Source organism: Nonomuraea angiospora, assembly GCF_014873145.1.
GTDB classification, from domain to species: Bacteria; Actinomycetota; Actinomycetes; order Streptosporangiales; family Streptosporangiaceae; genus Nonomuraea; species Nonomuraea angiospora.
Map to the genome: position 1 here is coordinate 4,552,170 of NZ_JADBEK010000001.1, position 57,236 is coordinate 4,609,405.

A 57,236-nucleotide genomic window follows, 5' to 3' on the forward strand; every position below is an offset into this window, starting at 1 on the left:
GTCGTAGCCGTGACCCAGTGACCGGTACCGGTCGAGCCCGAGCGGGATCCCGGCCCCGGCCAGCAGCAGCGCGAGCACCAGCAGGATCCACCAGAGGATCATCCCCGTCGCCCAGACCCCCGCGGCGCCCGCCATCGCCAGCGCGGCCCAGGGGAAGACGGCGCGGAACAGGCGGCGGTTGCGCGCCACGGGCGGGTGGCGGCGCAGCTCGGCCTGGGAGGGGCCGATGGCCTCCGCGGTCACCTGGTACGCCACGGCCCGGGGCACGTCGGGCAGGAGCTGCCCGCGCGTCTCGGAGTCGCCCAGCCCCGTGACGATGGCCCAGGCCCGTACGACCCCGGCCCAGCGTTCGGCGAGCCCGTCCACGATCTCGTAGCCGCGCACCCGGGCGGACTCCAGCGACACGCTGCGCCGGTTGATCAGCCCTCGTTCGGCGACCAGGTAGCCGTCGCGGTGCTTGAGCTTGAAGTCCCAGTTGAAGACCGCGTACATGAGCCCGCCCACGAACGGCATCGCCAGCACGAGCAGGACCGCCACGGCCACCAGCAGGTAGGGATGGTCCCAGACCCATTCCCCGGCGCTCCAGGCGGTGTCCTGGTCGAGGCCCAGGTCGTCGCCCCACTGGAACACCAGGCCCACGGCGCCGCCCGCGAGGGCGAAGGGGGTGAGCAGGTACGCGCCCGACAGCGGGCCGTACAGCAGCCACCTCCGCGGCACCCCGATGATCACCCGCTCGTGCGGGGCCGCCGCCTCGGACACCTGCGCCTCGGGCCGGGGCGCGCGCCGCAGCAGCACCGACTTGAGGCGGTCGGCCTCCTCCGGCGTGATCCCGTCGAGTTCGGCCTCCTCGTCGCCGCCGCTGGCCCCGGTGTCGATCTTGAGCACGGTCAGGCCGAGCAGGCGGTGCAGGGGCGGGGTGGACACGTCGACGCCGCGGATCCGCTCAAGCGGGATGGTACGGACGGAACGGCTGATCAGCGACCGCTTGGTCTCCAGCCGGTCGCCGACGATCTCGTAGCTGAAGGTGGCCCACCTGATGATCGCGAACACCACGGTCCCCCCCACGCCCATGGCCGCCCAGCCGTACGAGTGGGCCGAGAACCCGCCCACGAACAGCACGCCGACGAGGGGCAGGAGGAGGGAGGGCAGCATGCGTACGGGGTCGATGAGCAGCACCTTGGGGCTCAACCGCAGCGGCACCCGCACCGGAGGACCCGGCGGACCGCTCCACGGCCCGGGCGCCTGCCCGCTCCCGCCCCCATCGCCGCCGGCCGGGGGCGGTCCCCCCTGCGCGGCCCAGGACGGAGCGCCGTCGTGGGGATACGGCTCGTTTTGAAGCGGAGGGGGCGGCTCGCCTTGCGGGTGGCGGGGGTCGGTCATGTCGCGTCGTCCCTGAGCGCCTCGGCGCGGTGCGCGAGCTGCTCGGCGAGCCCGGCCGCCACCGCGTAGTCAAGACCCTTGATCGTCGAGGACCCGGCGTGGGACGCGGTACGGATCTCGAGCGTGGCCAGCCCGAGCAGCCGCTCCATCCACCCTTGCCCCTTGTCGACCGTCTGGATGCGGCTCACGGGCACGAACACCCACTCCCTGGTCAAGAACCCCGACCTGGCGTAGACGACGTCCCCTGAGAGCTCCCAGCGGTGCACGGCATACCGTACGAACGGCTCGGCCACCAGGAACGGCGCCGTCAGCAGCACGACCGCGGCCGGCAGCAGCCAGGAGTGGTCGGCGAACCAGCCGGGCACCCACGACCAGCCGCTCCCGCCGACCCACCGCGCCACCAGAAGCGAGCCGCCGAGGAAGAACACGAACCCGACCAGCGACTCGAGCAGCCACAGGCGGACGGCTTTCGGCGAGACGCGGTTCGCCGGATCGCGCAGCGGGCCAGTTGACGTCACAAGGCCAGCTTAGGGCGCGCTGAGGCAAGGCGATCAGCCCGCGAGCCGGTAAAGATCGACCGAGATCGTCGGCGTGTCGGCCGACACGCCCCTCCGCCCCGGTGCCATGCTCGGTGGCGGCCGGCCGCAGGCTGTCGAGCTTGGCCACGTCGGCGGCGCCACGTACGTGCCAACCAGGCTCGGCCAGCGCATGACCGCACCACCGCGCGAGCGCCTCACGCAACGTGGCAGCCGCCGTCCCCCGCGCCAACCACCATCGCCCAAATCGCCACGAGCTCCTACATCCATGGACCGATCCGGCGCATCTGGTTTTCCGGGCATCGCCGCGACCGAAAACCGTGTCCGTTCCGCCGGATCCGGGCGCACGGTCCCTCCCCCGTCCCACCGCGTCGAACCAGCAGGCCAGGCCGGGTCCCGTGGCGTGAGCCGATTCCGGTCTCCCAACAGACCCGCGAGCCACTCCTGTGGCCAACGTCACTCCACGGATGCCGCGATTCTGACCCGTTTCGGATCCTTTACCGAGCACCGACCATCGAGAAACGGTCTGCGCACCGCCGAGAGCCGCGTAGCATCGTCCGGCATGGGGCTGTGTACCGCGGCAACACGTATGCGGCGCATCGCCGTCACTGTGACGGCGGTGACTGCGGCGTTCGCGTTGGCCGGTTGCGGCAGCTTCATCGGCAGATCTCAGGCCAAGGACATCGCGGAGATCAACGTCTCGAGCCCGGAGTTGCGCGAGGGAAAGCCACTCCCCGCCGAATACTCCTGCCGGGGTGGCGAGGGCAGTCCTCCGCTGCGCTGGTCGAGCCAACCGCTGTCCGAGGCGAAGTCGATCGCGATCGTGGTCGACTCCCACACACCGTCCGACTCGGCCGTCAACTGGGTGCTCTACAACATCCCGGCGACCACGACCGAGCTCGGGCCCAACGCCGCGGCGGACCCTCCTGAGGGGTCCGGCCAGGCGAAGGTCACCGGGGGCAAGGAGGGCTACGAGCCGCCTTGCACGAGCCCGGGCAACTATCGCTTCACCGTCTACACGCTGAACGGCCGGGTCGACGTTCCGAAGGATGCCGGGCTCCCCGACATCCTGAAAGAGATCGCGGACAAGACGATCGCCCGGGGTCGGCTCACAGCGGTCGACATCCAGTGAGAGAGCGAACACAGCAGGTAGTTCGGTGTACCAATTCTTCACGTAGGGTGTGACAACGCTCATAGTGGTCCGACACAATCAGATCCAATCGTTAGGCACTGGTGATCAAAGGGGGCAGGTCGCGTCGATGGCCGCGCGATCTCACCGGCGCCGATGGGAGGCCATGGCTTTGAGGGTGGTGCAATGATCGCGGTCGTAGTGAGCTTGGTCGCCGTCGTGCTCCTCGTGCTCGTCGTCGTGGCACTGGGCATGCGTTCGATGAGCCGCCGGGAGAGCTCTCTCCCTCCGGAACGCCTGAAGGAGATGGCCGAGAAGGAGGAGAGGACCCAGACGCGGTCCACTGACGAGTTCGCCTCGCACGAGCCTCGCATGGCCAACTTCAGCCCTGACTTCAGCCCCATCGGCGAGCGCGAGCCCAAACCGGTGCGCACCGGTCAGCGTGGCAGGCGCGGCGTCGACGAGTGGGGCAACCCGTCCACCGATGACGACGACGAGGAGTTCTGGGCCAACATCCGCAGCGACGCGGAAGAGGGCGGCTTCGGCGCCGGTGGCACCGTGGCGGCCAGGAAGGCCTCCTCCCGTCCGGTCGAGCGTGAGAAGCCCGCCGAGCGCCCCGCGGCCCCCAAGCGCCAGGAGCGCACCGCGAAGCCGCGGCCCGCCTCCGCCTCCGCCGCCGTCGACCCCGACGCGACCACCGTCCAGGCCCCCCTGCCGCAGCGCCAGCCGGCCCCCGCCGCGGCCAACCTCGCCGACCTCGTGGAGCCCGCCAAGCGCCCGGCTCCGTCCCAGCCGGAGCTGGCCGACCAGCGTACGGTGACGTTCGCGGCACCCACGGCCGACGTGATGAGCATCCTGGGCGCGGGCGCCCAGCCGGTCCCCTCCCCCCGCCCCGACTCCCTGTCGTCCAACAGCTCGCCGAGGACCGGCACCGGCTCCTTCCCGGCGACCCCCGCCGCCGGCGGCACCTTCCCGGCCGGCCCCGTGAGCCAGCCCGGCGGGAGCGGCGCCTACCCCGTCTCCCCCGCCTCGAGCGGCTCCTTCCCCGCCCAGCCCGCCCCCATCCACGGCGCGCCCACGAGCGACCCGTTCCCCGCCTACAACAACGCGGCCGAGACCACCTGGACCAACCCGCCCGCGACGCCTTCCTCGTCCGGCTCCTGGCCGGCGCAGCCCGACATCCTCGACGACCCCGTCCCCGCCGCCGGATACGGCTCGGGCACCTCCTGGCCGGCGTTCGAGCAGCCCGCCGCGCGTTCCTCCTACCCCGCCTCGTACGAGGTGCGTGCCGGTTGGGCCGTGGCCGACGACACCGACCCGCTCACCGGCCCCTCCCCCGCCACCGGCACGCCCACCGTGCCCGGCAGGGCGGTCTCGGCCTACGACGACGTGCTGTCGTCGACTCCGGTGCCCCCGACGCCGCAGGGCGCGCCGTTCGCGTACGAGACGGGCGACATCACCACCGCCCCGGCCGCCGCCTGGCCGGAGCCGCCGTCCAGCGCGACCGCGTGGCCGACGTACGGCTCCCAGAACGGCAACGGCAACGACGGCGGCAACCACCGTCGCGGGGCCGACCAGGAACACCCGCACGACTACTACCGGTGAACGCACGCGCCCATTAATGGGTAAAACCAGCGTGACACACCCTTAAAGCAGGGTCGACGGAGCAATAGGGTTTGCTCCATGATCCCCGACACGAAGAGTAGCTGGCTGAGCACCCTCCGGCATGACGTGCCAGCCTCGCTCGTGGTTTTCCTCGTCGCGGTGCCCCTGTCCCTGGGCATCGCGATGGCCTCCGGCGCGCCGCTGGCCGCCGGTCTGATCGCCGCCGTGGTCGGCGGGATCGTGGCGGGCGCCCTTGGCGGGTCCGCCGTACAGGTCAGCGGACCCGCCGCCGGGTTGTCGCTGGTGGTCGTGGATCTCGTGCAGACGTACGGATGGCGCGCCACCTGCATGATCACCCTGCTGGCGGGCGCCGTACAGCTCCTGCTGGGCGTCTTCAAAGCGGCCAGGGCGGCACTCGCGGTGTCGCCGGCGGTCATCCACGGCATGCTGGCCGCCGTAGGCGTGATCATCGCGCTCGCCCAGCTCCACGTGGTGCTGGGCGGCAGCTCGCAGCGTTCGGCCGTGGCCAACCTGATCGAGCTGCCCGGCCAGATCGCGAACCTGCACGGGCACAAGGTCGCCGTCGGGCTGCTCACGATCACGGTGCTGGCGCTGTGGACGCGGCTGCCCAAGCGGGTCAAGGTCGTGCCCGCGCCGCTGGTGGCGCTGCTCGTGGCGGCGCTGACGGCCTGGGTGTTCGAGTGGGACGTCACGCGCGTGGACCTGTCCCACAGCGTCACCGAGTGGGCCTTCCCGGTCCTGCCGCACGGCGACTGGCACCTGATCGTGGGGGCGGTGCTGCTGGTGGCGCTGCTGGCCGGGTGCGAGTCGCTGCTGTGCTGCGTGGCGGTGGACGGGATGCACCCCGGCCGCCGCGCCGACCTCGACCAGGAGCTGACCGGCCAGGGCGTCGCGAACATGGTCACCGGCGCCCTCGGCGGCCTGCCGGTGGCGGGAGTGATCGTGCGCAGCACCGCGAACGTGCAGGCCGGCGCGCACACGCGCTGGTCGGCGATCCTGCACGGGGTGTGGGTGCTGGTGTTCGCGATCGGGTTCGGCTGGACGATCAAGCTGATCCCGCTGGAGGCGCTGGCGGCGTTGCTGGTGTTCATCGGCGTGCAGATGGTGAACCTGGGTCACATCAGGAAGGTGCACGGCCACGGCGAGGTGCCCGTCTACGTCGTGACGATGGTCACCGTGATCATCCTCGGGCTCGCCGAGGGCGTCGTGGTGGGGCTGATCCTGGCCGCGCTGCTCGCGCTGCGCCGCCTGACCTGGGTCACGGTCCTGAAGCGCGAGGACGGCGACGGGCGGCTGCACGTGACGGTCTCCGGTTCGCTGACGTTCCTGGGGGTGCCCAGGCTCACGCACGAGCTGCGGACGATCGCCCCGGCCACCGCCGTGGACCTCGACCTGAACATCGACTTCATGGACAACGCCGCCTTCGAGGCCCTGCACTCCTGGCGGCTGGACCACGAGCGCATGGGCGGCACGGTCGACATCGACGAGCTGCACGACGAGTGGTACACGCTGGCGGCCAGCGGCGCGCGCATGTTCCCCGTGAAGTCGCCGCCCAAGGTGCCGGATCGCTGGTGGCTGCCGTGGTCGCACCGCCGTCGTCCCGTCCGTCCCTCGGCGCCCGACTCCACCGAGGCGGAGTGCCTGCTGACGGCGGGGGCGCGCGAGTTCCATCGGCGTACGGCGCCGCTGGTGCGGCCCATCTTCACCGAGCTGGCCCGCAAGCAGCAGCCGTCGCACCTGTTCATCACGTGCGCCGACTCCCGCATCGTGCCCAGCCTCATCACGGCGAGCGGCCCCGGGGACCTGTTCACGGTGCGCAACATCGGCAACCTGGTGCCGCGCCGGGGCTCCGAACCGCACGACGACTCGGTGGTGGCGGCGATCGAGTACGCCACCCAGGTCCTCGGCGTACACACGATCACGGTGTGCGGGCACTCCGGCTGCGGCGCCATGGCCGGGGTGCTGAGCGGCGGGGTGCAGGCGGGCAGCCTGCCGGGGCTGAGAAGGTGGCTGCGGCACGGGAACCACAGCCTGGCCACGTTCATCGAGACCGAGGGCGACCGGCTGCACAGCGGCGCTCTGGACGTGCTGTGCCGGGTCAACGTGCAGCAGCAGCTGGAGAACCTGCGCACCTACCGCAAGGTCGACGAGCAGGTGCGCGCCGGGAAGCTGGAGCTGGTGGGGCTGTTCTTCGACATCGGCTCGGCCAGGGTCCACATGGTGCCGCCGCTGCGGGCCACCGCCGAGCGCACGATGAGCGTCTGAGTAATCCTGCGCAGACGCGGCGCCGGCCTGCGGATTAGTGTCGCGGGGCCGGCGAGGTTCTCCACCTGCCCATGGCGCTCCTCGCGGCGCCGGTCCTGACTCCCAGGGGCCGGAGGGGCGGAGGTGTCGATGCCTCCGCCCCTCGCCTTGCGTAACGCCATCACTCAATGGGTACATACGCCCACGTAGAGTAATTAATCGCCCGAAACAGGGGGAATGGGCGGTGACGGCACTTCGGAGAGCAGCGGTGGCCGCGACGACGGGAATGCTCGCGGTCGCGTGCGCCGGTGCGCAGAGCGTGACGATCACGGGGTCGCCGGCCGGCCTTGAGCCGTTCTATCAGCAGAAATTGTCATGGTCGGGCTGCGGAGCGGGCTTCCAGTGCGCCACGTTGAAGGTGCCACGGGACTACGCCCATCCCGAGGGTCACCAGCTGAGGATCGCCGTCATCCGGCTGCCCGCGAACGACGGCTCCCGGCGCATCGGCTCACTGGTGACCAACCCGGGAGGGCCCGGCGCGTCCGGTGTCTCCTTCCTCCGTACCTCCAGCCAGGCGTTCGGCGAGGCGCTGCGAGATCGCTTCGACCTCGTCGGGTTCGACCCCCGCGGCGTGGGCCGGAGCGATCCGGTGCGCTGCCTCGACTTCCGGCAGGCCCAGCAGCGTCTCCTCACCGACCCGCCCACCACGCGCGGCCAGATCAACGCCGAGGTCAGGTTCTGGCGGGCGTTCACGGCGGCCTGCGAGGCCAGGTCCGGCGCCGTCCTGCCGTACGTCGGAACGGTCGACGCCGCCCGCGACATGGACGTGCTGCGGGCGGCGCTCGGCGACAGGCGACTGACCTACATCGGATTCTCGTACGGCACGTACCTGGGCGCCTTCTACGCCGACCAGTTCCCCCGGAACGTGCGGGCCCTGGTCCTGGACGGCGCGTCCGACCCGAAACTGACGGGCGAGGAGTTCCTGCTCGGTCACGCCGAGGGCTTCGAGACGGCGCTGCGCGCCTTCGCCGCCTACTGCGTCAGGACCGCCGGCTGCCCTCTGGGGAGGGGGAGCGTGGACCGGGCCGTCGGCAAGGTCTCCGGCCTGCAGGAACGGGCCGCCCGCGAACCCCTGAGGAACCGGGCGGACAACCGCGTCCCGGTGGACGACGACGGAGTGACGCAGGGCGTCTACACGGCCCTCTACAACCGGAGCAACTGGCCAACGCTACGGCAGGCCCTGGCCCAGGCGATCGAGGACGGCGACGGCACCGGCCTCTACAGGCTCGGTTATGAGCAGGAGATCGTCGCCCCGTTCGGGGCGCTGCAGGCGGTCAACTGCGTCGACAAGCCGTTTCCCGCCGATCTCGCGGCCGTTCGGAACCTGGCCGGCCGGGCCGAGAGGGTCGCGCCGCACTTCGGTGCGTTCGTCGTGTGGCCGTGGCTGGCGTGCGCGTACTGGCCAGTCAAGCCCGCCCGGCAGCCCCGGGCCGTGACCGCGACCGGTGCCCCGCCGATCCTCGTGGTCGGCACCACCCGGGACCCCGCGACCCCGTACAGGTGGGCTCAGAGCCTGGCGAACCAGCTCACGTCCGGCGTCCTGCTCACCTACGACGGCGACGGGCACACCGCCTATCTGTCCAACACGGAGACGTGCATCCGCGGACCGGTCGAGCAGTACCTGATCAGCGCCCAGCCCCCGAAGCGCGGCATGACCTGCGAGCAGACGCCGCTGGACCCGGCGAGCAAGGGCTCACCAAGCTGACCACCCCCAGGGCTAACACCGGAGAAACAGCCACGCCGCAATGCTGCCTGCCATGGCTTCGCGCGCTTTGTCGCTTTTCTCCCCCATGTAGGCCGCCGTGCCGTCCCAGCCCGGGACGCGACCGCTCCGGCGAACCCTGGCGGCGTCCGTCCTCTCGTCATCCCTGCTCACCTCCTGCAGCCCCGCCCCCGCACCCGCCCCGCTCATCCCCCGCCCGCTCGCCGCGACCACACCGTCAGCGCCTGCTCCGCGCAGTTCGCCGTACAGGAAGGCGCTGACCCGCTCCCTGCACCGCTACCTGGACGACCTCCCGGGTCAGCTCTCGGTGTCGGTACGCGAGCTCTCCACCGGCCTGTCCTACACCTACAACCACCGCCTCAGAACGGCCACCGCCAGCATCGTCAAGGTCGACCTCGTGGTCGCGCTGCTGCTCAGGGCCCAGCGCCGGCACCGTGGTCTCACCGGCTGGGAGCGGCGGTCGGCGGCGCGCGCCATCAAGGTCAGCGACAACGCCGCCGCGTCCGCACTGTGGTCCGCGATCGGCGGCGCGTCCGGCCTGGCCGCCGCCCACAGGGAGCTCGGCCTGCGCGACACGACCCCCGGCCCTGGAGGAGCGTGGGGAGCGACCACGACCAGCGCCGCCGACCAGGTCCGCCTCCTGACCGCGCTCACCTCCCCCAAGAGCCCGCTTTCCGCCAGGAACCGCCGGTACGTGCTCGGCTTGATGAGCGACGTGACGTCGACGCAGTCGTGGGGCGTCAGCGCGGCCGGGCGCGAGGACGTGGCCCTCAAGAACGGCTGGCTGCCACGGCCGCGCGACGGGGGCCGGTGGACGGTCAACAGCATCGGCCGGGTACGCGACCGCCACGGGCACACGTACCTGATCGCCGTCCTCTCCCACCGGCACCGCACGATGGGGGCCGGGGTGAAAGCGGTCGAGCACGTCGCCGAACTCGTCACCAAGGCCCTCACGAAAGCTGCGAGCCGCAGGTGAGCCCAAGCGGACCCAGCTCGGCCCGGCCCCTGCCCCGAACGGGTCCAGCTCGGCCCTGCCCTTGCCCTGAACGGGTCCAGCTCGGCCCCGCCCCTGCCCCGAAAGGGTCGGGCTGGGCCCGATCCCCGCCCCTCCCCTGAAGCGGGAGACTGTCGTCCGTCGCCCTTCGAAAGGGCGCCGCGGCGCGGGACAGGCGGGGGCGCGTTCCCTCGTGGCGGTCAGACGTCCCAGGTGACCGGGAGGCTCTTGACCCCGTAGATGTCCGCGGTCTCCGGGCGCAGACTGACCTCTTCAGCCGGTACGGCCAGGCGCAGCGTGGGGAAGCGATTGAGCAGCGCGGGAAGCGCGACGCGCAGCTCGACGCGGGCGAGCTGCTGGCCCAGGCACTGGTGGATGCCGTGGCTGAAGGCCAGGTGCCCGCCGTCCTGCCGGCGCAGGTCGAGGGTGTGGGGGTCGGTGAAACGTTCGGGGTCGCGGTTGGCGGTGGCGAGCGACAGGATGAGCGTCGAGCCGGCCTTGATGGTCTGGCCGCCCAGCTCTACGTCCTCCAGCGCGACCCGGGCGAACTGCTTGGCGACGCTCAGGTACCGCAGCAGCTCCTCCACGGCCGGTTCGGTGAGCGTGGGGTCGGCGCGCAGCGCCGCCAGCTGCTCCGGGTTCTGCAGCAGCGCGAAGGTGCCCAGGGCCAGCATGTTCGCGGTGGTGTCGAACCCGGCCGACAGCAGGATCAGGGCCATGCCCTTCAGCTCCTCGTCGGTCAGGTCGCTGTCGGTGAGGTCGCTGAGCATGTCGTCGGTGGGGTTGGCGCGCTTGGCGACCACCAGTTCGGCGAGGTACTGCTGGACCGCGGTGTAGGCCGCGATCAGCTCCTCGTCGCTGACCTCGCCGCCGAGGAACTTGTCGATGTTGTCCTGGAAGGAGCCCCGGTCCTCGTACGGCACGCCCAGCAGCTCACAGATGATGACGGCGGGGATGGGCTTGGCGAACGCGGTCACCAGATCCGCCGACGGCCCGGCCTTCTCCATCGCGTCCAGGTGCTCGGCGGTGACCTGCTCGACGCGCTCGGTCAGCAGCCGCATCCGCCGCACGGTGAACTTGCCCACCAGCGGCTTGCGATAGCGGGAGTGCTGCGGCTCGTCCATAAGCAGAAACTCGCCGGGCGGCGCCGGAGGGAGCTCGATGTCACCGTATTCGCTGTAGTCGATCAGCGGATGGTGGCGCATGAGCTCCTTGCGCGAGCTGAACCGAGGGTCGGCCAGGACCGACCGGACCAGGTCGAAACCGGTGACCAGCCAGCCCTGATGTCCGTCGGGGAAGGGGTAGGGCGTGATGGGGCTGTGCTCGCGGGTCTGGATCAGCTCCTTGGGCGGGTCGAAGGGGCAGCCGGGCTGACGCGCGGTCGGCATCTTGGTGAGGGGGATTTCCATGGTCATTCCTCTCATCGGCCTAGGTTCAGGTCGAGACATCGTGATCAGGGGCTGAATGGAAGCGATGACGCTGGTCAGCCATCAGCAGCGGGTTTCTCTCACCGGTGAGCAGGTCGTCCGGGGGGCCGGCAGCGTGGCCAACACGTTCGCTGCCGGGGTCTTCCCCAGCGCCGCCGGGCTCGGGCAGGGCGAAGATCGTGCCGCTCTGGACATCCGGGTCGATGCCGTCGAGCACGGGGCCGTGATGGCTGAGCCGTTCATGGGATCCACCATCGCCGACCGCGCTGACATCAGACCGTTGCCGGGCTGACACGGCCGCTGACACGGCACCGCATCAGACCTGATCGCCGCCGGGGCCCTCCTCTGGCCTGGCAGGCTGCCCGACGCCTACATCAAGGATCTCTGGCGCCCGAGATTTCCGACACCTCACCCGGATGCGGCTCCCACGGCGACCCCGGGGAACAACGGCGCAGGCATCCAGATCCGGCTCGGCGACGTCACGCCATCAACCTGCGCGATGTCCGGGCCGGCATGAAGCCCGAACGGCGGCACATGCGCGCACAATACAGCAGAGCCACCGTCACCTCGGCGGCATCCCCGGCCTCAACGGCATCCCAGCCTGGGCAGCCTCCCGACCTGGGCAGCCTCCCGACCTGGGCAGCTTCCCGACCTGGGCAGCCTCCCGACCTGGGCAGCCTCCCGACCTGGGCAGCCTCCTAGCCGCGGCGGCATCCCCGGCCACAACGGCACCCCAGCCTGGACAGCCTCCCGACCTGGGCAGCCTCCCAGCTGCGGCGGCATGCTCGGCCGTGCCTCCTACCGCGCCGACGCCGAAGGCAACCAGCCCATCAACCGGCTCAGCACCGCCGACGAGATCGCCCCAACCGTCCTACGTCCACCCGGGACGGCCACCTCCAGTCAGGCGGCGAGGGACCCCCTCACGCTCCACGACGGACGGCTTCGATCAGGGCGCGGAGGAGGGCGGTGCGCCGGGGCATCTCGGCGACGATGACGTGCTCGTCGTCCGCGTGCGCCCCGCCGCCCACCGCGCCCAGCCCGTCGAGGGTCGGGCAGCCGACTCCCGCAGTGAAGTTGCCGTCCGAGGCGCCGCCCACCGAGGCCGAGGTCAGCGGGCCCACTCCGAGGTCCGACGCCAGCTCCTGCGCCAACGCGTACAGCGAGGCCGACATCGCGCTCTCGAGCGGCGGCCGGTTGGCGCCGCCGAGGATCTCCAGGCGGGTGCCGGGCAGGACAGGCCGGAGCGCGTGGAAGGCCGCGTCGACCCGATCCTGCTCCGACATCTCAGCCACGCGCACGTCCACCGAGACCGAGGCCGCGGCGGGGACGGTGTTGCGTGCCGTGCCGCCCGACAAGACCGTCGGCGTGACAGTGGTGGCCCCGGCGCCCATGGCGGCGATGGCCAGGATCTGGTGAGCCAGCTCGATCGCGGCGTTCAGCCCCTTCTCGGGCTCTAGCCCGGCGTGCGCGGCCCGGCCCCGGACGTTGACGGTGTAGAGGGCGGTGCCCTTGCGGGTCGTCTTCAGCGCGCCGCCGTCGGCGCTCGCCTCCATGACGAACGCGGCGGCCAGCCCGCGGGCAGTCTCCTTGATCAGCTCAGCCGAGGTACGCGAGCCGCACTCCTCGTCACCGTTGACCAGCAGGGTGACGCCGTCGAGCGAGCTGAGCCCGGCCAGCGCGTGGAACGTCTGCACCAGCCCCGCCTTCATGTCGAACACCCCGGGCCCGCGTGCCACGCCGTCCACCACGGACCAAGGGTGGGTGGCGAGGGTGCCGATCGGCCAGACGGTGTCGTGGTGACACAGCAGGAACACCTTGGGGGTGCCGAACGTCCAGCGCAGGTGCGTGACGCCGTCGATCACGAGGAACTCGGGCTGTGTGCCCAGGTAGCGGGCGCCCATCGCCGCCACGATCTTCGCGCTGCGGGCAACGGCTTCCAGGTCGTGGGTGAAGGACTCGCACAACACCAGCTCTTCGAGATCCTCGATCATGCCATCCCTCCGTAGAGCTCGCGCTTCATACCGTTTCCTCTCCGCAGCCGTCCCCTCGCACCGGCCCGATCGCCATCCGAGAAGGGGATGAAGGGGGTGATGCACAGGCCGGCGACCCACCACCCGCTCACTCAGATCCGCAGAAAGCGGTGCATGCTCCCGCCGACCGAACCGGCTCCGCCCAGGAACCGGCGCACGCTGCCGCCAATGCCATCAATCGCTCACCCAGGAGATCGCGAACTCCGCCGCCCACTCCACCGACCACTCGCCCAAGCAGCACACCCGCCGCCACCGACCGAACCAGCCCCCACCCAGGAACCAGCCCACCTGTCCGCCAACGCCATCAATCGCTCACCCAGGAGACGGCACACACCGTCACCCGCTCCACCGACCACTCGCCAAGCAGCACGCCCGCTGCCAGGGATCCCCACCAGCTCCCACTCGGGGAGCAGCACGCCTTGCCGCCAACACCATCAGTCGCTCGCCCAGGAGACGGCACCGGCCGCCATCCACTCCACCTGCTACTTACCCGGAAAGCGGTGCCCGCTGCCGCCAACCGGCCCTGCTATTTCCCGGAGGCGACGCACGCCGCCGATCACGCCAGTTGCTCGTCCAGGAACCGGTGCACGTTGCCGCCGATGATCTTCGTGACGTCCTTCTCCGGGAGGCCGCGGGCGAGCAGGCCCTCGGTGACCATGGGCAGGCCCGAGGGACCCGCCAACCCCGGGATCGCCGACTTCGGGTTGACGCCCCTCGCGTTGAGGCCCTCGCAGCACGGCGGTGTCAGGTCGTCCATGACCTCTCGGATGAAGTCGGGGCCGAGCCCGACGTGGTCGATCCCGGCGACGGACACGATGTGCTCGATGTGGTCGAGCAGGCGGTCGAGGGTCATGTCCTCCTCGCGCTCGGCGAGGAAGGGGGCGAAGAAGTTGACGCAGATCACGCCACCCGTGGCGGCCACCGCGCGAAGCTGGTCGTCGGTGAGGTTGCGGTGGTGGTCGCGCAGCGCCCTGGCGGCGGAGTGGGTGGCCATGACTGGTCTGGTGGCCAGCTCCAGGACGTGCGCCACGCCGGAGGCGCCCAGGTGGGAGACGTCGAAGACGATGCCGAGCCGCTCCATCTCCTCCAGCGCCGCGATGCCGTGGGAGGTCAGGCCGCTGCCCGTGGCGTCCTCACCGCTGCCGTCGGCCAGCGGCGTGCGCCCGAAGTGGGCGATGGACGCCACTCGTACGCCGAGGCGGTGAACGGTCGAGATCAGCTCGACGTCGGCGTCGATGCCCGGCATGCTCTCCAGCGCGATCACCAGCGCGATCTTGCCCTCGTCGAGCGTGCGGTCGATGTCGGCCGCGTTGAGGCAGATCCGGACGTGCTCGGCATTTCCCTCGGCCAGCACGTGCGCACACTCGATCATGCGCAGCGTCTGCCTCAGCGCGCCCTCCGGCCGATATTGGTCGTCGATGAAGACCGGCAGGATCTGCAGATCGACCCCGCCCTCGACGAGCTGGGGCAGCCATCTCTCCCGGAAGAACGAGGCCCACTGCTGAGGCGGCCGCGCGGAGACGGCCATGAGCAGGTCGTTGTGGGTATCGGCCACGACTGCGCGCCGGTGGAGGGAAAGCTTCATGCGATGGACGTTATCGCGAGGGCTGGACCTGCTCCAATGCACCCTGAGTCCGATTTTTTGGATCACTTGTACGACTGTGGGTTGAGTTTCAAGTGTGCCCGGTGGGGAACGGTGGGCGCCCGGTCAGGCACCCACCGTGCGCGGCGATGGGTAATGGGCGAGCAGGTGCATGAGGTGCTGGTCGAATGCACGCGGCCAGGCTGGGCGATGATGACGACCTGGGCCGAGCGGACTTGGCCGGGCCGAACCCCCTGGGCATCTCCTGGGCCGCGATAGGGCAGGTGCGCCGCGCTGCAGCCACGCCGCCGAAGGTGTCGTCGCCGCAGCAGTGGCGTCGCCGTTGGCCGTGGCCCGTGGCGCCGCCGCCAGGAGTGGCGTCGCGGTTGCGAGTGGCGTTACGGGAAGCGTGCCGTTGCCAGTGGCATCGGCGGTTGCCAGAGGCGCAGCCGTTGCCCGTGGAGTCCCGTTGGGAGTGGCGTCGCCGCCGGAGTTCGTTCAGGGTCGGGTGAGCCCGGTCAGGTGTCCTCGTGCGACTCCGGCCAGCCGGATTCGAGCAGGTCGAAGATGGCGTTCATCGCCGCCAGGGGGTCGGGCTCCACGCCCGCTAGCTCCGGAATCTCCAGGACATAGCGGGCGAGCGCGCGGACGGTCATGTCGGAGGGGTCGCGGCCGCTCTCGGCGGCGATCGCCTCGGCCAGGGGGCCCTCGCCGGCTATCCAGAGCCTGCGTGAGTACTCCCGCAGGGCGGGCGTGCTGACGATCAGGTCGCGCTTGGCCCGCAGGTCGGGCGGCAGATCGGCGGTGAAGGGCCCGCGGCCCGCCAGGCAGCGGCGCAGGGCTTCCAGTACGGACTGACCTGCGGGCCGGTCGCGGACCGCGGCGGCCAGCCAGACGTGTCGTTCCGCCCCGTCGTCGAAGATCAGCGCTTCCTTGCCGTCCGGCACGTGCGCGAACAACGTGGCGATGGAGACGTCCGCCTCGTCGGCGATCTGGGCGACGGTGACGCCGTCGTACCCGTGCTCGGAGAACAGCCGCAACGCGGCGGCCGACAACGCCCGGCGGGTCTGCACCTTCTTGCGCTCCCGGCGCCCCATCTCCATGGCCCCATCGTAGCGAAACCTGGATCGCCTATGAATTCAGAATGACTATAGTTTCAGAGTCAGTTCAGGTTTCAATAGAGACAAGGAGCCCGCCATGTCCCCCTGGGATGTACGACGCCTGCCGCCCGCCGACGGCAAGCACTTCCTCGTCACCGGCGGCAACGCCGGCATCGGGTACTTCGTCGCCGAACAACTCGCCGGCACCGGCGCCACCGTCATCCTCGGCAGCCGTGACACCGCCAAGGCCGAAGCCGCGAGGGCCTCGATCCGCGCCCGCGTCCCCGGCGCGCACGTACGGCACATCCGCCTGGACCTCGCCGATCTCTCCTCGCTCAAAGCCTCGGCGGACGCCCTGCGGCTGGAGAGGCTGGACGCGGTGGTCTGCAACGCCGGACTGCTGCTCGACCAGCCGCAGCGGCAGGTCACCGGAGACGGCAACGAGTTGATGTTCGCCACCAACCATCTGGGGCACTTCGCGCTGATCCACTGGCTCATGCCCCTGCTCATGGCCACGCCCGCGAGCCGCGTCGTCACCACCGGCAGCTTCACCGCCAAGTCCGAGAGCCTGGACCTCGACGATCTCCAGAGCACGCGCGACTACCGGCCCAAACGCACCTACGCGCGGTCCAAGCTCGCGCAGATGCTCTTCGGCTTCGAGCTCGACCGCCGCCTGCGTGCCGCCGGCAGCACGACGCTGAGCGTGGTCACCCATCCCGGCGGCGCGCTCGACTCCCTCACACCGGCCCGCCCGCCGCTCCACCTGCCCACCACCGGCGAACGGCTGCGCGGCCTGCCCGCCGGCCTCCTTCTCCAGGGCAAGGAGGCCGCCGCCTGGCCCGCCGTCCGGGCCGTCCTCGACCCGTCCGTACGCGGCGGCCAGCTATGGGGACCCCGGGTCTTCGGGATCCGCGGCCTGCCCGCCCTCGAACCCGTACGCGGCCACCTGGCCGACGCCGAACTCGCGGCCCGCGTGTGGACCGCCGGCTCCGCCCTGACCGGCCTCGACCCGAGCCCTCCAGCGGCATGGCAATAGCGGACCTCACCCGGCGAGGGCCGCGGCCCGACCCCGGCCGGCATGGCACCGCGGAACGCCGAAAGCACGACGAGGACGGCGCCCGCACCCGGAGAGCTCATGGCCTGGCCCGGCCCTCGACCAGGGCGGCGAAGCCGTCGAGATGGCGCGCGAGGCTGTACTCGAACAATCCGTCCAGGTCCGACACCGTCTCCTCCGCAATCGTGGCCAACAGCGGAAATCGTCCGCTGTTGAGGAGTTCGTCGGCGCGGTTGCGTTGCGCGAGCCACCACCGGTCGAGGGGCACACCGGTCTCCTGCTCCGCCTCGACCTCGTCCGCCATCGACAGGGCGACGGTGATGACCAGTCCGTGCAGCGCGAGCGCCTCCCGGATGGACGTCTCCATGGGCAGGCCGAGCCCGTCGAGCGCACGCAGGGTCCATTCGGTGTGGGCCATCATGTTGGGCACGAGCAGCGGGCGCGTGAACGAGACGGCCCTGGGCAGCCAGAGGTGTCGCCGTACGAGCTGCCATTGCCGGCGGGAGATCAGCTCGAGTTTGGCCCGCCAGCCGTCCGGCCCGGGCACGGGGAGCTCCGGTTCGCCGAAGACTTCGTCGACCATGTGCGTCACCAGCTCGTCCTTGTTCTCCACGTGCCGGTACAGCGACATCGGACCCGCGCCGAGCTCGGCCGCGAGCCGCCGCATGGACACGGCGTCGAGCCCCTCGACGTCGGCGATCTTGATGGCGGTGCGGAGCAGGTGCTCGCGGTTGAGCGCCTGCTTGGGGACGCCTGCCTGCCGCGGCCTCGGCGGCACGGCCGGCTGATCGCGGGTCGTGCCCGAGCTGACCACCGCGCCGGAGCCGACCTTGGTCTCGACCAGCCCTTCGTCGCGCAGCGCCGCCATCACCTTGGTCGCGGTGGCGAGCGCGACGCCCCATCGCTGGGCGATCTGCCGGATGGACGGCATGCGATCGCCGGGCCGCAGGGCGCCGCTCAGGATCCGGGCGCGGATCTCCGCGACGATCCGCTGATAGGGCGGAGCCGTTCGCTCCATGGGGCCTCCGATCCATCGGCAACTGTACTAGTTCACTCCATACAGTACTAGTTCACTTATTTGCCGCAAAAGCGCCATAAAGACGGCCATCTCAATACTCTGTACGCATGACAGTTGATACGCCGTACGCATCCGTGCGGCAGGCGGACGGAGCGGACGAGCAGGCGGTGTTGGACGTCCTCACCGAGGCGTTCATGAACGATCCGCTCGCCTGCTGGCTCTTCCCCGAGGCGAGCGAACGCGGCCGGCTCCAGTCGCACTTCTACCGCCACCTGCTCGCCCATCCCACCGCCGAGGCGTACCTGATCGGCGGGCGCGCAGGCGCCTCGCTGTGGCTGGCGCCGGCCGCGGACCGGACGCCGACGGACGACGCGCCCGAAGCGGACCAGGAAGCGGTCTTCGGCGAGAACGGAGCACGGCTGCGGGCCGTGGGCGAGGCGCTGGCCCGACGGCACCCCGACCACGAACCGCACCTCTACCTCGCGTGCATGGGGGTGGCCGGCGGGCGGCAGGGCGCCGGACTCGGTACGGCGATGCTGCGGCACCGGCTGGAACGGGCGGACGCCGACGGGCTCGCCGCGTACCTGGAGGCGAGTTCGCCCCGCAGCCGCGACCTCTACCTGCGGCACGGGTTCGAGGATCTCGGCGAACCGGTACGCGTGGCGGACAGCCCGCTCCTGTGGCCGATGTGGCGCCGGCCGCGCCCCTGACCCCCGCACAAACCCGACGACCGCGCCCCTGACCGCCCGCACAAACCCGACGACAACGAACAAGAAAGAGAACGACCATGACCAACCATGAAGCAGACCGGGCGCCGACCCTGGTGTTCGTCCACGGGACCAACTCCTCCTCGGCCCTGGGCACGGGGCTGATCCGCGAGCTCACCCTGCGCGGGCACCGCGCCCTGATGGTCGACCTCCCGGGACACGGCGACGAGGCGTTCTACCCCCGCGCGTACCAGGCCCCGCAGGACCTCCAGGCGCTGGCCACCGAGCCGTCACCGCTCGCCAAGATCACCGTCGACGACTACGTCGAACGCGTCGTGGACGTGGTCCGCCGCGCCCGCCGCCTCGGGCCCGTGATCCTGGCCGGCGCCAGCCAGGGCGGCGTCACGGTGAGCAGGGTCGGCAACGCCATCCCCGAGCTGCTCGACCGGGTCGTCTACGTCGCCGCGTACTGCTGCGTGGACCTGCCGAACCTGACCGCCTACCTCTCCACGCCCGAGAACAGCGAGAGCCTGCTCTCCGAAGTGACCCAGGCGCTGGTCGCCGACCCCGCGGTCCTCGGGGTGACCCGGCTCAACTGGCGCTCGGCCGACCCGGCGGTGTTCCGCGGCGTCAAGGAGGCCCTTGCCGGCGACTTCACCGACGAGGGGGTGAGCCGGCTGCTCAACCTGCTCGAACCCGACGAGACCGCCGGCATCCCCATGGCCGACGCCCGGGGCGAGGCGCACACGTGGGGCCGCATTCCCCGCACCTACGTACGTTTCACCCAGGACCGGCTGATCCCCCCGGCGCTGCAGGACCGGTTCATCCAGGAGGCCGACCGCCTCACGCCGGACAACCCGACCGACGTGCGAAGCGTCGCGGCACCCCACGTCGGCCCCTTCGACCGGCCCGAGCTGGTGGAGATCTTCAGCGAGCTCCTCAGCCGTTAGTCCCGCGCGCGCGAGGTCTCAGGGGGTACGGACGTCGCGCGTGGTGCCGTCCGCGATGGCCTGGAGTTTGTCCGGGTTGGCGATGTTGTGGATGGTGGTGATGCGCCCCTCGGCGTCGAAATCGAACGTGACGGTGGCGATCACCCGGTCCGGGCCGCTGAACACCAAGCCCGGGCCGCCGTTGATCTCGACCAGCGCGGCGTTCATGTCGGCGGGCTCGACACCCTGGTAGGTGACCTCGCCGACGGCGGCGAACCAGGCGGCCACCGTCTGCGCGCCCACCACCGGCCGCAGCGCCTGCCGGACCTTGCCGCCGCCGTCGGTCCACAGGGTGACGTCCGGGGACAGCAGCTCCATGAGGGTGTTGAGGTCGCCGCCGGTCGCGGCGGCGAGGAAGCGCTCGGTGACGACGCGCTGCCGCGACGGGTCCGCGGTGAACCGGGGCCGCCGGGCCCGTACGTGCTCGCGAGCGCGATGCGCGGCCTGGCGCACCGCGGTCTCGGAGCGCTCCACCGCCTCCGCGATCTCGGCGTGGCTGAAGCCGAAGACCTCCTTCAGCACGAAGACCGCGCGCTCGAGCGGGCTCAGGGTCTCCAGGACCACCAGCATCGCCGTCGACACGGACTCGGCGTTCGTGACGTCGTCGGCGGTGTCGCCGCTGGTCAGGATGGGCTCAGGAAGCCACGGCCCGACATAGGTCTCGCGCTGGTGCTGCGTGGAGCGCAGCCGCTGCAGCGCCAGATTCGACGCGATCCGCGCCAGATAGGCCTTGGGGTCGGCCACCTGCGAACGGTCGGCGGCCGACCATTTGATCCAGGCCTCCTGGACCGCGTCCTCGGCGTCCGCCACGGTGCCGAGGATGCGGTAGGCCACGGAGAACAGCAGGTTGCGATGCTGGTTGAAGACCTGCTGGTCGCGATCGGAGTACGGCTGCGTCACCGCGCACCCCGGATCCGCGTGAAGCGGCCGCCGCGGGGCCAGAACGCGCCCGAGGCCGGCAGCTTCTTCATCCGGCCATAGGTCGGCCAAGGGGAGGCGGTCACCGTCTCCTTATACCGTGCCGCCATCCGGCCGGTGAGATAGACCCGTCGGGGGCTGTCGTCGGGGTGGGTGAACTGGACGACCGCGTCGTGCCGCCCCAGGCTCACCGGCGTGTGGTAGTAGCCGAACCGGAACGCCTTGGGCCGCCTGCCGTCCAGCGTGCGGACGATCGACACCGCGGCGTGCACGCCGGTCGGCATGCCGCCCTGGCAGGTGCCGTGCATGACGCCGTAGCCCTGCCGGATCGCGGCCGCGTCGCCGACGGCGTACACGTCCGGGTGCGACACCGACCGCAGCGTGGCATCGGTGACGACCCGGCCGCGCTCGTCGACGGTCAGACCGGCCGCGGCCGCCAGCGGCGACACCCGCGTACCGCTCGTCCACAGCACGGCGTCGGCGGCGACGAGCTCGCCGCCCGCCAGCTCCACCGCGTCCGGCAGCACCTTCACCACCTCGACCCCGCTGAGCACCCGGACGCCCAGGCGCGCGAGCGCGGCCCGCAGGTACGCCCTCGGCCTCGGGCTCATGGCCGCGCCGGGCTCCTGCCGGCCCACCAGCACGACGTCCAGCTCCGGGTACCGCTCGGCGATCTCCGCGGCCGACTCGACGCCGGTCAGCCCGCTGCCGCCGACCACGACCGTGCCGCGGCCCAGCCGGGCCAGCCGATCGGCCAGCAGCTCGGCGTCCTGCACGCTGTTCAGCGTGTACGCGTGATCCTCCACGCCCGGCACCGCCGCCGTGTCCGCCACGCTGCCCAGCCCGTACACCAGCGTGTCGTAGTGCAGCACCCGGTCGTCGTCGATCCGTACGAGCTTCGCGTCCGCGTCCACCGCCGTCACCCAGCCCCGCACGAACCGCGCGCCCGTGCCCTCCAGCAGCTCCGGGATGCTCAGCTCGGCGACCGGCTGCCCGGTCGCCGACATGTGCAGCCGCAGCCGCTCGGTGAACCGCTCCTGCGCGTTCACCAGGGTCACCCGCACGTCCTCGCGCCGCTTGCCCCGAGCCGCGAGCTGGATCGCCGCGGCCATGCCCGCGTACCCCGCCCCCAGAATCAGAACCCGATGCGTGCCTGTTTCACGGCTATTGGTCATCTTTGCGCCTTTCTCCTCGCACTGACGACCACGTGATGCAAGCTGCTCGCCGATACGTGACATGCGCCGGGTGTGACGTGCGCCACACCCGGCGTCACGGACAAGCGGCCGTGAGGAGGCGCGAACGGCGCCGTTATCGCGGGGTCAGAACACAGAACTCATGGCCGTCGGGATCGGCCATGACCACCCAGTCGACCTCGCCCTGACCGATGTCGACGCGCGTCGCCCCGAGGGCGATGAGACGCTCGACCTCCGCCTGCTGATCGCCGTCGGCGGGTGGAGCGAGGTCGAAATGCAGCCGGTATTTGCCGGTCTTCGGCTCCAGCGGCGGGCCGCCCCAGGTGATCTTGGGGCCGCCGTGCGGCGAGCGGATCGCGGTCTCCTGGTCCTGATCCCAGACCAGCGGCCAGCCCAGCGCCGCGCTCCAGAAGTAGCCGACCTCCTGCGAGCCGTCGGACGCGAGCGCCCCGACGAATCCGCATTCGGCCAGGAAGTTGTTGCCCGGCTCGATCACGCAGAACTCGTTGCCTTCGGGGTCGGCGAGCACGACATGCTCATCCTCCGGACCTTGACCGACGTCGATGTGCCGACCGCCGAGCTTGAGCGCCCTCGCCACCGTCTCCTGCTGGTCCTCGAGGGACGTGCTCGTCAGGTCGAAGTGCATCTGGTTCTGGCCGATCTTCTGCGCCTGGGACGGCAGGAATCGAATCCGGAACCCGGTGTCATCGCTCGGCAGGAGCGCGACGCCGTCGCGGGGGTCTTCGACCAGCTCCCAGTCCAGGACGCCTGCCCAGAAGCGCGCGAGACGGAGCGGGTCGTGTGCGTCGAAGCAGAGCGCGTGGAGGCCACAAGCCATTCCGCTCCGCACCTCCGATCTGCTGATTCAAAGCCGCAGAAAGGGCACGCCCACCGCGCCCACGGAGAAAATAACGTCGGACACGCGGGCTCCGCCACGCATTTTTCGCCCGCACCCATGCGTGCCGTGCCCGGCGATGGAGGTGACGAGTCGGCCTGTAGGCCGGGTTCTGTCCTTCGTGAGAAGGGGCGACCATCCATCTAGGGCCGCCGTTGCCGGCGGCCTCGAGCGGTCTACCCGCGCGGCTCGGGCGGGCAGCCCTCGAACGTCGCGCGCGGGACGCTCCGGAGAGCGTCCCTTCTTGACCTTGCTCCGGGTGGGGTTTACCTAGCCGCCCACGTCACCGTGGGCGCTGGTGGTCTCTTACACCACCCTTTCACCCTTACCTCCCGTCAACCGGGAGGCGGTCTGCTTTCTGTGGCACTGTCCCGCGGGTCACCCCGGGTCGGTGTTACCGACCACCCTGCCCTGTGGAGCCCGGACCTTCCTCGGCGGGCCTGATGGCCCGACGCGGTCGCCCGGCCGACTCGTCTGCAGCACTTTACCAAGCTCCGCGGCGTTCCCGGTCATCGGCGCAGGTGTGAGGTGTCGTTGAACGACTTCACCACGGCGGGGCCGTCCGCGTAGTACTCGATCAGCGACAGGCAGGCCACGTCGAGGTGCATGCGGTAGAGGGACTCCAGAGGGGCCGTCAGAGCCAGCCGCAGCAGCATCTTGATGGGTGTCACGTGGGAGACCGCGAGGACGGTCTTACCCTCGTAGCGCTCCACCAGCCGCTCCCCCGCCGCCTGGACGCGGCGGGCGACTGTGGCGAAGCTCTCGCCGCCCGGCGGCGCGGTCTCCGGGTCGGCGAACCAGGCGGAGAGCTCGGCGGGCCAGCGGCGCTGGACCTCCGTGAACGTGTGCCCCTCCCAGTCGCCGAAGTCGAGCTCCCTGAGGTCCTCCTCCACCTCGACGTCGAGCCCGGTCCGCCGGGCGACCGCCTCCGCGGTCTGCCTGGCGCGCTTGAGCGGCGAGCTGACGATCACATCCAGCCGGTACGGCTCCCGCGACAGCCGTTCGGCGGCCGCCGCGGCCTGGGCCAGGCCGTTGGGCGTGAGCTCGGCGTCGCCCCTGCCCGAGAACCTGCGCTCCACGGACAGCGCGGTCTCGCCGTGCCTGAGCAGGAGCAGGGACGTGGCCACGCGGGTGGGCGGGGCCCAGCCGGTGCCCTTGGCGGGCGCCTTGGCCGCGCGTTGCTGGGCCGCGGCGGTGGAGGCGGTCGGGGCGGATATTTCGGAGATGGCGCCTATGTCGAGGAGGTCGGTCTGGTGGGCGACGGAAGGCGGCGCGGAGGGTGAGGGCGCGGTGGGTGAGGACGCGGTGGGTGAGGACGCGGAGGGTGAGGACGCGGAGGGTGACGGCGCGGTGGGTGCCTTGGTGCGGGCCGAGGGGGGCTGTCCCCCCGCGGCCGGCGGCTGCCCGGCCACGACCGGCGGCTGTCCCCCTGCTGCCGGCGGCTCTTCCTGCAGCTCCGGCTGGGTGGTGCCGCCGGCCTTCCAGGTCAGGCCCTGGGCGGCCGCGTCCATGGCCTCGTTGGCCAGGCGGTCGGCGTGCTTGTTGCGCTCGCGGGGGATCCAGGTCCACTCCGTCACCCGCAGCCGCCTGACCAGGGCCCCGGCCTCCAGCGCGAGCGGCCGCAGCCCCTCGTTCTTGATCTTCCAGCGGCCCGCCATCTGCTCGATGACGAGCTTCGAGTCCATCCGGACGGCCACCGGCGCGCCCTCGCCGCCCAGCCGCAGCACGGCCTGCAGGCCGGCGATCAGGCCGCGGTATTCGGCGACGTTGTTGGTCGTGACGCCGATGGCCTCGGCCGCCTCCGCCAGCACCTGGCCGTCGGAGGCGTCCATGACCACCGCGCCGTAGCCGGCGGGCCCCGGGTTGCCGCGGGAGCCGCCGTCCGCCTCGATGACGTAGGAGGTCACAGGCCTGACTCTGCCGTACGTACGAGGATGCGCCGGCACTCCTCACAACGGAGGACCTCGTCGTGGGGGGCGGCCTTGATGCGGTTCATCTCGGCGATGGACAGGGCCACCTTGCACCCCTGGCACCGGCCGCCGCGCAGCATCGCGGCGCCCACGCCGTACTGGCCCTTGAGCTTCTCGTAGAGCGCGAGCAGGTCGGCGGGGATCTCGCCGGCGACGCCGCCCCGGCGGCCCTGGACCTCCGAGGCCTCCTTGTCGATCTCCTGGAGCCCCTCGTCGCGGCGGGCCTCGGCGGTGGACAGGGCGGCGGCGAGCTCGTCGCGCTGCGTGATCAGGTCGGTGACCTTGGTGTCGGCGGCCTCCCTGCGCTCCATGATCTCCAGCACGACCTCCTCCAGGTCGCCCTGGCGCTTGTGCAGCGAGGCGATCTCGGACTGCAGGCTGGACAGGTCGCGCGGCGAGGTCACGGCACCGGAGTCGAGGCGCTTCTGGTCACGGTCGGCACGCGTGCGCACGGCGTCGACGTCACTCTCCGCCTTGGCCTGCTCGCGGGCCAGGTCGCCGGCCTCGGTCTCGGCCTCGATCACCTGCGTGGCGACCTTGGCGAACAACTTCGACCGCTCGTCGATCTCGGCCAGCTCGGGAAGGGTGCGGCGGCGGTGGGCCAGCCGATCAATCACGGAGTCGAGCTCTGCCAGGTCGAGCAGTCTCTTCTGGGCCTCAGGGGCTGCTTTCATGATCAATATCCTTTTGTCCAAGCATCGGTGACCGTGGCGGAGACGCGCGTTTCAACGGTAACGCCACTCGAGTGCAGGATGGACGCCGCGCTGTCCAGCCAGGGCCACTCGGTCGCCCAGTGCGCGGCGTCGATGAGCGCGGGCCCGCCCGACTCCACGAACTCGCTCGCCGGGTGATGCCGCAGATCCGCCGTCAGGAACACCTCGACCCCGGCCGCCTTGGCCGTGTCGAGCAGGGAGTCCCCGGCGCCGCCGCTGACCGCGACGCGGGTGACGGGCCGGGTGAGGTCGCCCGCCACGCGGATGCCGCCGGACGTACGGGGCAGCCCCTTGGCGGCCTGCGCCGCGAACTCGCCCAGCGTCATCTCCGAGGCCAGTTCGCCGATGCGGCCCAGACCCCGCCACGGGTCGTCCGGGAACGGCTGGAGCGGCACCAGGTCGCCGACCAGGCCCACGGCCCTGGCCAGGGCGTCGGACACGCCGGGGTTGGCCACGTCGGCGTTCGTGTGGGCGGTGTAAAGGGATATGTCGTTCTTTATCAGGGTGTGGATCAGGCGGCCCTTCGGCGTGGTCGCGGCCACGCTGGTGGTGCCGCGCAAGTAGAGGGGGTGGTGGGTGACGATCAGGTCGGCCCCCCACTCCAGGGCCTCCTCGGCCACGGCCGCCACCGGGTCGACCGCGAACAGCACCCGGCGCACCTCCTGGGCCGGATCCCCGCAGACCAGCCCCACGGCGTCCCACGACTCGGCCCGGGCGGGCGGGTAGGCCGCCTCGAGCACCTCGATCACGTTCGTCAACGACACAGCAGCCACCTGCGCAGACTATCGGCACGGGAGAGGGTGTCGGTGGAACGGCGTTCGGCGTAATGTAAGTGAATCCTGACCTGCGGAGGGCGACATGTCACCAAGCGTCGCGATCGTCGGAGCGGGGTTCGGCGGACTGTGCATGGCGATCCGGCTCGAACGAGCCGGGATCCGCTCGTACACGGTCTTCGAGAGGGCGGACGACCTCGGGGGCACCTGGCGCGACAACAGCTACCCCGGGGCGGGGTGCGACATCCCCTCGCATCTTTACTCGTACTCATTCGAGAGGTACGCGAGCTGGACCCGCCGTTACCCAGAACAGCCCGAAATTCTTGCATATCTTGAACATTGCGCCGATAAATACGACGTCAGGCGAAAAATCCGGTTCGGTGCGGAAGTTCAGCGCGCCGAATTCGACGGCGCCAGGTGGCAGGTGACGAGCGGCGACCGCACCGAGCCGTTCGACGTGGTCGTCACCGGCACGGGCCAGCTCAACCGCCCACACCTACCCGAGATTCCCGGAATGCCAGACTTCGAGGGCGTCTCCTTCCACTCCGCCCGCTGGGACCACGCCCACGACCTCACCGGCCGCCGCGTCGCGGTGATCGGGAACGGGTCGTCGGCGGCCCAGTTCATCCCCCGCATCGCGGAGCGGGTCGAGCGCCTGTACGTCTTCCAGCGCACCCCCAACTGGGTCATCCCCAAGCCGGACGCCGCCTTCGGACCGCTGGCCAGGCTCGGGTTCCGGGTCGTCCCCGGCCTCCAGCGCGCCTACCGCGAGTGGATCTACCGCTACGCCGAGGCCGCCCTCTATCCCGCGCTCGCCCAGGGCTGGAGCGCGGACCTGCTCAGGAGACGCGCCCTGCGGCACCTGCACGACCAGGTGCCCGACCCGGCCCTGCGGGCCAAGCTCACGCCCGACTACCCGCCGGGCTGCAAGCGGGTCGTCATCGACAGCGCCTTCTATCCCGCGCTGACCAGGCCCAACGTCGACGTGGTGACGGACGGGATCGTACGGGTCACGCCCACGGGCGTCGAGACCACCGAGGGCCCGCACGAGGTGGACACGATCGTCTACGCCACCGGCTTCCGGAGCACCGAGTTCCTGGCCCCCATGGAGATCACCGGGTCCGACGGCCGCACGCTGGAGGAGCAGTGGAAGGGCGGCCCCGAGGCGTACCTGGGCATCTCCGTGCCGAACTTCCCCAACCTCTTTCTCCTGTACGGGCCCAACACCAACCTGGGCCACAACTCGATCGTCTTCATGATCGAGTGCCAGGTGGAGCACATCATGTCCTGCCTGCCGTACCTGTCCGCCAACGGGCCGATCGAGGTGCGGCCCGAGGTGATGGCGGCCTGGCGCGGCCAGCTCGACGCGGCGATGGCGCGGATGGTGTGGGGCGGGGGGTGCCGGAGCTGGTACAAGACGGCCGAGGGCCGCGTGACGAACAACTGGCCGGGCCCCACCACCCTCTACCGCCGGCTCACCGCCAGACCCCCGGCCCCCGCCTACCGCCCCATCGCCCTGCGGACGCCGTAGGCGCGACGGCGGCCCGGCACGCGGGCGCAAGGAGGCCTCCGGTGGCGCTGATGAGCGCGCCGGGCCGCGGGTGGACGACCTGTGGGCGCACGCCGGCGTCCGCGCGACGGAGCCGCGCGCGGGCGTGCGTAAATGGAAGGATGAACGGTGGTGTGAAGATCAGGGAGTTGCGGGAGATCGGCGAGTTCGAGGCGGTCTGCCGGCTCTTCGACGACATCTGGCACCCGGCGCCGCACAACCCGCCCGTGACGATGGAGCTGATGATCGGGTTCGCGCACACGGGCAACTACGTGGCGGGCGCCTACGACGAGGGCGGCACGCTCGTGGGCGCCTCGGTCGGCTTCAGGGCGGCGGATCGGACGCTGCACTCGCACGTGACCGGCGCCGTCATCGGCAGGGGCATCGGCCGCGCGCTCAAGTCGCACCAGCGCGAGTGGTGCCTGGAGCAGGGGCTGGAGCGGATCACCTGGACGTTCGACCCACTCGTCCGCAGGAACGCCCGGTTCAACCTGGTCAAGCTGGGCGCCATGCCGGAGGAGTACCTGGAGGACTTCTACGGGAAGATGGCCGACGCGATCAACGAGGGGGACGCGTCCGACCGGCTGCTGGCGGTGTGGCGCCTGACGGATCCGGTGAAACCCGGCGAGCCGCCCGCCGCCGAGGTGCTCCTGTCGGACGAGGGCGGGTGGCCCGTGGCCAAGGAGGCGCGGGGCGGCACGGTGCTCGTGGGGACGCCGGCGGACGTCGAGCGGCTGCGGCGCGAGGAGCCGGCGGCGGCCGCGGCGTGGCGGCTGGCCGTGCGCGAGGCGCTTGGCGGGCTCATGAAGTCGGGCTGGCGTGTCGTGGGTTTCACCGAACGCGGTGAATACGTGATAACGACAGGTTGACCAGCTATTCCACCAGAGTTTCCGGTCTCTGTAATGTGGCGGCTAGGCAACGCTTAGCAAGGAGATTCGCATGGCGGAGTTCACCCCGACCGTTCCCGCGCGAGTCCTACCGTCCGTCACCGTCCGCGACCTGCCCGACCCTCCCCGATCGACCTGGCGCATCATCGGCCCGGGGCTGGTCGGCGCGGGTGTGGGGCTGGCGTCGGGCGAATTCATTCTCTGGCCGTACATCGCCTCCCAAGTCGGGCTCATCTTCGTCTGGGGAGCCGCGATCGGCATCATCACGCAGTGGTTCCTGAACATGGAGATCGAGCGCTACACGCTGGCCACCGGCGAGACCGCGCTCACCGGCTTCAGCCGCATGTGGAAACACTGGGGCCTGGTCTTCGTGGTGATGACGCTCTGCTCGAACCTCTGGCCCGGCTGGGTCACCACGTCCGCGACGATGGTGACGTACCTGACCGGGTCGGGCGCGGGCAGCGTGCGGTGGATCGCCATCGGCATGCTCCTCGTGATCGCGCTCGGCCTGACGCTGGCGCCGGTGATCTACACCGCGCTCGAACGGGTCATCTTCGTGAAGATCATCCTGGTGGCCACGCTGATCCTGGTCGCCGTCCTGTTCGCGATCAACGCGGAGAGCTGGGTCCAGCTCGGCAAGGGCCTGACCGTCGGCGCCGGGTTCCCGGTGCCGCCGCTGGAGTTCTCGGTGCTGATGGGCGCCATCGCCTACGCCGGCGCCGGCGGCGGCCAGAACCTCTGCCAGAGCAACTGGATCCGCGACAAGGGCTTCGGCATGGGCCAGTACGTGCCGCGCCTGGTCAGCCCGGTGACCGGCCAGGAGGAGGCGGCCGCCTCGACCGGCTTCCAGTTCGCGCCCACCAAGGAGAACCTGGCGCGCTGGCGGCAGTGGTGGCGCTTCGCGAACATCGAGCAGGCCTGGACGTTCGCCGTGGTGTCGTTCGTGACGATCGCGTTCATGTCGATGCTGGCCTACTCCACCGTGTTCGGCCGCGAGGGGCTGGCCAACAGCATCCAGTTCCTGCAGGTCGAGGGCCAGGTGCTGCAGGAGGTCGTCGGGCCGTGGTTCGGCGTGCTGTTCTGGGTGATCGGGGCGCTGGCGCTGTTCGCCTCCGCCATGGGCATCGTCGACTACACCTCGCGGCTGGCCTCCGACACGATCAAGACGGTCTACCTGCGTGACAAGCCCGTCTCGGTGAACCGCGTCTACTTCTACACCGTCTGGGCGATGGCGCTGATCGGGATCGCGGTCCTGCTGGCGGGCTTCGACCAGCCGCTCATCCTGCTGGTGTTCTCGGCGTGCTTCGCGGCCGTGATGATGTTCGTGTACTCGATCCTGCTGATCATCCTCAACCGGCGGTCGCTGCCCGAGCCCATCAAGGTGCGCTCGTACCGGCTCGGCGCGCTGATCTGGTCGGTGGCCTTCTTCGGCACGCTGACCGTGCTGGTCGTCATCCAGCAGGCGGAGAAGCTGTTCGGCTGATCGCAGTGGAGTGACCTGCCCCGGATTTGACCTCAACCTCGCTTGAGGTTACAGACTCGGCCGCATGAACGTGATCGAGGTGACGAGGTTCGGCGGTCCCGAGGTGCTGGAGGTCCGGCAGGCGCCGGAGCCGGAGGCCGGCCCGGGGCAGGTGCTCATCGGCGTGTCGGCGGTGGACGTGATGTCGCTGGACGCGCAGTTGCGGACCGGGTGGGGGCAGGAGTGGTTCCCCGGCGAGCCTCCGTTCGTGCCCGGCACCGGCGTGGCCGGGCAGGTGCTGTCGGCAGGCGACGGGGTGGACGGCGCGTGGGCGGGGCGGCGGGTGGCCGCGTTCCTGCCGGGCGGCGGCGCGTACGCCGAGCGGGTCGTGGCCGGCGTCGAGACGGTGGTCGAGGTGCCCGACGAGGTGCCCCTGTGGCGGGCGGCCGCGCTGATCCAGGTCGGGCCCGCGGCCCTGAGCCTGGTGGAGGCGGCCGAGCTGAAGCCCGGGACGCGGGTGCTGGTCACGGGGGCCGGCGGGGCGCTGGGGCTGCCGATCGTGCGGCTGGCGAGCGCGGCGGGGGCCCAGGTGACGGCCGCCGCCCGCGGCGCGGCGAAGCGGGCCGCGGCCCTGGACATGGGCGCGGCGCGGGCCGTCGGCTACGACGAGCTCGGCGGGCCCTTCGACGTCGTGTTCGACGGGGTCAGCGGGGAGGTCGGCGGCGCCGCGTACGAGCTGGTCGAGCCCGGCGGCACGTTCTTCGCCTACGGCGTGCCGAGCGGCTCGACCGCCCAGATCAAGCCGGGGGCCGCGCGGGTGGTGGGCATGGAGCAGGTCCAGTTCGCCCCGGACGAGTTCCGGCGGCTGGCCCGCCGGGCCCTGGAACACGACACCCTCACGACCGTCGTGGGGCTGGCCGTGCCGCTGGAGCGGGCGCACGAGGCCCACGCCGCCCTGGAAAGCCGCGAGCTGGTCGGCAAGGCGGTCCTGCTGGTCACCGCCCAGGCCGCCCGCTACCACGCCCACGGCGGTCCGGAGGTGCTGGCGCTGGAGGAGATCCCGCTCCCCCAGCCCGGCCCGGGACAGGTGCGGATCGCGGTCAGGGCGGCCGGGGTCAACCCCATCGACTGGAAGATCCGCAGCGGCCTCATGGGCGCACCCCTCGGCGAGCCCCAGGGCACCGGGCTCGAACTGGCCGGGACGATCGACGCCATCGGCCCCGGGGTGACCGGCTGGCGGCTGGGGGATCCGGTGTTCGGTCAGATCAAGGGAGGGGCCGCCGCCACGCACGCGATCGGGGACGCGGGCCTGCTGACGGCCAAGCCGGACGATCTGACGTACGAGGAGGCCGCCGCGCTGCCCGTCGCCGTCGAGACGGCCGGGCGGGCGCTGGGTGCGCTGGGCCTGGAGGAGGGCCAGACGCTGCTGATCCACGCGGTCGCGGGCGGCGTCGGGCTGGCCGCCGCGCAGCTCGCCCTCGCCGCGGGCGCCCGGGTCGTCGGCACGGCCGGCGAGCGCCATCACGCCTTCCTGCGCGGCCTCGGCGTCCACCCGGTCACGTACGGCGAGGGCCTGGAGGAGCGCCTTCCCGGCCCCGTCGACCGGGTGCTGGACGCCTCGGGCAGAGGCGAGCTGGAGCTGTCGGTGAAGCTGGCCGGCGACCCCGCCCACGTGATCAGCATCGCCGACCGGGCCGGCGCGGCCAGGCTCGGCGTGCGCTTCTCGTCCGGGGGCGCGAAAGGGCCGGTGGATCCCCAGAACGTCCGGATCCCCATCGCGGAGGCGTTCCCCCTGGAGCGGATCGCCGACGCGCACCGGCGCAGCGAGGACGGCCACTTCCTGGGCAAGATCGTGGTGAACACGGAAGGGATCTTGCCGCGATAACGCGGCACACTGGTCTCCATGCTGGAAACCTCGGCCCGCCTGCTGAAGCTCCTGTCCCTGCTCCAAGCGCGCCGGGACTGGACCGGCCCCGAACTGTCGTCCCGGCTCGGGGTCTCCACCAGGACGATCCGCAACGACGTCGAGCGCCTGCGCACGCTCGGCTACCCCGTGCACGCCACGCCCGGGGTCGCGGGCGGCTACCGGCTGGGCGCCGGGGCCGCGCTGCCGCCGCTGCTGCTCGACGACGAGGAGGCCGTCGCGGTGGCGGTCGGGCTCGGCCGGGCCGCGGGCGGCGGCGTCGAGGGCATCGAGGAGACCTCCGTGCGCGCCCTGGCCAAGCTGGAGCAGGTGCTCCCGTCCAGGCTGCGCCGCCGGGTGAACGCCCTCAACACCTACACCGTGCAAATCCCGGGCGACGTGCCCGCCGTACCCCCCGAGGTGCTGACCACGATCGCGAACGCGGCCCGCGACCACGAGCGGCTGCGCTTCGACTACACCGGCCACGACGGCGCGACGACCGTGCGGGACGTGGAGCCGCACCGCCTGGCGCACCGGCGCGGCCGCTGGTACCTCGTGGGGTACGACGTCGAGCGGCAGGGCTGGCGCACGTTCCGGGTGGACCGGGTGAGTCCGCGCACCCCGGCCGGGCCCAGGTTCACGCCGCGCGAGCCGCCGGAGGGCGGCGACGTGGCCTCGTACGTGGAGAAGGGCGCCAACACGGCGACGTGGCGCCACCGGGCCACGGTGCTGGCGCACGCCCCGGCCGACCGGCTGGCCCACCTGCCGCTCGGGCTGGTGGTGGAGCCGGTGGACGAGGCCACCAGCCTGGTCAGGCTGGGCGGCGACGACCCGGACAGCATGGCCGTGTGGCTCGGGTTCATGGGCGTGGACTTCGAGGTGCTCGACCCGCCCGAGCTGGCCGAGGCCGTGCTGAGGCTCTCCGAGCGCTACCGGCGGGCGGTCAGCGAACGGTAGGGCCCCGGTCAGCGGCAGGCCCCAGGCTCGGGGGCATGAACAACATGACGCGGGTGGCGGGCGGCAAGGACGATTTCCAGCTCGTGCATCACCTCACGCTCAGGGGCAGCCAGTTCGAGATCGGCAGGGCGCTCACCGAAGAGGCCCGCCGGCTGGGCTGGGCCCCCATGGCGGCCGACCCGGCGGTGAACCGGGCCCGCAGGACGTGGTTCGAGCGGCACTGGCCGCAGCACCACGCCCGCATGGACGGCGCGGCGGCGGTCCTCGGGCTCGACCCCGACCAGGACGAGCTGGCCCTCGACGGGCTGAACTACGTCCCCGAGGGCTCCGGCTGCTCGGCCCTGTGGATCCCGCCGTCGGCCGCCACGGACGGCCACGGCCGGGTGGGGCGCAACTACGACTTCTTCCCCCTGACGAGCAGCGAGGTGATGGGCACCGCGCCCAGACCGGGCGAGCTGCCGATGGCCTCGCGCCCCTACGTGATCACGACGGTGCCCGACGAGGGGCTCGCCTCCACCGTGATCACCATGTCGGACCTCGACGGCTGCATGGACGGCATCAACTCGGCCGGCCTGGCGGTCATGCTGCTGGTGGCCGACTTCGAGCACGCCGCGCCGCCGGAGCACGTCTCGCCGCAGGTCGGGGTGGGGAGCGTGCAGCTGCCCAGGTTCCTGGTCGACACCTGCGAGAACGTGGAGCAGGCCAAGCAGGCGCTCCTGGGCGCCAAGCAGTACGACCACGGCCTCTCCCTGCACTACCTGGTGGCCGACGCCCACGGGCAGGCGTTCGTGTGGGAGCGCGGCAGGGACGGCCGCGAGCACATCGTCCAGCTCGGCGACGGCCCGCTCTGCGTCACCAACCACCTGCTGCACCGCCACTCCGACCCGATGAACCTGCCCGAGGACACCCCGGGCAGCTTCGGGACCTACGCGCGGCTGCGCACGCTGTACGAGCGCAGCAAGGGCGCCACCGTGTCACCGCGGGACCTGCGCGACCATCTGCGCGCGGTCCGGCAGGCCGAGGATCCGGCCCTGCCGTTCCGCACGTTGTGGACGACCGTCTTCGACACCGCCGACCGCACCCTGTCGGCCCGCTTCTACCTGGGAGACGGCCGGCGCTACAGCGAGGAGCTGGTCTTTCACCCCTCCGACAGGTAGTCCTCGCGCACCTTGGAGCGCGACAGCTTGCCCGTGGGCGTGCGCGGCAGCAGGGAGCGGTATTCGATCTCCTTCGGCTGCTTGAACCTGGCGATGCGCGGCCCGCAGTGCTCCAGCAGCTCGGCGGTGAGCCGGGGGCCGGGCGTGACCCCTTCGGCGGGCTGGACGAGGGCGACCACGTTGTGGCCCCACTCCTCGTCCGGCACCCCGATGACGGCCACGTCCGCCACCGCCGGGTGCTCGAGCAGGGCGGCCTCGATCTCGGCGGGGTAGATGTTGACCCCGCCGGAGACGATCAGGTCGGTGCGCCGGTCGCACAGGAACAGGTAGCCGTCCTCGTCCAGGTAGCCGATGTCGCCCGGCGAGTACCACTCCCCCAGCATGCTGGCGGCCGTCTTCTCCGGGTCCTTGCGGTACTCGAACGTGCCCATGGCCGACTTGACGTAGATCAGGCCGGGCTCGCCGGGCGGCAGCTCGGCGCCGTCCTCATCGACGATCTTGGCCTCGAACGTGGGCGCCGGCCGCCCCACCGTGCCGGGCCTGGCCAGCCAGTCGTGCGGCTTGACCGCGAACGCGATCGTCGACTCGGTGGAGCCGTAGTACTCGTACAGCACCGGCCCCCACCAGTCCATGATCTGCTGCTTGACCGCGACGGGGCAGGCGGCGGCGGTGTGGATGACCTGGCGCAGGCTCGACACGTCGTACTTGCCCCTGACCTCCTCCGGAAGCTGCAGCATGCGGTGGAACATGGTCGGCACCATCATCGCGTTGTTGACCCGGTAGCGCTCGATGAGCTCCAGGATCGTCACCGGCTCGAACTTGGGCGCGACGACCACGACGTGCCCGAGGTGCAGCGCGAACTGGGTGTGCGCGCACGGCGCCGAGTGGTACATCGGCGAGGTCACCAGATGGACGTCGTCGCCCGGCCTGAGGTCCACGACCTCGCCGAGGAACCAGCGGAAGGCGGGCACCATCTGCTCGGGCGCGCCGCCCGGCAGCGGCCGCTGCACGCCCTTGGGGAAGCCGGTGGTGCCGGAGGTGTACCACATGACCGCCCCGGACGTCCGCTCGCCGGGCGCGTCGGCCGGCTGCCCCCCGGCCAGCCCCGCCGTGCCGATCTCCGCGCCGGGCACGGCGTGGTCGGGGCCGGTGACCACGACCTTGGCGTCGCAGTCGGCCAGGATGTACGCCACCTCCGACGCCGTCAGGTGCCAGTTGATCGGCACGTAGTAGAGCCCGATCTGCGCGGTCGCCATGACCATGACGATGGCGTCGATGCCGTTGGGCAGCACGCCCGCCACCACGTCGCCGGTGCCGAGCCCGCGGGCCCTGAGGCCGTGCGACACCTGGTTGACCCGGGCGAGCAGCTCGCCGTAGGACGTCCTCGTGCCGTCGGAGTCGATCAGCGCGAGGCGGTCCGGGTCGGCGGCGGCGATGGCGTAGAAGCCGGGAAGCCCGCTGACGTCCATTCAGAGCTCCAGCAGTTGGGCGAGCCGGGCGCGGTGGACGCGTGGCGGGCCGAGCAGCACCTCGTCCGCCTTGGCCCGTTTGTAGAACAGATGCGCGTCGTGCTCCCAGGTGAACCCGATGCCGCCGTACAGCAGCAGGTGGTCGCGGGCCACCTCGAAGCAGGCGCGGCCGACGTACGCCTGGGCGAGGGCGGCGGCGCCGGGCAGCTCCTCCGGCGACTCGTCGGCGGCCCAGGCGGCGTACCTGACGATGGACTCGGCCTGTTCGAGCTTGCAGTGCATGTCGGCCAGCTTGTGCTTGACGCCCTGGTAGGAGCCGATGTACCGGCCGAAGGTGACGCGGATCTTGGCGTAGGCCACGATGGCGTCCAGCGCCGCCCGCATCACGCCGAGCTGCTCGGCCGCCAGCGCCACGCACAGCCGGTCGCCGACCTCCGGCGCCGGCCCCAGCACGCGGGCGGGCGCGCCCTCCAGGACCACCCGCGCCTGGCCGCGCGTCACGTCGAGCGTCTCCAGCGCGGTCCTGGTGACGCCGGGCCCGGCCAGCTCGACGGCGACCAGGAGCTCGCCGTCGCCGCCGCGCGCGGGCGCCACCAGCACGTCGGCCTCCATGCCGCTGAGCACCTGCGCCAGCGTGCCGCGCACGGCCCCGCCGTCGAGGTCGAGGGGGGCCTGGGCGAGCGTGGCCGTGGTGCGGCCCTCCGCGACGGCGGCGAGCAGCTCCTTGTCGGGAGCGCCGGTCAGGGCGATCGCGGCGAACGCGGTGGCCAGGAACGGCCCGGGGAGCAGGGCCGCGCCCGTCTCCTCCAGCGCGACCGCCAGCTCGGCCAGGCCCGCGCCGGCGCCGCCGTACTCCTCCGCGACGATCAGGCCCGCCAGGCCCAGCTCGCCGTTGAGCCTGGCGTACACCTGCGGGTCGTAGCCCTGCCGCGCCTTGGACAGCGGCGAGGCGGCGCCCAGGAAGGCGCGCACGGCCTCACGCAGCTGCCGCTGCTCCTCATCGAGTACGAGCTTCACCCCTGCGTCCCCACCTTCAGGTCCTTGAACGGCACGGTCTTGTCCACCCGGGGCTCCGGCGGCAGGTTGAGCACGCGGTCGCCCACGATGTTACGCATGATCTCGTTGGTGCCGCCGCCCAGCGACATGGCCGGGGCCTGCGAGATGGCGTGCGCGAGCGGGGAGTCGCCCAGGGCGGCCTCCGGGCCGGCCAGCCGGGTGGCCAGGTCGGCCTGGAACATGGTCAGCTCGGCCAGCAGCAGCTTGGCGGCGCTGCCCCGGGCGCCGGGGAAGATCCCCGCCTCGGTCTCCTGGGCCAGCCGCTGGTTGAACAGCGCCAGGGCGCGGCTGCGGATGTGCAGCTCGACCAGCTCGTCGCGGACCAGCGGGTCGCCGGTGTCGACCACCCGGCGCAGCGCCTCCAGCGAGGTCGGGTCCTCCTTCTGGCCGCTCATGCCCACGCCCGCCGAGATCGACAGCCGCTCGTGCAGCAGGGTCGTGACGGCCACGCTCCAGCCGTCGTTGACCTCGCCGACGCGATGCTCGTCGGGGATGGGGACGTCGTCGAAGAAGATCTCGTTGAAGTTGGACCTGCCGGTCATGTCCTTCAGCGGCCTGACCGTGACCCCGGGGTGGTGCATGTCCACCACGAACATGGTCAGCCCCTTGTGCTTGGGCACCTCCACGTCGGTGCGGGCCAGCAGCAGCCCCCAGTCGGCGTGGTGGGCGACCGAGGTCCACACCTTCTGGCCGTTGACGATCCAGTGGTCGCCGTCGCGCTCGGCCCGCGTCTGCAGGCCGGCCACGTCGCTGCCCGCGCCCGGCTCGGAGAAGAGCTGGCACCAGATCTCCTCGCCGCGCAGCAGGGGCCGGACGAACCGCTCGCGCTGCGCGTCGGTGCCCCGGTCGACCAGCGTGGGCCCGGTCATGCCGAGGCCGATCGAGAAGACGTACGTGGGGAGGGTGAAGCCGCGGGCCTCGGCGGCGAACGCGCGCTCCTCCGCCTGCGTCAGCCCCTGGCCGCCCCACTGCCGGGGCCACGTGATGCCGGAGTAGCCGGCGTCGTGGAGCTTGGCCATGAATTCCTTGGCCCGGGCGATCGGGTCTCCCCCGGGCCGGTCGTCCGCCGGGACGTTCTCCTGCAGCCAGGTCCTGGCGGACCGCCGATAGTCAGCAAGGTTCACATCGACTCCTTGGCATCAGTGCTCACTTACTCTAGTCAGGCGACCGGATGCCGCATAGAGCACCATTCCGCAGGTCTTTTAGCGGGATTTGTCACTGAATCTCCGCTAATTGGATGCAGGGGCACGTACTGTGATCATCTGATCACGGGGGGATCGGGTGTGATCGAACGGCTGGGCCAGTCCATCCGCGCGCGCCTGGCGCTGTTCGCCAGTGTCGCCATGGCACTGCTGTGCCTGGTGGCGGGCTCGTTCTTTTTGTGGGTGGGGCACAACACCGCCGTCGACATCCGCACGAGGGAGGTGATCACCGCGGCGATGCACGTGGGCCACGACATCCAGCGCAATCACCGGCACCCCCTGACCAACTTCGACCTGAAGGGCATCCAGGTCATCGATCCGACCGGTCGCGTGGTGGCCTCGACGCCGAACCTGGCGGGCGTGCCGCGCCTGACCGCCGTGGTGCCCGACCCGAACAGCCCCAGCCGCACCGACGTGCTGTGCGAGCTGCCCCAGCTCGGCGACGAGTGCCACATCACGGCCGCCGTCCGGGTCTACGACGAGGCCGGTGACTGGCTGGTCTACGCCTACGACTCCACGGTGCCCTGGTACATCCACCCCTCGGTGATCGCCGTGCTGATCGTGCTGACCGTGCTGCTGGTCGCGATCACCTGGTTCGGCGTGTCCAAGGTGGTGGCCAGGACGCTCGCGCCGGTCAACCAGATCACCAAGCGGCTGACCGAGATCAGCTACGGCGACGAGACCATGCGCGTGCCCGTGCCGGAGAACGCCGAGGAGATCAAGGCGCTCGCGGAGGCCGCCAACCACACGCTCGCCCGGCTGGAGGTCGCGTTGGAGCAGCAGCGCCGCTTCGCCTCCGACGCCTCGCACGACCTGCGCAGCCCGATCACCGCCATGCGCGCCGAGCTCGAGGCGGCGATGCTCGCCCCCGAGGAGACCGACTGGTGCGAGACCGGCGGCAAGCTGATGGCCAGCCTCGACCGGCTGCAGAACATCGTCGTCGACCTGCTGACGCTGGCCAAGCTCGAAGCGGGCGCCCCGTCGCGGCTCGAATCCGTCGACCTGGCCGAGCTGGTCGCCGCCGAGACCACCAGGCAGCGGTCGAAGAAGATCGTCACCGCGCTGCAGCCCGGCGTGGTCGTCACGGGTGACCGGCTCAAGCTCGCCCGCCTCCTGACGAACCTGCTGGACAACGCCGAACGGCACGCCGAGAGCACGATCATCGTGACCCTGCGCAGGAACGAGCAGGCCGTGCTCGAGGTCCTGGACGACGGCGCGGGCATCGCCCAGGAGCAGCGCGAGGTGGTCTTCAGGCGGTTCACCCGGCTGGACGCCTCGCGCAGCCGCGACGCCGGCGGCACCGGGCTCGGCCTGCCCATCGCCCGCGAGATCGCCCAGGCCCACCGCGGCACCCTCAGGATCGAGGACTCCGACACCGGCGCGCGCTTCGTGCTGCGATTGCCGATACGAAAGGAGTGAATGTGGGTATGAGAAATTTTCCGCCCCTTGATGGATCTCTGGGCGCGCACGATTACTACGCATCGGAGGTGAGTTACTCGCTGTGACTTCAGGGTTCAGCCGATTACGGCGCGAGGATTTGCTGAAGACGGCCTGCGAGGTCATCGCGGAGCGCGGGTTCGGGCATACCCGGACCATTGACATCGCCAGGGCCGCCGGGGTGAGCCAGGCGCTGCTGTTCTACCACTTCGAGTCCAAGGATCGGCTGTTCGCGCAGGCCTTGACCTACGCCGCCCGCCAGCATCTCCACTCGCTCGAACACATCGAGGAGGCCGAGGGCACGCCGCTCGAACGGCTGCGCACCCTGCTCAGGCTCTCCTCGCCGGCGATCCCCAACGAGGGATGGCGGCTGTGGATCGACGCCTGGTCCGAGGCGATGCGCAACTCGGAGCTGGAGGAGATCTCGCGCCGCCTCGACTCCCGGGGCCGCCTGGTCCTGCGCGCGATCATCGAGGCGGGCGTGTCGTGCGGCGAGTTCAAGTGCGACGACCCCGACGCCTCCACGTGGCGGATTCTCGCGCTGGTGGACGGGCTCGCGATCCAGACGCACGCGCACCCCAAGGTGCTGACCAGGCGCAAGGTGAACACGCTGATCCGTACGGCCGCCGCGGCCGAGCTCGGGCTCTCTCCGGAAACGCTGTGACTTTCCCCTCTTCCGACGCTATTGGATGCTTCGTACAATTAGCGGCGAGGAGAGGAGCACGTGATGGCATCCGCACCGAGCTCTGCCACCGCCCGCGAACGCGACGAGCAGGTCGCCAGCAGGAGCGCCTACCGAGCGGTCATCGAACGGCTCTCGAAGGCGTCGGTCGACAAGCACTGGGAGCCGTACCGGGACATCCCGTGGGATGACCCGGAGTTCGCCGTGGACCCGGCAGACCCCCGCTGGGAGCTGCCGGAGGTCGACAAGCTGGGCGGCCACCCGTGGTACCGCAGCCGCCCGCCCGAGGTGCGGGCGGCGATCGGGCTGTGGCGGGTGGCCACCGCGATGAAGGTCGGGCTGCAGTTCGAGAACCTGCTCAAGCGCGGGCTGCTCAACTACGCCTACCGGCTGCCGAACGGGTCACCGGAGTTCCGGTACGTCTACCACGAGACCATCGAAGAGGGACATCACGGGATGATGTTCCAGGAGTTCGTGAACCGCACCGGCTTGCCGATCCGCGGGATGCCCGGGCCGCTGTCGCTGGTCGCGCAGGTGGCGCCGTGGATCCCGCTGATCTCGACGGAGCTGTTCTTCGTGTTCGTGCTCGGCGGCGAGGACCCGATCGACCACGTGCAGCGCAAGGTGCTGAAGGACGAGCGGGCCCATCATCCGCTGGAAGAGACGATCATGCGGATCCACATCGCGGAGGAGGCCAGGCACATCTCCTTCGCCCGGCACTACCTGCGCAACCGGGTGCCCCGGATGCCCGCGTACCGGCGGCTCCTGCTGGGGATCATCTCCCCCGTCATCCTGGGCGTGATGGCCCGGATCATGCTGGCGCCCCCGGGGCCGATGATCCGGCGCTTCCGCATCCCGGCCCGCGTGGTCGCCGAGATCTACCTGCGCAATCCCGCCGCCAAGCAGGAGATCCGCGACTCGGTCGGCAGGACGCGGGAGCTGTGCGCGGAGATCGGCCTGATCAACCCGGTCACCCGGCGGATCTGGCGCGCAATGGGCATCTAGCCGGCCGGCCGCCGGGCGGTCAGCACCTCGATGACGTCCGTGTACTCCCAGGTCCCCGAGGGGTCGAGGTCGAGCAGCGCCTTCCTGGCCGCCTCCTTGAACGCCTCCAGCCGGTCGCCGAGGCGGGCCGGGGAGCTGTAGGAGTAGGACAGCTGCAGGCCGATCACGGCGTCCACGTCGTACGTCAGGCGGTGCTCGTACACGGTGGACTCCAGGTCGCTGAACGCCGAGGTGGCCAGCACGTCGTGGGGGTGCTCGCCGCTGGCCTGGAAGGAGCCGGTGGCCGTGAACGTGTTCGCCCCGAACTCCTCGCGCACCCGGCGCATCGTCGGCTCCCAGGGCTCCTCCACGGGTTGGCGGCCCGGGCCGACGAGCGCCACGACCCCGCCGGGCGGCAGCAACTCGTCGAGGTCGGCCAGCACCGCGCGGCGGTCCATCCAGTGGAACGACCTGCCCATGACGATGTGGCCGAACGCCGGGAGCTCGCGCAGCCTCGTCGAGTCGCCGCGCAGCCAGCGGATGTTGGGCACTCCTGCCGCCAGCCCCCGGCCCGTCTCCAGCATCCCCTCGTCGGGATCGACGGCCAGGACCTCGCGCACGCTGCGCGCCAGCGGGATCGCCACCGTGCCGGGGCCGCAGCCGAGATCGAGCACGGTGCCGTCCGGGCCGAACGTCCTCGCCAGGTGCCCGATCGCCTGATCCCCGTGATCGGAGCGGTACTTCGCGTAGTAGGGGGCCGCACCGCCGAACAGGTCTGTCATGGATGGGACCATATACGGGTTCGTTTCGTCGTTGCTGGAAGGTTTTGATCTTTGAGGCGGCTACTCACGGTCCTGCTGCTCGCCTTCGCCGCCGCCGGGATCGCCCCTCCCGCGGCACAGGCGCACAACGTGCTCGTCAGCAGCGACCCCAAGGACGGGGCCACGTTGCCGGCCGCGCCCGCGCAGGTGACGCTGGTGTTCGACCAGGCGGTGCGGCAGGGCTACGCGCAGGTGGGCGTGACGGGCCCGGACGGGTCCTCCTGGGCGGACGGGGCGGCGGAGGTGGCCGCCGAGCGGGTGTCGGTACGCGTCAAGCCGCTGCCGTCCGCGGGCGCGTACACGGTGGGCTACCGGATCCTGTCGGCCGACGGCCACCCGGTCACCGGCAAGATCACCTTCACCCTCGCCGCCGGGGCCGGCACCGGCGGCCCGGCGCAAAGCTCGGGCCAGAACACGGGCCAGAACACGGGCCAGGACGCCGGTCAGAACGCGGGCCAGAACACGGGCCGGGGCGACGCCGGGCAGGCGGCGCAGGACGCGAAGGCGCAGGCCGCCGAGGCGGCCGCCAACGGCGGCGCGGGCATGGCGGTGGTGTGGATCGTGGGCGCGCTGCTGCTGCTCGCCGCCGGCACGGCGGTGGCCCTGCGCCGCTCCCGCCCGGCCGCGCCCGCCCCGGGCTCCTCCGGAGAGGCCCAGCCCGATGGCACCGGAGAGGCCCAGCCCAGCGCCGCCGGAGAGGCTCAGTCCGGTGGCACCGGCGCAGCCCAGCCCAATGCCGCCGGTGAAGAGGCGCGGGCATGACCGTCACCGCGCCTCCGCTCCCGCGCCAGCGGGTCGGCGGGCGGCTGGTGGCCGGGGCGTTCGGCGTCTGCGCGATCGTCGCCGCGGTGGCGGCGAGCACGTTCACCGCGCAGGAGGCCGTCCCCGGCATCCCCATGCCCGGCCCGCTGGTGTCCTTCGGGCTGCCCGTCGTGCGGGTGCTGCTCGACCTGGCCGCCGTCGCCGCGGTCGGGCTGAGCCTGCTGCCCAAGCTGCTCGGGTTCGACGCCCCCGAGCGGACCGAGCCCGTCATGCTCAGGGTGCGGCCGCTGGCCGTGCTGGCCGCCTGGGCGTGGGCGATCTGCGCGCTGCTGACCATCGTGTTCCAGACGGCCGAGCTGAATCCCGGCAGCGTGCCCACGTTCGGGATGATCGCCGGCTACGTCGAGACCGTCGGCACCGGTCAGGGGCTGCTGTTCAGCGCGGCGTGCGCGCTGGCGGCGGCGGGCATCGGGCTCATGGCGGTGCGGTTCGGCGAGAAGGTGCCGGCCGAGCTGCGGGTGATCGTGGCATTGTTCGGGCTGCTGCCCATCCCCGTCACCGGGCACGCCGTCAACTCGATCTGGCACGACCCGATCATGGTCTCGATGGAGATCCACGTGATGGGCGCGGCGGCGTGGACGGGCGGGCTGGTGGCCACGGCCGTGTTCGTGGCGCCGCACCGGGAGCTGCTGGCCGTGGTCCTGCCCAGGTTCTCCAGGATCGCCACGGTGTGCCTGCTCCTGGTCGGGCTGTCGGGGCTGGTCAACGGGCTCGGCACGATGGCGCTCACCCCCGGCGTGACGCTGCCCGGCGCGCTGCTGACCAGCCACTACGGCGTGCTCGTGGTGATCAAGACGGTCCTGGTGGCGGCGCTGGTGCCGCTGGCCGCCCACATCCGCTTCCGCCTGATGCCCGCCATCCGCGCGGGCCGGGCCACCGCCCTGGTGGGCTGGGCGGCGGCCGAGGTGGCCGTGATGGGGCTGGCCTACGGCGTGGCGGTGGCGATCACCCGGGCCTCGATCGGCTGAGCCCCGCGCCGCCTGGCGGCCAGCCATTCGGCCGCCAGCCAGAGGGCCAGCAGGCCGAGCCCCGCCCAGACGGCCGACGACGGGGCCAGCGGGGGCGCTCCGAGCAGCCCCTTCTGGCCCTTGATCGCGCCGTACACGCCGCCCATGATCACGCTCTGCGCCGCCAGCGCGCCGTAGGCGGCGGCCGTGACGCCGACGGTCCCGAGCACGGCCCGTACGTACGGCATGCGCACCAGGAACGCCAGGTCCACCACCAGCCCCGCGACGACCAGGAAGAACGGCACCGCCGACGGCGGGAACCCGGTGAAGGTCAGCAGCGGCCAGAGCAGCGTGCGGACCCCCACGTAGGCGCCCGCCACCAGCGTCGCGGCCCCGAACCTGCCGATCAGCAGCCTGGCCACGACCAGCACCGACAGGCCGACGACCACCGCGTAGGCGGGGTAGAGGAAGTCGGGGACGGGCAGCGAGAACGCCGTCATCATCGCCCGGTCCACCGGCCGCTCCATCTGGCTGGCCGCGAACTGGAGCAGGATCGGCTCGGCGTAGGTCGCGTGGTTGTCCCAGGCGCCGATCGACAGGATGCCGTACTCCTGGTGCTGCTCGGGGAAGTGCACGTTCTCCAGGAAGAACGCGAAGAACGCGCCCAGCACGACGGTCCGCTCCCGCCCCGGCGGCGCGCCCATGAACCAGCCGCGGAGCACGCCCGCGATCATGAAAAACGTTCCAAGGTAGAGCATGATGTGCGACGGGCTCCACGAGGTGATGTCGAGCCCGTTGACACGGTGGTTGATCAGGTCGAGCGGGACCGCGACCAGGAAGATCCCGGTGCCCCACTGGATCAGCCGCAGCGCCGCCTTGTCCACGCCGTAGCCGGTGTATCCGTGGATGACGGTCAGCGCCACGGCGATGGCCGTGCCGGCGGAGTTGAGCAGGTGGGGCGGGGCGAGGTCGTCCCGCAGCCACTTGAAGTGCCACGAAACGTCCCACGCCGAGCCGAGCAGCTTGAGCGTGAACGCCACCAGCCAGCCGAAATAGAGCACCCTGAACAGATCCTGCGGCGTCTCACGCCCCGCCTGGCCCCTGGTCCAGTACGGCAGGGCCCACTCGGCGGCCCTCTTGAGAGATGCTGGAGACTTCACGGGAGTGAATCTTACGGTTCCCGGGGCTGAGCTGTTGCTGGGGTAATGCCAGGCAATGTCCTGGCAGGTCAGGCGGGGGCCGAGGCCCGCAGGGAGTACAGCAGCGGGATCCTGGGCGCACCCTGCGGGAGCCGGAAGCCCTCCTGCCCGTCGACCAGCGTGCGGAAGCGGCGGAAGAACGTGCGGTCGTGCTCGCGCAGGAACTCCACCCGCAGGCCCGCCGCCGCGACCGCGCTGACGACCTCGCCGAGGCCGTGCTGGAACTGCACGGAGGTCTGGTGCTCCAGGATTTCGCCGCCGGTGTAGGTGTGCGGGTACTCCCAGACGTGCGGGCCCAGGTCGAAGTAGTCGTGGGTGACGGTGGTGCCCGTCTCGTCGTCCATGGTGTCGGCGAACGGATGGAACTCGGCGAGATAGAGGAATCCGCCCGGCTTGAGCAGCGCGGCTACCGTCCGCGCCCAGCCGGTGAGGTCGGCCAGCCACACCAGCGCGCCGAGGCCGGTGTAGACGATGTCGTACGTGGCCCCGCCGAGCGCCTCGACCGCGTCGTAGACGTCGGCGGTGACGAATTCGGCCGGGAGGCCGCATTCGGCGGCGATGGCCCTGGCCTGCTCGACGGCGGCCTCGGAGAAGTCGAGGCCGGTCACCTCGGCGCCGAGCCTGGCCCACGACAGGGTGTCCAGGCCGAAGTGGCACTGCAGGTGCAGCAGGTGGCGGCCGGTCACGTCGCCTACCTCGTCCCGCTCGAACGCCCGCAGGGGGCTCCGGCCCGCCTTGAAGCCCTCGACGTCGTAGAAGTCGCTGGCGACGTGGATGGGGACCCGCCCGTCCCAGTTGGCCCTGTTGACGTCCAAGTAGTCCATGGGTGGGCAGCGTAGGCGAGCCCCGGGCCGCGGCGCCGCTGGTTTTCGGTGGGCCGGGGGCCGGTCAGAGGCGCCTTCTCGTCAGCCGTACCGGGAGGTGCTTGAGCCCGTTCTGGAAGTTGGACGTCAGCCGGCGCGGGCTGCCCGCGAGCTCGACGTCCCATTCGCGCAGCAGCCCCGTGAACACCGAGCGGAACTGCGCGCGGGCCAGGTGGGCGCCGAGGCAGAAGTGGGGGCCGAACCCGAAGCTGACGTGGTCGTTCGGGGCGCGGGAGACGTCGAAGCGGTCGGGGTCGGGGAAGACGGACGGGTCGCGGTTGGCGGAGGCGTGGTAGACGACCACCTTGTCCCCGGCGCGGATGCGCCGGCCGTCCAGGGTGAGGTCGCGGGTGGCCGTCCGCCGGAAGTGCATGACCGGAGGCCAGAAGCGGAGCATCTCCTCGATGGCGGAGCCGAGCAGCGACGGGTCCGCGCGCAGGCGGGCCAGCTCCGCGGGGTGCTGGAGGAGTGTGAGCAGCCCTCCGGGGATGCCGTTGCGCAGGGTCTCGTTGCCCGCGACGGCGAAGAGGAAGAACATGTTCTCGAACTCGGCCTCCGTCAGGCCGCCCTTCCGCATGGCCGACATGACGGACTCGTCGTTCGCGGGGGCCTCGGCCAGGGCGTGCGCGTAGGCGAACATGTCGGTCAGCGCGGCCTTCGAGCGCGGGTTCACCCCCGGCGCGAGCTCCGGCCTGGACGCGACGGCCAGGCGGCCCATCGGGGTGAGCGACGCGACGTCGGCCGTGGACAGGCCCGCGTAGTCGGCGTCCTGGTAGCCGATCACGCGCGACGCCCAGTCGTACAGCAGCCGCTTGTCCTGCGCCGGGACCCCCATGACGTGGGCCAGCGTCCACACGGGCAGGTCGGCGGCCACCTCCACGAAGTCGCACTCGCCTTGCGCGAACAGCGCCGCGGCCCGCTCGGCGATCGTGCGCTCCAGGGCGCGCACGGCCCTCGGGGTGAAGGCCGCCGCCACGATCCGGCGCAGCCTGGAGTGGCCGGGCGGGTCCATGTTCAGCATCTGGACCTGCACGAACGCCAGGTCGGCCGGGGTGTCGGGGTCGCGGATCTGGGTGGCGCCGAGCTGCGAGGAGAAGTCCTCGGGGGTGCGCAGGACGTGCTTGACGTCGGCGTGCCGGAACACCCCCCAGTAGCCGGGGCCCTCCCGCCAGGGGCCGACGGCGGGCTCCGGGATCCGGCAGACCGGCGACTCCTCCCGCAACGCGGCGAACAGGTCGTACGGGACGGCCGACTCGTACGTGGCCGGCATGAACACCTCGGCCACCGGCCGCCCGCTCGCACCCGCCATGCCGCCCGCCCTTCGTTCGTCGGTCGTATCTCCGCCCTATACCGGCACCCTGACAGGACGCAAGCGGCCGAGCCAGGAGCGGCGGGGCGCCGCGGCGGGCATCATGAGCGCGTGACTCCAGCAGACGCAGAGGCGATCCTCCAGGAATACTTCGCCCCCTGGATCCAGCGGCTCGGGTTGCGCGTGGAGGAGGTGGGCGAGCGCCACGCCGTCGTACGGCTCCCGTGGTCCGACGACCTGGCCCGGGAGGGCGGCGGGCTGTGCGGCCAGGCGATGATGGCGGCCGCCGACACCGCCACCGTCATCGCCATCTCCTCGGCGCGCGGCTCGTTCGTCCCGATGACCACGGTGCAGCAGTCGACGACGTTCCAGCGGCCGGTGCTGGGCAAGGACGTCCTGATCGACGTCCGCATCACGAAGCTGGGCCGCACCCTGGCCTTCTCCGACGTCACCCTCACGGCCGCGGGCAGCGCCGAGACCGCCGCCCAGGCGACGACCGTCTACGCCATCCTGGCCTGATCCCGCAGCTCAGCCCTTGATCTCAGGGATCTCTCAGGTGCGGAAAGTAGGCTCACGGTCATGAAGCGTGTGGCCGCGCTGGTAGCGGCGCTCGCCCTCATCGGGGTGACGACGTGGCTCGTGTGGCCGTCGGCTCCTGCGGTGCGGGGCCAGGACCAGAGGATCGCCGTCGTCGACGGACCCGGCGACGACCAGCGGGTGGAGCTCGATACGACCTTCTTCCCGCCGCCCGGCGGCGGGAAGGCTCCGGCCATACTGATCGGGCACGGCTTCGGCGGCAGCAAGCAGAGCGTGCGGGACCAGGCGGTCCGGATCGCCCAGCAGGGCTACGCCGTGCTGACCTGGTCGGCGCGCGGGTTCGGGCGCTCGACCGGCGAGATCGCGCTCAACTCGCCCGACTACGAGGTCAAGGACGTCAAGCAGCTGATCGACTGGCTGGCCAAGCGCCCAGAGGTGCAGCTCGACGCGGCGAACGACCCGCGCGTGGGCATCGCGGGCGGCTCGTACGGCGGCTCCATCGCCCTGATGACGGCCGCCTACGACCACCGGGTCGACGCCATCGTGCCCCAGATCACCTGGGCCGACCTGGCCGACGCGCTCTTCCCCAACGCCGCCGCGCAGGGCGCCGGCCCCGCCGCCGTCGGCCAGGACGCCGAGCACGGGGTCTTCAAGCGCATGTGGGCCGGCATCTTCTTCGGCCAGGGCGTCTCGCTGGACAGCTTCGCGGGGCGGGGCGAGCGGCAGGCCGCCGCCGGCCCGCTGACGCCCGAGCAGGCGCGGTGCGGCAGGTTCCTGCCCGCGATCTGCGACGTCTACCAGCAGGTCGCCAAGGACGGCAAGGCCACGCCGGAGGCCGTCGCCCTGCTGCGCAAGTCGAGCCCGGTCACCGTGGCCGGCCAGATCAAGGCGCCGACCCTGCTCATCCAGGGCCAGCGCGACTCGCTCTTCCCGCTCGGCCACGCCGACGCCAACGCCAAGGCGATCGCCGCCGCCGGCACCCCGGTGAGCCTGGCCTGGTTCGACGGCGGGCACGACGGGGGCAACGGCGAGGCGGACTGGGTGTTCGAGCAGTCCACGGCCTGGTTCGCCCGCTACCTGAAGGGTGACAAGTCGGCGCCGGCGGTGAGCGCGTTCACGGTGACGCGCGACGGCGGCCGCGACCCCGGCACCCGCCAGCGCATCCGCCTGCACCCGGAGGCCGGCTCCTACCCCGGCCTGGCCGGCACCGGCACCACCACGGTCCAGCTGAACGGCCCCGCCCAGAACATCGTCAACCCGCCGGGCGGCGCGCCCGCCTCCATCTCGACGGTCCCCGGCGTCGGCGGCCTGCTGGGCGGCGGCCAGGGCGGCGCCGGCGTGTCCATCGACATGCCGGGCCAGAGCGCGGCGTTCGAGTCCCGTCCGCTCACCGCCCCGCTCCAGCTCACCGGCAGCTCCACAGTCCGGGTCAAGGTGTCGGGCAAGGGCGAGGCGACGCTGTTCGCCAAGCTGTACGACGTCGCCGACGGCACCCAGCCGCCCGCCCTGCCCGCCGGGCTGGTGGCGCCGGTCCGGGTGACGATCCCGGAGGGCGCGGGCAGCGCGGAGGTCACGGTCACCCTGCCCGCCGTGGACTACCGCTTCGCCGCGGGCCACCGGCTCCGGCTGGTCCTGACCACGACGGACATGGGCTTCGCGACCGCCGCCGAGCCCGCCTCGTACCAGGTGTCCCTGGCCTCCCCCGCGCTGACCGTGCCGACGGTGCGCACGCTCGCCGCGCCGCCGAGCGGGGTGGCGTGGTGGGTGTGGGCGATGCCGCTGGCCGCCGTGGTCGTCGCCGCCGTGCTGCTGGCGACGGGGCGCACCCCGTCCCGCCTGCGCCGTCCTGCTTCCGACGACGGGGCCGGCGACAAGGACGTGCCGCTGGAGATCAGCGGCCTGACCAAGGCGTACCGCAACGGCGAGCTGGCCGTGGACGGGCTGTCGTTCCGCGTCGAGCGGGGCCAGGTCCTGGGCCTGCTCGGGCCGAACGGCGCGGGCAAGACGACCACGATGCGCATGATGATGGGCCTCATCCAGCCGGACGGCGGCGAGATCCGGATCTTCGGCGACCGCGTCACGCCGGGGGCGCCCGTGCTGTCCAGGCTCGGGTCGTTCGTGGAGGGGCCGGGGTTCCTGCCGCACCTGTCCGGGCGGGACAACATCGAGCTCTACTGGGCCGCCACCGGACGGCCCGCCGCCGACGCGCACTTCGACGAGGCGCTGGAGATCGCCGGTCTGGGCAAGGCCCTGGACCGGGCCGTACGCACGTACTCGCAGGGCATGCGCCAGCGGCTCGCCATCGCCCAGGCCATGCTCGGGCTCCCGGACCTGCTGGTGCTCGACGAGCCCACGAACGGTCTCGACCCGCCCCAGATCCGGGAGATGCGCGAGGTGCTCAAGCGCTACGCGCAGGACGGCCGTACCGTGATCGTCTCCAGCCACATGCTGGCCGAGGTCGAGCAGACCTGCAGCCACGTCGTGGTCATGCACCGGGGCCGCCTGGTCTCGACCGGGCCGGTGTCGCTGCTGCTCACGTCGGCCACCGTCCCCTCCAACGGGCACGGGCCGCGCCTGGAAGACGTGTTCCTCGACCTCATCGGAGACAAGTCATGACCGTCGCCGCGCCGGGCTACGCGCCCCGTCGCACGCTGCCGCTGCGCGTGGAGATCGTCAGGCAGTTCAAGCGGCGGCGGACGCTGGTCATGTTCGGGCTGCTGCTGGCGCTGCCGTGGATCCTGGTGATCGCGTTCCAGTTCGGGCCGCAGCCGAGCGGGCAGGGGCAGTCGTCGCTGCGCATCTCCGACCTGGCGACGGCCAGCGGCCTGAACTTCGCCGCCTTCGCCCTGTCGGTGTCGGCCAGCTTCCTGCTGGTGGTGGCGGTCGCGCTGTTCTGCGGCGACACCGTGGCCAGCGAGGCCAACTGGTCGTCACTGCGCTACCTGCTGGCCGCGCCGGTCCCCCGCGACCGGCTGCTGCGCCAGAAGCTGATCGTGGCGCTGGGCTACTCGGCGGCGGCGGTGATCTGCCTGCCGCTGATGGCGCTGCTCGCGGGCACGCTGGCGTTCGGCTGGAACGACATCCAGGTGCCCGGCACGGGCGAGACCATCCCGGCCCTGGACGTGCTGCCGCGCTTCGGCATCGTGATCGGGTACGCGCTGGTCAGCCAGCTGGTGGTGGCCGCGCTCGCGTTCCTCGTCTCCACCATGACCGACTCCCCGCTCGGGGCCGTCGGCGGCGCGGTCGGGCTCTGGATCGTCTGCAACATCCTGCAGGCGGTGGAGGCGCTGGGCTCGCTGCGCGAGTTCCTGCCCACGTTCTGGAACAACGCCTGGCTCGACGCGCTGATGCCGGAGCTGGACTGGAGCGGCATGGCGAAGGGCGCGTCGGTGTCGGTCACGTACGCGGCCCTGCTGATCGCGCTCGCGTTCCGGCGCTTCCGGCGCAAGGACGTCGTGAGCTAGGCCGTGAGCTAGGCCGTGAGCTAGGCCCAGTCGAACGACCTGGCCACGGCCTTCTTCCAGCCCGCGTACGCCTCCTCCCGCCGCTCCTCGCTCCACCGGGGCTCCCAGCGGCGGTCCTCGGCCCAGTGCGCCCGCAGCTCCGAGACGTCCTTCCAGTATCCGGAGGCGAGCCCGGCGGCGTACGCGGCGCCGAGCGCGGTGGTCTCCGACACGACCGGGCGGCTGACCGGGACGCCCAGGATGTCGGACTGGAGCTGCATGCACAGGTCGTTCACGGTGACGCCGCCGTCCACCTTGAGCACGTCCAGGACCACCCCGGAGTCCTGCTGCATCGCCTCGACGACGTCGCGGCTCTGGTAGCAGATCGCCTCCAGGGCCGCCCTGGCGAGGTGGGCGTCGGTGTTGTAGCGCGACAGGCCGACGATCACGCCGCGGGCGTCGGCGCGCCAGTACGGGGCGAACAGGCCGGAGAACGCCGGCACGAAGTACATCCCGCCGGAGTCCTCCACCTGCCGGGCCAGGGCCTCGCTCTGCTCCGCGGAGGTGATGACGTGGAGCTGGTCGCGCAGCCACTGGACCGCCGAGCCGGTCACCGCGATGGACCCCTCCAGCGCGAACACGGCCGGCTGGTCCCCGAACTTGTAGGCCGGTGTGGTGAGCAGCCCGCTGCGCGAGCGCACGCGGTCGGTGCCGGTGTTGAGCAGCAGGAAGTTGCCGGTGCCGTAGGTGTTCTTGGCCTCGCCGGGCGCGAAGCAGACCTGGCCGACGGTGGCCGCCTGCTGGTCCCCCAGGATCGCGCTGATCGGCACCTCCCCGCCGACCGGCCCGTATGGGAGCGTGGTCCCGTACATGGCGGGGTCGGCCGACGGCCGGATCTCGGGCAGCATCCGGCGCGGGATCCCGAAGAACGACAGCAGCTCGTCGTCCCAGTCGAGCGTCTCCAGGTCCATCAGCATCGTCCGGCTGGCGTTGGTCACGTCGGTGATGTGCACGCCGCCCTTGACGCCGCCGGTGAGGTTCCACAGGGTCCAGGTGTCGGTGTTGCCGAAGACGGCCTCGCCCCGCTCCGCGTCCTGGCGGACGCCCTCCACGTTCTCCAGGATCCACTGGATCTTGCCGCCGGAGAAGTACGCCTCCGGCCGCAGGCCCGTCCTGTCGCGGATGACCTCCCCGCGCCCGTCCTGCTCCAGCGCGGCGGCGATCCGGTCGGTACGGGTGTCCTGCCACACGATCGCGTTGTAGTACGGGCGGCCGGTCCGCCGGTTCCAGACGACCGTGGTCTCGCGCTGGTTCGTGACGCCCAGGGCCGCCAGGTCCTTGGCGTGCAGCCCGGCACGCTGGATCGTCGTCTGGATCACGGCCGCCGTCACGGTCCAGATCTCTATCGGGTTGTGCTCGACCCAGCCCGCCTTCGGCAGGATCTGCTCGTGTTCGAGCTGGTATTTGGCGACCTCGGCGCCGTCATGATCGAAGATCATGAATCGGGTGCTGGTGGTGCCCTGATCGACGGCTCCCACGAACTCGGGCATGTCTCTCTCCTCTGCAAGATTCCGGTCAGATCTCCACCGGCTGCACGATCCCGCGCTCCTCGCTCGGCGGGAGGAACCGGGCGATGCACGCCTGGTAGAGGCCGGCGCCGATGAGACCGCCGATCAGCGGGCCGACGATCGGCACCCAGAAGTACAGATCGCCGTACTGATCTCGCCAGGCGGTGGAGTAGCCGGTGAGGTAGCTCGCCAGGCGCGGCCCGAAGTCGCGGGCGGGGTTGATCGCGTAGCCGGCGTCGGTGCCGAAGGACATGCCGATCCCCACGATGAGCAGGCCGACGACGACGGGGCCGAGGTTGGCGCTGGGGGCCATGTTGGCGACGTCGGACACGGCGAAGATGACGAAGAGCAGGATGGCGGTGCCGATGATCTGGTCGCGGAACCCGCCCCACATGTTCACCGGCAGCACCCCGTTGCCGGGCAGGGTCGAGAAGACGCCCTGGGTCTTGATCGTGTGGCTGGGGTCCACCATGGTCAGCACCTCGGTGTAGTTCCACCGCACGATGAGCGCCGCGATGAAGGCCCCGGCCGTCTGCGCCAGCGCGTACGGCAGGACCTTGCCCCAGGCGAAGCCGCGGAAGACCGCGAACGCCAGCGTGACCGCCGGGTTGAGGTGCGCGCCCGTGGTCCGGCCCGCGACGTAGACGCCCAGCGTGACGCCGATCCCCCACGCCCAGGCGATGCTGTCGTGGTCGCCGAGCTTGCCCGCGACCACCTGGGCGACCACGCCGACTCCGAACAGAATGAGCACCAGCGTGCCGGCGAACTCGGCGATCAGCTCACCGGTCAGCCCTATCCGGTCGCGACGTCCGGTCACCGGTCCTCCTTGCGCGTGTGATCGTCGTGTGCCATTCCCGATTTCGAGACATGCATACGGTACGCACGCTATACGTCACGCAAAGTGACTTCGGAGGTCGTTCGCGCTCGCCGGTGGAGCTCGACACCCTCCCGGGACGCGGCTGTCCGGCGTGGCGCGAGCGTCGCCGAGCGTGCTCGCGCGGCAGTCGCGCCGCCTCCGGTGTGGACGAGCACACCCGCGCCGCGTCCGGGCCGCGTCCGGTGTGGCCGAGCACCCCGCGCTGCGGTCGGTGTGGCTGAGTGCGGCCGAGCCGCGTCCTGGTGTGGCCGAGCACCCCCGCGCCGCGTTCAGTGTGGCTGAGTGCGGCCGAGCCGCGGTCGGCGCGTGGAGCGGCGAAGTCGTCCACGGCGGCCGGTTCCGGCTGTTCGCCGGGAGGTGCCTGACGCGGGACCGCCTACTGGTCGGAGACGTTTCGGCTGAAGGTCACCAGGGCGGTCCCCGGACCGTTGTAGCCGGGGACGGGCTCGCTGACCTCGAATCCCATGCGCCGGTGGAACGCTATGGACGTCTGGTTGACGGGCGAAGTGATCGCCTTCACGACGCGGCGATCGTGGCGACGCGCCAGGTCGAAGAAGCGTTCGTACATGGCACGGGCCACGCCGCCCGTCCTGGCCTCCGGTGAGACGCCGACGAAGTGGATGTACGCCTCGTCCGGCTCGGACGGGGAGATGAAGCCGATCAGGAACCCCGCCATGCCCGCCGGCCCTTCCGCGATCAGGCTCGTCCCGTGGAAGTGGTCGAGGAAGAGCCTGGGCAGGGAGGGCAGGATGGGCCGGCCCCACCACTCGTCGACGACGGCGGCTATGGGGTCGTAGTCGGCGGGGGTGGCGGGGCGCAGCTCGTACGCGGGCGACGTCATGGGCTCCTCTTGCGTTGATCGGGTCGGCCGGCCGGCGTCATCCGACCCGCGCGGCGATGGTCCGCGCGCACTCCAGGGACTCGGTACGCGTGGTGTCCACCTCCAGGTCATAGGTCACGCCCTGGTGGACCACCTCCGCCTGCAACTCTGCCATCCCCCGGACCCGGTCTCCCCGGGCGATCTCCCTGCCCGCGGCGACCGCGCTCTCACACCTGACACCGACCCACAGCACGTCCAGCCCGGCAAGAGCCTTCTGCCAGCGCTCCTGGGACGCGGCTCCACCGAGGAAGACGTCGTCGATGATGACCCGGGCACCCGCACGGACCATCGCGGCGACCCCTTCCGCCCACGCCGCGTCCAGCAGCCGGAACTGCGGCCCGACGCTGACCCCGCCGTCCGGAGCGAACTCGATGCCCGCCTCCGATCCCTGCATGGACGCCGGCATGGCCTCGAGCAGCGAGTCGACCCCGAAGGCGAGCCATGGATCCGGCAGGACCGCCTGCAGACACCGGACGATCCCGGACTTGCCCGAGCTGGAACCGCCGTTCAACACGATCACCTGAGTAGTCACCGGCCCACGATAGGGGTGCTCCCCGGCAGCCCCAAAGGCATTTTTCGGGGCTGCTCGGAATCTGCGCCAGCGAGCAGCCAGCCCGCCACCGTCGCAGTGCAGTCGCGGTCGAGGTCGCGGTCGCGGTCGCGGTCGCGGTCGCGGTCGCGGTCGCGGTCGCGGCAGGTTCGGCGGTCAGCGCTCGTCGGGATCGGCCGATGGGGTGACAGTCCGGTTCGTTCCAGCCGGATCCTGAGGTGTCCGGGTGACCAGGTCGCCCGACAGGTCCCCGCTCGACTGCTCGGCCGTCCAGGAGGTGAGGATGCGCAGGGCATCGTGCGACGGGCTGCCAGGCTCGGCGGTGAGGACCATGAGCCGCTGCCCCGAGCCGTCGGGGCTGGTCCACGTATCACAGTCGAGCGTGAGATCACCGACCAGCCGATGCCGGTAGTGCTTGGTGCCATAGCTGGCGGTGTTGACCCGATGCTCGGCCCACCAGGTGCGGAAGTCGGCGTCATGGAGGGACAGTTCACCGACGAGGCGGGCAAGCTCAGGTCGTCAGGGTCCGCGACTGCCTCCATGCGCAGCGCGGCGACGGCATCGCGGGCGTCATGCTCCCACTGCCGGTGCATGCCTCGCATGACCGGATCCGTGAACAGCAGGCTCACATAGTTGCGCCGAGGTGACGGAACGTGCGAGAAGTCGAGGTACAAAGCCGCGGCGGCGGCGTTCCACTCCAGGATGTCCAGGCGTTTGCCCAGCACGATGGCCGGGGTCTGGGTGAGCTGGTCAAGGAGGCGTCTCATGGCGGGCCGTACGCGCTGCGCGGACCGCCGCCGACGCGGCCGGGCGTCGGCCTTGCCGGCGAGTTCGTACAGATACCGCTGCTGGTCGTCGTCGAGACGCAGCGCACGGGCGAGGGTGGCGAGCACCGACGCGGACGCCCGGACGCGGCCCTGCTCCAGCCGCGTGTAGTAGTCGACGCTGATCGCCGCGAGCTGAGCGACCTCCTCACGACGCAGGCCCGCGACCTTGCGGTGAGTGTCCGTCTCGGGCAGGCCGAAGTCCGCCGGGGCCAGTTGTGCCCGGCGAGCTTTGAGGAACGCGCCCAGCTCGCTGGGATCGCGTGCGGGAGTCATGCTCCCCATTGTCCCGACCGGCCACACCCATGTGAGGGGGCAGGTTCTTTCCCAGGCAAGAACCTGCCGCTTTTGCGCGCCCGGGACTGGGCCGACCGTAGAGACAGGTCCGGCGCGGTGCCGGGCCCGGAGCCCACCACATCGGTGTGGCCCTGCCAGGACAACACCTGCGGAGAACCCCGTGACCAAGACCGACATCACCTTCGACAGCGCCGGCATCCCCCTCGCCGGCCACCTCTATCTCCCCGACACGCCGGCAGCGGGCCCGCATCCGGCGATCGTCGTCGGTCACCCCGGCGCCGGCGTGAAGGAGCAGACCGCCGGACTGTACGCGCGGCGCCTGGCGGAAAGGGGCTTCGTCACGCTGGCCTACGACGCGGCCTACCAGGGCGAGAGCGGCGGCGAGCCGCGCGGTCTGGAGGATCCCGCCCAACGCGTCGAAGACCTCAAGGCTGCCGTCTCCTTCCTCGCCACCCGCGGCGAGGTCGCGGCAGAACGCATCGGCGCCCTCGGCATCTGCGCCTCCGGCGGCTACGTACTCCCCGCCACCGCGAGCGATCACCGCATCAAGGCCGTCGGCACGGTCAGCGCCGTCGACATCGCCCGCCAGTTCCGCCTGGGCTCCGACGGGACCCAGGACCCCGCCGTGTTCCAGGCCATGCTGGACACTGCCGCCCGCGCACGCACCGCTGAGGCCCGCGGCGAGCAGCCGCCGGTCCTCACCCTCTTCCCCGACACCGCCGAGCAGGCCCGCGCGCTCGGCGGAGAGCACGGCGTCGAGGGCTTCGACTACTACCGCACCCCGCGCGCCCACCATCCCCGCGCGGCGAGCTTCTTCACCTGGACCAGCATCGACAAAATGGCCGCCTTCGACGCCTTCGCCCCGATCCCGCTGATCGGGTCACGGCCGCTCCTCATGGTCGTCGGCACCCGCGCCGTCACCTCGTGGATGAGCGTCGAAGCGTTCCAGCGCACCATCGGGCCCAAGGAGATCCACTGGATCGACGGCGCCAGCCATGTCGACCTCTACGACAACAAGCAGTACGTGGACACCGCTGTCGAGAAGCTCGCCGGCTTCTTCACCGAGCACCTGGGCCAAGCGGTCCAGGGTTCGTCGTCAGCCCGGAGGCCGAACGACCGCTGCTTTCGCATGTGAGGGCGGTCTCGTCATCGCCCGGCGGCGATGCCGCGCAAGCCCCGACGCTTCGGCGAAGTCCTCATCCTCGAACAGCGCTCCCAGCTCGTCACGGATCCTGATCGCCAGGCTCCCCTGGGGGAACGCGACCCGTGCGGCCTCTGCGGTGGCACTGGGGATCAGCTCGGACTCGACTCGGCGTAGCGACACCAACGGCCCTCCTTCGAGGAGATCAACGAAGAAGCCCTTGTCTCGAACGGTCTTGGCTCCAGCTGAATGAGATCTCTGGCGTCAGTTAGCGATCTGTACGGTGTGACGTGAACGAGTATCCGGTTACCGGGCCCATCGGCTCAGCGGCGTGGGGAGCGTTGGTGTCGGG

At 71.4% G+C, this 57,236-nt stretch carries 49 protein-coding genes and 1 other RNA gene (1 of these 50 only partly in view); 24 read left to right on the forward strand and 26 right to left on the reverse strand.

The genetic code is table 11. The features are described from left to right. On the reverse strand, nt 1-1,206 hold the 5' portion of the coding sequence (locus H4W80_RS20570) for a PH domain-containing protein (RefSeq protein ID WP_318786968.1). It extends 267 nt beyond the left edge of the window; only the first 1,206 of its 1,473 coding nucleotides appear in the window; its start codon is at nt 1,204-1,206; its stop codon lies beyond the left edge, outside the window. Nucleotides 1,207-1,376: 170 nt separating this feature from the next. After that, nucleotides 1,377-1,898 (reverse strand): PH domain-containing protein, encoded by a 522-nt coding sequence (locus H4W80_RS20575; RefSeq protein WP_318786969.1) that lies wholly within the window; start codon nt 1,896-1,898, stop codon nt 1,377-1,379. Nucleotides 1,899-2,535: 637 nt separating this feature from the next. Between H4W80_RS20575 and H4W80_RS20580 the strand changes: the two genes are divergently transcribed. From H4W80_RS20580 to H4W80_RS63675, 5 genes are all read left to right on the forward strand, one after another. Next, entirely contained in the window at nt 2,536-3,048 is a 513-nt protein-coding gene (locus H4W80_RS20580) for a YbhB/YbcL family Raf kinase inhibitor-like protein (protein ID WP_318786970.1), read from the forward strand. Between the two features lie 183 nt (nt 3,049-3,231). Continuing rightward, on the forward strand, nt 3,232-4,650 hold the full coding sequence (locus H4W80_RS20585; protein WP_192786574.1) for a hypothetical protein: 1,419 nt from the start codon (nt 3,232-3,234) through the stop codon (nt 4,648-4,650). Nucleotides 4,651-4,728: 78 nt separating this feature from the next. Beyond that, nucleotides 4,729-6,936, forward strand: a complete 2,208-nt coding sequence (locus H4W80_RS20590) for a SulP family inorganic anion transporter (protein ID WP_192786575.1) — start codon at nt 4,729-4,731, stop codon at nt 6,934-6,936. Between the two features lie 223 nt (nt 6,937-7,159). Then, nucleotides 7,160-8,680 (forward strand): alpha/beta hydrolase, encoded by a 1,521-nt coding sequence (locus H4W80_RS20595; RefSeq protein WP_192786576.1) that lies wholly within the window; start codon nt 7,160-7,162, stop codon nt 8,678-8,680. A 97-nt stretch (nt 8,681-8,777) separates the two neighbouring features. Further along, nucleotides 8,778-9,674 carry a serine hydrolase gene (locus tag H4W80_RS63675; RefSeq protein ID WP_192786577.1) on the forward strand — a complete coding sequence of 299 codons (897 nt, stop codon included), beginning with the start codon at nt 8,778-8,780 and terminating at the stop codon, nt 9,672-9,674. A gap of 218 nt (nt 9,675-9,892) precedes the next feature. Here H4W80_RS63675 and H4W80_RS20605 read toward each other — a convergent pair whose 3' ends face one another. Then, a complete protein-coding gene (locus H4W80_RS20605; RefSeq protein ID WP_192786578.1) occupies nt 9,893-11,101 on the reverse strand; it encodes a cytochrome P450 in 1,209 nt (402 codons plus the stop codon). A 55-nt stretch (nt 11,102-11,156) separates the two neighbouring features. Here H4W80_RS20605 and H4W80_RS20610 point away from each other — a divergent pair, with 55 nt between their 5' ends. Next, a complete protein-coding gene (locus H4W80_RS20610; RefSeq protein ID WP_192786579.1) occupies nt 11,157-11,411 on the forward strand; it encodes a hypothetical protein in 255 nt (84 codons plus the stop codon). A 628-nt stretch (nt 11,412-12,039) separates the two neighbouring features. Here the strand turns inward: H4W80_RS20610 and H4W80_RS20615 are convergent. The 3 genes from H4W80_RS20615 to H4W80_RS20625 form a co-directional block, all read right to left on the reverse strand. Beyond that, complete coding sequence (locus H4W80_RS20615) at nt 12,040-13,110, reverse strand: M20 family metallopeptidase (protein WP_192786580.1); 1,071 nt, start codon at nt 13,108-13,110, stop codon at nt 12,040-12,042. 595 nt (nt 13,111-13,705) lie between these two features. Then, entirely contained in the window at nt 13,706-14,734 is a 1,029-nt protein-coding gene (locus tag H4W80_RS20620; RefSeq protein WP_192786581.1) for a dipeptidase, read from the reverse strand. Nucleotides 14,735-15,249: 515 nt separating this feature from the next. Beyond that, nucleotides 15,250-15,834, reverse strand: coding sequence for a TetR/AcrR family transcriptional regulator (locus H4W80_RS20625; protein WP_192786582.1), 585 nt, complete (start codon nt 15,832-15,834; stop codon nt 15,250-15,252). A gap of 94 nt (nt 15,835-15,928) precedes the next feature. Here H4W80_RS20625 and H4W80_RS20630 point away from each other — a divergent pair, with 94 nt between their 5' ends. Next, a complete protein-coding gene (locus H4W80_RS20630; RefSeq protein WP_192786583.1) occupies nt 15,929-16,867 on the forward strand; it encodes an SDR family NAD(P)-dependent oxidoreductase in 939 nt (312 codons plus the stop codon). Between the two features lie 97 nt (nt 16,868-16,964). On the opposite strand, the gene H4W80_RS20635 is transcribed toward H4W80_RS20630, so the two are convergent. After that, entirely contained in the window at nt 16,965-17,903 is a 939-nt protein-coding gene (locus H4W80_RS20635; RefSeq protein WP_192786584.1) for a TetR/AcrR family transcriptional regulator C-terminal domain-containing protein, read from the reverse strand. 107 nt (nt 17,904-18,010) lie between these two features. On the opposite strand from H4W80_RS20635, the gene H4W80_RS20640 reads away from it, so the two are divergent. Then, nucleotides 18,011-18,613 (forward strand): GNAT family N-acetyltransferase, encoded by a 603-nt coding sequence (locus tag H4W80_RS20640; RefSeq protein ID WP_192786585.1) that lies wholly within the window; start codon nt 18,011-18,013, stop codon nt 18,611-18,613. Nucleotides 18,614-18,690: 77 nt separating this feature from the next. Then, complete coding sequence (locus H4W80_RS20645; protein WP_192786586.1) at nt 18,691-19,560, forward strand: alpha/beta fold hydrolase; 870 nt, start codon at nt 18,691-18,693, stop codon at nt 19,558-19,560. 18 nt (nt 19,561-19,578) lie between these two features. Here H4W80_RS20645 and H4W80_RS20650 read toward each other — a convergent pair whose 3' ends face one another. The 7 genes from H4W80_RS20650 to H4W80_RS20680 form a co-directional block, all read right to left on the reverse strand. Further along, complete coding sequence (locus H4W80_RS20650) at nt 19,579-20,499, reverse strand: RNA polymerase sigma-70 factor (protein ID WP_192786587.1); 921 nt, start codon at nt 20,497-20,499, stop codon at nt 19,579-19,581. Next, nucleotides 20,496-21,692 (reverse strand): NAD(P)/FAD-dependent oxidoreductase, encoded by a 1,197-nt coding sequence (locus tag H4W80_RS20655; RefSeq protein WP_192786588.1) that lies wholly within the window; start codon nt 21,690-21,692, stop codon nt 20,496-20,498. The genes H4W80_RS20650 and H4W80_RS20655 overlap by 4 nt, the downstream gene beginning before the upstream one ends. Nucleotides 21,693-21,825: 133 nt before the next feature. Then, complete coding sequence (locus H4W80_RS20660; protein WP_192786589.1) at nt 21,826-22,548, reverse strand: VOC family protein; 723 nt, start codon at nt 22,546-22,548, stop codon at nt 21,826-21,828. A 142-nt stretch (nt 22,549-22,690) separates the two neighbouring features. Next, nucleotides 22,691-23,078: RNase P RNA component class A (gene rnpB, locus H4W80_RS20665), an RNA gene on the reverse strand. Nucleotides 23,079-23,114: 36 nt separating this feature from the next. Continuing rightward, nucleotides 23,115-24,512 (reverse strand): bifunctional RNase H/acid phosphatase, encoded by a 1,398-nt coding sequence (locus H4W80_RS20670; RefSeq protein WP_192786590.1) that lies wholly within the window; start codon nt 24,510-24,512, stop codon nt 23,115-23,117. Next, nucleotides 24,509-25,249 carry a zinc ribbon domain-containing protein gene (locus tag H4W80_RS20675; RefSeq protein WP_192786591.1) on the reverse strand — a complete coding sequence of 247 codons (741 nt, stop codon included), beginning with the start codon at nt 25,247-25,249 and terminating at the stop codon, nt 24,509-24,511. Before H4W80_RS20675 ends, H4W80_RS20670 begins: the two co-directional genes overlap by 4 nt. Nucleotides 25,250-25,251: 2 nt before the next feature. Continuing rightward, complete coding sequence (locus tag H4W80_RS20680) at nt 25,252-26,052, reverse strand: Nif3-like dinuclear metal center hexameric protein (RefSeq protein WP_192786592.1); 801 nt, start codon at nt 26,050-26,052, stop codon at nt 25,252-25,254. Between the two features lie 94 nt (nt 26,053-26,146). On the opposite strand from H4W80_RS20680, the gene H4W80_RS20685 reads away from it, so the two are divergent. The 6 genes from H4W80_RS20685 to H4W80_RS20710 all read left to right on the forward strand — a co-directional run bounded on the left by H4W80_RS20685 (nt 26,147) and on the right by H4W80_RS20710 (nt 33,976). Continuing rightward, on the forward strand, nt 26,147-27,592 hold the full coding sequence (locus H4W80_RS20685; protein ID WP_192786593.1) for a flavin-containing monooxygenase: 1,446 nt from the start codon (nt 26,147-26,149) through the stop codon (nt 27,590-27,592). Nucleotides 27,593-27,732: 140 nt separating this feature from the next. Further along, nucleotides 27,733-28,479, forward strand: coding sequence for a GNAT family N-acetyltransferase (locus H4W80_RS20690; RefSeq protein ID WP_192786594.1), 747 nt, complete (start codon nt 27,733-27,735; stop codon nt 28,477-28,479). Nucleotides 28,480-28,549: 70 nt separating this feature from the next. Continuing rightward, the gene (locus H4W80_RS20695) at nt 28,550-29,980 is read left to right on the forward strand and encodes an Nramp family divalent metal transporter (protein ID WP_192786595.1); all 1,431 of its coding nucleotides are present in this window, start codon (nt 28,550-28,552) and stop codon (nt 29,978-29,980) included. A gap of 64 nt (nt 29,981-30,044) precedes the next feature. Continuing rightward, nucleotides 30,045-31,844, forward strand: a complete 1,800-nt coding sequence (locus tag H4W80_RS20700; protein WP_192786596.1) for an alcohol dehydrogenase catalytic domain-containing protein — start codon at nt 30,045-30,047, stop codon at nt 31,842-31,844. Between the two features lie 18 nt (nt 31,845-31,862). Continuing rightward, nucleotides 31,863-32,819 carry a helix-turn-helix transcriptional regulator gene (locus tag H4W80_RS20705; protein WP_192786597.1) on the forward strand — a complete coding sequence of 319 codons (957 nt, stop codon included), beginning with the start codon at nt 31,863-31,865 and terminating at the stop codon, nt 32,817-32,819. Nucleotides 32,820-32,854: 35 nt separating this feature from the next. Then, entirely contained in the window at nt 32,855-33,976 is a 1,122-nt protein-coding gene (locus H4W80_RS20710) for a C45 family autoproteolytic acyltransferase/hydrolase (protein ID WP_225963568.1), read from the forward strand. Here the strand turns inward: H4W80_RS20710 and H4W80_RS20715 are convergent. From H4W80_RS20715 to H4W80_RS20725, 3 genes are read right to left on the reverse strand one after another with little or no spacing between them, the layout of a single operon-like run. Next, the gene (locus H4W80_RS20715) at nt 33,958-35,445 is read right to left on the reverse strand and encodes an AMP-binding protein (protein ID WP_192786598.1); all 1,488 of its coding nucleotides are present in this window, start codon (nt 35,443-35,445) and stop codon (nt 33,958-33,960) included. The two genes, H4W80_RS20710 and H4W80_RS20715, sit on opposite strands and share 19 nt — an antisense overlap. Next, nucleotides 35,446-36,462: an acyl-CoA dehydrogenase family protein gene (locus H4W80_RS63680; RefSeq protein WP_192786599.1), complete on the reverse strand. Its 1,017-nt coding sequence runs from the start codon at nt 36,460-36,462 to the stop codon at nt 35,446-35,448. It abuts the gene before it with no gap. Further along, a complete protein-coding gene (locus H4W80_RS20725; protein WP_192786600.1) occupies nt 36,459-37,625 on the reverse strand; it encodes an acyl-CoA dehydrogenase family protein in 1,167 nt (388 codons plus the stop codon). Before H4W80_RS20725 ends, H4W80_RS63680 begins: the two co-directional genes overlap by 4 nt. A gap of 159 nt (nt 37,626-37,784) precedes the next feature. Between H4W80_RS20725 and H4W80_RS63685 the strand changes: the two genes are divergently transcribed. From H4W80_RS63685 to H4W80_RS20740, 3 genes are all read left to right on the forward strand, one after another. After that, nucleotides 37,785-39,122, forward strand: a complete 1,338-nt coding sequence (locus H4W80_RS63685; protein ID WP_192786601.1) for a sensor histidine kinase — start codon at nt 37,785-37,787, stop codon at nt 39,120-39,122. An 82-nt stretch (nt 39,123-39,204) separates the two neighbouring features. After that, nucleotides 39,205-39,804 carry a TetR/AcrR family transcriptional regulator gene (locus tag H4W80_RS20735; protein ID WP_192786602.1) on the forward strand — a complete coding sequence of 200 codons (600 nt, stop codon included), beginning with the start codon at nt 39,205-39,207 and terminating at the stop codon, nt 39,802-39,804. A gap of 63 nt (nt 39,805-39,867) precedes the next feature. Then, a complete protein-coding gene (locus H4W80_RS20740; protein ID WP_192786603.1) occupies nt 39,868-40,827 on the forward strand; it encodes an AurF N-oxygenase family protein in 960 nt (319 codons plus the stop codon). On the opposite strand, the gene H4W80_RS20745 is transcribed toward H4W80_RS20740, so the two are convergent. Further along, nucleotides 40,824-41,588: a class I SAM-dependent methyltransferase gene (locus H4W80_RS20745; RefSeq protein WP_192786604.1), complete on the reverse strand. Its 765-nt coding sequence runs from the start codon at nt 41,586-41,588 to the stop codon at nt 40,824-40,826. The genes H4W80_RS20740 and H4W80_RS20745 overlap by 4 nt on opposite strands. A gap of 51 nt (nt 41,589-41,639) precedes the next feature. Between H4W80_RS20745 and H4W80_RS20750 the strand changes: the two genes are divergently transcribed. Together H4W80_RS20750 and H4W80_RS20755 are read left to right on the forward strand one after the other, a co-directional pair. Continuing rightward, nucleotides 41,640-42,389 carry a copper resistance CopC family protein gene (locus tag H4W80_RS20750; RefSeq protein ID WP_192786605.1) on the forward strand — a complete coding sequence of 250 codons (750 nt, stop codon included), beginning with the start codon at nt 41,640-41,642 and terminating at the stop codon, nt 42,387-42,389. Further along, nucleotides 42,386-43,417 (forward strand): copper resistance D family protein, encoded by a 1,032-nt coding sequence (locus tag H4W80_RS20755; protein ID WP_192786606.1) that lies wholly within the window; start codon nt 42,386-42,388, stop codon nt 43,415-43,417. The genes H4W80_RS20750 and H4W80_RS20755 overlap by 4 nt, the downstream gene beginning before the upstream one ends. Here the strand turns inward: H4W80_RS20755 and H4W80_RS20760 are convergent. The 3 genes from H4W80_RS20760 to H4W80_RS20770 all read right to left on the reverse strand — a co-directional run bounded on the left by H4W80_RS20760 (nt 43,375) and on the right by H4W80_RS20770 (nt 46,767). Beyond that, nucleotides 43,375-44,556 (reverse strand): hypothetical protein, encoded by a 1,182-nt coding sequence (locus H4W80_RS20760; RefSeq protein ID WP_318786971.1) that lies wholly within the window; start codon nt 44,554-44,556, stop codon nt 43,375-43,377. The two genes, H4W80_RS20755 and H4W80_RS20760, sit on opposite strands and share 43 nt — an antisense overlap. A gap of 68 nt (nt 44,557-44,624) precedes the next feature. Continuing rightward, complete coding sequence (locus H4W80_RS20765) at nt 44,625-45,419, reverse strand: class I SAM-dependent methyltransferase (protein WP_192786607.1); 795 nt, start codon at nt 45,417-45,419, stop codon at nt 44,625-44,627. 64 nt (nt 45,420-45,483) lie between these two features. After that, nucleotides 45,484-46,767, reverse strand: a complete 1,284-nt coding sequence (locus H4W80_RS20770) for a cytochrome P450 (protein ID WP_192786608.1) — start codon at nt 46,765-46,767, stop codon at nt 45,484-45,486. Nucleotides 46,768-46,878: 111 nt separating this feature from the next. On the opposite strand from H4W80_RS20770, the gene H4W80_RS63690 reads away from it, so the two are divergent. The 3 genes from H4W80_RS63690 to H4W80_RS20785 are packed head-to-tail and all read left to right on the forward strand — an operon-like array spanning nt 46,879 to nt 50,768. After that, nucleotides 46,879-47,286 carry a PaaI family thioesterase gene (locus tag H4W80_RS63690; RefSeq protein WP_192786609.1) on the forward strand — a complete coding sequence of 136 codons (408 nt, stop codon included), beginning with the start codon at nt 46,879-46,881 and terminating at the stop codon, nt 47,284-47,286. Nucleotides 47,287-47,346: 60 nt separating this feature from the next. Next, nucleotides 47,347-49,920: a CocE/NonD family hydrolase gene (locus tag H4W80_RS20780; protein WP_192786610.1), complete on the forward strand. Its 2,574-nt coding sequence runs from the start codon at nt 47,347-47,349 to the stop codon at nt 49,918-49,920. After that, entirely contained in the window at nt 49,917-50,768 is an 852-nt protein-coding gene (locus H4W80_RS20785) for an ABC transporter permease (protein ID WP_192786611.1), read from the forward strand. Before H4W80_RS20780 ends, H4W80_RS20785 begins: the two co-directional genes overlap by 4 nt. Nucleotides 50,769-50,788: 20 nt before the next feature. Here H4W80_RS20785 and glpK read toward each other — a convergent pair whose 3' ends face one another. The 5 genes from glpK to H4W80_RS20810 form a co-directional block, all read right to left on the reverse strand. Then, nucleotides 50,789-52,297 carry a glycerol kinase GlpK gene (glpK, locus tag H4W80_RS20790; protein ID WP_192786612.1) on the reverse strand — a complete coding sequence of 503 codons (1,509 nt, stop codon included), beginning with the start codon at nt 52,295-52,297 and terminating at the stop codon, nt 50,789-50,791. A gap of 25 nt (nt 52,298-52,322) precedes the next feature. Next, complete coding sequence (locus H4W80_RS20795; protein ID WP_318786972.1) at nt 52,323-53,132, reverse strand: MIP/aquaporin family protein; 810 nt, start codon at nt 53,130-53,132, stop codon at nt 52,323-52,325. A gap of 436 nt (nt 53,133-53,568) precedes the next feature. Then, nucleotides 53,569-54,033 carry a GNAT family N-acetyltransferase gene (locus tag H4W80_RS20800; protein ID WP_192786613.1) on the reverse strand — a complete coding sequence of 155 codons (465 nt, stop codon included), beginning with the start codon at nt 54,031-54,033 and terminating at the stop codon, nt 53,569-53,571. 37 nt (nt 54,034-54,070) lie between these two features. Then, a complete protein-coding gene (gene cpt, locus H4W80_RS20805; RefSeq protein WP_192786614.1) occupies nt 54,071-54,604 on the reverse strand; it encodes a chloramphenicol phosphotransferase CPT in 534 nt (177 codons plus the stop codon). Then, nucleotides 54,601-55,722: a helix-turn-helix domain-containing protein gene (locus tag H4W80_RS20810; RefSeq protein ID WP_264085995.1), complete on the reverse strand. Its 1,122-nt coding sequence runs from the start codon at nt 55,720-55,722 to the stop codon at nt 54,601-54,603. The genes cpt and H4W80_RS20810 overlap by 4 nt, the downstream gene beginning before the upstream one ends. A gap of 181 nt (nt 55,723-55,903) precedes the next feature. Here H4W80_RS20810 and H4W80_RS20815 point away from each other — a divergent pair, with 181 nt between their 5' ends. Beyond that, entirely contained in the window at nt 55,904-56,878 is a 975-nt protein-coding gene (locus tag H4W80_RS20815; RefSeq protein WP_192786615.1) for an alpha/beta hydrolase, read from the forward strand. The last annotated feature ends 358 nt before the right edge of the window (nt 56,879-57,236 follow it).

Excerpts from the sequence above, each read along its gene's own strand:
- H4W80_RS20585 (WP_192786574.1), top strand. The coding sequence starts at position 3,232 with ATGATCGCGGTCGTAGTGAGCTTGGTCGCCGTCGTGCTCCTCGTGCTC.
- H4W80_RS20590 (WP_192786575.1), top strand. The coding sequence starts at position 4,729 with ATGATCCCCGACACGAAGAGTAGCTGGCTGAGCACCCTCCGGCATGAC.
- H4W80_RS20605 (WP_192786578.1), bottom strand. The coding sequence starts at position 11,101 with ATGGAAATCCCCCTCACCAAGATGCCGACCGCGCGTCAGCCCGGCTGC.
- H4W80_RS20610 (WP_192786579.1), top strand. The coding sequence starts at position 11,157 with ATGGAAGCGATGACGCTGGTCAGCCATCAGCAGCGGGTTTCTCTCACC.
- H4W80_RS20615 (WP_192786580.1), bottom strand. The coding sequence starts at position 13,110 with ATGATCGAGGATCTCGAAGAGCTGGTGTTGTGCGAGTCCTTCACCCAC.
- H4W80_RS20620 (WP_192786581.1), bottom strand. The coding sequence starts at position 14,734 with ATGAAGCTTTCCCTCCACCGGCGCGCAGTCGTGGCCGATACCCACAAC.
- H4W80_RS20625 (WP_192786582.1), bottom strand. The coding sequence starts at position 15,834 with ATGGAGATGGGGCGCCGGGAGCGCAAGAAGGTGCAGACCCGCCGGGCG.
- H4W80_RS20630 (WP_192786583.1), top strand. The coding sequence starts at position 15,929 with ATGTCCCCCTGGGATGTACGACGCCTGCCGCCCGCCGACGGCAAGCAC.
- H4W80_RS20635 (WP_192786584.1), bottom strand. The coding sequence starts at position 17,903 with ATGGAGCGAACGGCTCCGCCCTATCAGCGGATCGTCGCGGAGATCCGC.
- H4W80_RS20640 (WP_192786585.1), top strand. The coding sequence starts at position 18,011 with ATGACAGTTGATACGCCGTACGCATCCGTGCGGCAGGCGGACGGAGCG.
- H4W80_RS20645 (WP_192786586.1), top strand. The coding sequence starts at position 18,691 with ATGACCAACCATGAAGCAGACCGGGCGCCGACCCTGGTGTTCGTCCAC.
- H4W80_RS20655 (WP_192786588.1), bottom strand. The coding sequence starts at position 21,692 with ATGACCAATAGCCGTGAAACAGGCACGCATCGGGTTCTGATTCTGGGG.
- H4W80_RS20660 (WP_192786589.1), bottom strand. The coding sequence starts at position 22,548 with ATGGCTTGTGGCCTCCACGCGCTCTGCTTCGACGCACACGACCCGCTC.
- H4W80_RS20675 (WP_192786591.1), bottom strand. The coding sequence starts at position 25,249 with ATGAAAGCAGCCCCTGAGGCCCAGAAGAGACTGCTCGACCTGGCAGAG.
- H4W80_RS20685 (WP_192786593.1), top strand. The coding sequence starts at position 26,147 with ATGTCACCAAGCGTCGCGATCGTCGGAGCGGGGTTCGGCGGACTGTGC.
- H4W80_RS20690 (WP_192786594.1), top strand. The coding sequence starts at position 27,733 with ATGAACGGTGGTGTGAAGATCAGGGAGTTGCGGGAGATCGGCGAGTTC.
- H4W80_RS20695 (WP_192786595.1), top strand. The coding sequence starts at position 28,550 with ATGGCGGAGTTCACCCCGACCGTTCCCGCGCGAGTCCTACCGTCCGTC.
- H4W80_RS20700 (WP_192786596.1), top strand. The coding sequence starts at position 30,045 with ATGAACGTGATCGAGGTGACGAGGTTCGGCGGTCCCGAGGTGCTGGAG.
- H4W80_RS20705 (WP_192786597.1), top strand. The coding sequence starts at position 31,863 with ATGCTGGAAACCTCGGCCCGCCTGCTGAAGCTCCTGTCCCTGCTCCAA.
- H4W80_RS20710 (WP_225963568.1), top strand. The coding sequence starts at position 32,855 with ATGAACAACATGACGCGGGTGGCGGGCGGCAAGGACGATTTCCAGCTC.
- H4W80_RS20715 (WP_192786598.1), bottom strand. The coding sequence starts at position 35,445 with ATGGACGTCAGCGGGCTTCCCGGCTTCTACGCCATCGCCGCCGCCGAC.
- H4W80_RS20740 (WP_192786603.1), top strand. The coding sequence starts at position 39,868 with ATGGCATCCGCACCGAGCTCTGCCACCGCCCGCGAACGCGACGAGCAG.
- H4W80_RS20745 (WP_192786604.1), bottom strand. The coding sequence starts at position 41,588 with ATGACAGACCTGTTCGGCGGTGCGGCCCCCTACTACGCGAAGTACCGC.
- H4W80_RS20755 (WP_192786606.1), top strand. The coding sequence starts at position 42,386 with ATGACCGTCACCGCGCCTCCGCTCCCGCGCCAGCGGGTCGGCGGGCGG.
- H4W80_RS20765 (WP_192786607.1), bottom strand. The coding sequence starts at position 45,419 with ATGGACTACTTGGACGTCAACAGGGCCAACTGGGACGGGCGGGTCCCC.
- H4W80_RS20770 (WP_192786608.1), bottom strand. The coding sequence starts at position 46,767 with ATGGCGGGTGCGAGCGGGCGGCCGGTGGCCGAGGTGTTCATGCCGGCC.
- H4W80_RS20780 (WP_192786610.1), top strand. The coding sequence starts at position 47,347 with ATGAAGCGTGTGGCCGCGCTGGTAGCGGCGCTCGCCCTCATCGGGGTG.
- H4W80_RS20785 (WP_192786611.1), top strand. The coding sequence starts at position 49,917 with ATGACCGTCGCCGCGCCGGGCTACGCGCCCCGTCGCACGCTGCCGCTG.
- glpK (WP_192786612.1), bottom strand. The coding sequence starts at position 52,297 with ATGCCCGAGTTCGTGGGAGCCGTCGATCAGGGCACCACCAGCACCCGA.
- H4W80_RS20800 (WP_192786613.1), bottom strand. The coding sequence starts at position 54,033 with ATGACGTCGCCCGCGTACGAGCTGCGCCCCGCCACCCCCGCCGACTAC.
- H4W80_RS20810 (WP_264085995.1), bottom strand. The coding sequence starts at position 55,722 with ATGACTCCCGCACGCGATCCCAGCGAGCTGGGCGCGTTCCTCAAAGCT.